55 protein-coding genes and 2 pseudogenes (1 of these 57 only partly in view) are annotated in these 55,930 nt (G+C 60.7%); 28 read left to right on the forward strand and 29 right to left on the reverse strand.

Features of this window, described 5'->3' with window-relative positions:
• Positions 1-142 carry the 5' end (the start) of an antibiotic biosynthesis monooxygenase family protein gene (locus tag AC1RQI_RS06605; protein ID WP_481904118.1) on the reverse strand. 161 nt of this gene lie to the left of the window's left edge, so the window shows 142 of its 303 coding nt (coding positions 1-142); its start codon is at positions 140-142; its stop codon lies beyond the left edge, outside the window.
• Between the two features lie 113 nt (positions 143-255).
• Between AC1RQI_RS06605 and tusA the strand changes: the two genes are divergently transcribed.
• Positions 256-492: a sulfurtransferase TusA gene (gene tusA, locus AC1RQI_RS06610; RefSeq protein ID WP_481904119.1), complete on the forward strand. Its 237-nt coding sequence runs from the start codon at positions 256-258 to the stop codon at positions 490-492.
• A gap of 7 nt (positions 493-499) precedes the next feature.
• Here the strand turns inward: tusA and AC1RQI_RS06615 are convergent, their stop codons facing one another.
• Positions 500-1,405, reverse strand: a complete 906-nt coding sequence (locus AC1RQI_RS06615) for a DMT family transporter (protein ID WP_481904120.1) — start codon at positions 1,403-1,405, stop codon at positions 500-502.
• Complete coding sequence (gene dsbD, locus AC1RQI_RS06620; RefSeq protein ID WP_481904121.1) at positions 1,365-3,269, reverse strand: protein-disulfide reductase DsbD; 1,905 nt, start codon at positions 3,267-3,269, stop codon at positions 1,365-1,367. The genes AC1RQI_RS06615 and dsbD overlap by 41 nt, the downstream gene beginning before the upstream one ends.
• A gap of 49 nt (positions 3,270-3,318) precedes the next feature.
• Here dsbD and AC1RQI_RS06625 point away from each other — a divergent pair, with 49 nt between their 5' ends.
• From AC1RQI_RS06625 to AC1RQI_RS06635, 3 genes are read left to right on the forward strand one after another with little or no spacing between them, the layout of a single operon-like run.
• The gene (locus tag AC1RQI_RS06625; protein ID WP_416634391.1) at positions 3,319-3,897 is read left to right on the forward strand and encodes an elongation factor P hydroxylase; all 579 of its coding nucleotides are present in this window, start codon (positions 3,319-3,321) and stop codon (positions 3,895-3,897) included.
• The gene (locus AC1RQI_RS06630) at positions 3,894-5,240 is read left to right on the forward strand and encodes a DEAD/DEAH box helicase (protein WP_481904122.1); all 1,347 of its coding nucleotides are present in this window, start codon (positions 3,894-3,896) and stop codon (positions 5,238-5,240) included. Before AC1RQI_RS06625 ends, AC1RQI_RS06630 begins: the two co-directional genes overlap by 4 nt.
• Positions 5,237-6,367: a 4-phosphoerythronate dehydrogenase gene (locus AC1RQI_RS06635; protein ID WP_481904123.1), complete on the forward strand. Its 1,131-nt coding sequence runs from the start codon at positions 5,237-5,239 to the stop codon at positions 6,365-6,367. The genes AC1RQI_RS06630 and AC1RQI_RS06635 overlap by 4 nt, the downstream gene beginning before the upstream one ends.
• Here AC1RQI_RS06635 and htpX read toward each other — a convergent pair.
• The 3 genes from htpX to AC1RQI_RS06650 form a co-directional block, all read right to left on the reverse strand.
• Positions 6,361-7,245 (reverse strand): protease HtpX, encoded by an 885-nt coding sequence (gene htpX / locus AC1RQI_RS06640; protein ID WP_481904124.1) that lies wholly within the window; start codon positions 7,243-7,245, stop codon positions 6,361-6,363. The two genes, AC1RQI_RS06635 and htpX, sit on opposite strands and share 7 nt — an antisense overlap.
• Positions 7,246-7,350: 105 nt before the next feature.
• The gene (locus AC1RQI_RS06645) at positions 7,351-7,785 is read right to left on the reverse strand and encodes a hypothetical protein (protein WP_481904125.1); all 435 of its coding nucleotides are present in this window, start codon (positions 7,783-7,785) and stop codon (positions 7,351-7,353) included.
• A gap of 13 nt (positions 7,786-7,798) precedes the next feature.
• A complete protein-coding gene (locus tag AC1RQI_RS06650; RefSeq protein ID WP_416634397.1) occupies positions 7,799-9,016 on the reverse strand; it encodes a pyridoxal phosphate-dependent aminotransferase in 1,218 nt (405 codons plus the stop codon).
• Between the two features lie 54 nt (positions 9,017-9,070).
• On the opposite strand from AC1RQI_RS06650, the gene msrB reads away from it, so the two are divergent.
• Entirely contained in the window at positions 9,071-9,469 is a 399-nt protein-coding gene (msrB, locus tag AC1RQI_RS06655) for a peptide-methionine (R)-S-oxide reductase MsrB (protein ID WP_481904126.1), read from the forward strand.
• On the opposite strand, the gene AC1RQI_RS06660 is transcribed toward msrB, so the two are convergent.
• Together AC1RQI_RS06660 and AC1RQI_RS06665 are read right to left on the reverse strand one after the other, a co-directional pair.
• Positions 9,451-11,796 (reverse strand): ATP-binding protein, encoded by a 2,346-nt coding sequence (locus AC1RQI_RS06660; RefSeq protein WP_481904127.1) that lies wholly within the window; start codon positions 11,794-11,796, stop codon positions 9,451-9,453. The two genes, msrB and AC1RQI_RS06660, sit on opposite strands and share 19 nt — an antisense overlap.
• A 39-nt stretch (positions 11,797-11,835) precedes the next feature.
• Positions 11,836-12,624: a hypothetical protein gene (locus tag AC1RQI_RS06665; RefSeq protein WP_416634400.1), complete on the reverse strand. Its 789-nt coding sequence runs from the start codon at positions 12,622-12,624 to the stop codon at positions 11,836-11,838.
• A gap of 149 nt (positions 12,625-12,773) precedes the next feature.
• Between AC1RQI_RS06665 and AC1RQI_RS06670 the strand changes: the two genes are divergently transcribed.
• Positions 12,774-13,784, forward strand: a complete 1,011-nt coding sequence (locus tag AC1RQI_RS06670) for a LysR family transcriptional regulator (protein WP_481904128.1) — start codon at positions 12,774-12,776, stop codon at positions 13,782-13,784.
• A 3-nt stretch (positions 13,785-13,787) separates the two neighbouring features.
• Here the strand turns inward: AC1RQI_RS06670 and AC1RQI_RS06675 are convergent, their stop codons facing one another.
• From AC1RQI_RS06675 to AC1RQI_RS06705, 7 genes are all read right to left on the reverse strand, one after another.
• Positions 13,788-14,747 (reverse strand): GNAT family N-acetyltransferase, encoded by a 960-nt coding sequence (locus AC1RQI_RS06675; RefSeq protein WP_481904129.1) that lies wholly within the window; start codon positions 14,745-14,747, stop codon positions 13,788-13,790.
• Positions 14,744-15,928 carry a JmjC domain-containing protein gene (locus AC1RQI_RS06680; RefSeq protein ID WP_481904130.1) on the reverse strand — a complete coding sequence of 395 codons (1,185 nt, stop codon included), beginning with the start codon at positions 15,926-15,928 and terminating at the stop codon, positions 14,744-14,746. The genes AC1RQI_RS06675 and AC1RQI_RS06680 overlap by 4 nt, the downstream gene beginning before the upstream one ends.
• Before the next feature lie 28 nt (positions 15,929-15,956).
• Complete coding sequence (gene purB / locus AC1RQI_RS06685; protein ID WP_481904131.1) at positions 15,957-17,354, reverse strand: adenylosuccinate lyase; 1,398 nt, start codon at positions 17,352-17,354, stop codon at positions 15,957-15,959.
• 68 nt (positions 17,355-17,422) lie between these two features.
• Positions 17,423-18,049, reverse strand: coding sequence for a high frequency lysogenization protein HflD (hflD, locus tag AC1RQI_RS06690; protein ID WP_416634405.1), 627 nt, complete (start codon positions 18,047-18,049; stop codon positions 17,423-17,425).
• Positions 18,046-19,212, reverse strand: a complete 1,167-nt coding sequence (gene mnmA, locus AC1RQI_RS06695; RefSeq protein WP_481904132.1) for a tRNA 2-thiouridine(34) synthase MnmA — start codon at positions 19,210-19,212, stop codon at positions 18,046-18,048. The genes hflD and mnmA overlap by 4 nt, the downstream gene beginning before the upstream one ends.
• A 34-nt stretch (positions 19,213-19,246) precedes the next feature.
• Positions 19,247-19,696, reverse strand: a complete 450-nt coding sequence (locus AC1RQI_RS06700) for an NUDIX hydrolase (protein ID WP_416634407.1) — start codon at positions 19,694-19,696, stop codon at positions 19,247-19,249.
• 138 nt (positions 19,697-19,834) lie between these two features.
• Positions 19,835-20,143: a cold shock domain-containing protein gene (locus AC1RQI_RS06705; protein WP_481904133.1), complete on the reverse strand. Its 309-nt coding sequence runs from the start codon at positions 20,141-20,143 to the stop codon at positions 19,835-19,837.
• A gap of 307 nt (positions 20,144-20,450) precedes the next feature.
• On the opposite strand from AC1RQI_RS06705, the gene clpS reads away from it, so the two are divergent.
• Together clpS and clpA are read left to right on the forward strand one after the other, a co-directional pair.
• Positions 20,451-20,804, forward strand: coding sequence for an ATP-dependent Clp protease adapter ClpS (gene clpS / locus AC1RQI_RS06710; RefSeq protein WP_416635588.1), 354 nt, complete (start codon positions 20,451-20,453; stop codon positions 20,802-20,804).
• 14 nt (positions 20,805-20,818) lie between these two features.
• Positions 20,819-23,104 carry an ATP-dependent Clp protease ATP-binding subunit ClpA gene (gene clpA, locus AC1RQI_RS06715; protein ID WP_416634409.1) on the forward strand — a complete coding sequence of 762 codons (2,286 nt, stop codon included), beginning with the start codon at positions 20,819-20,821 and terminating at the stop codon, positions 23,102-23,104.
• Positions 23,105-23,206: 102 nt separating this feature from the next.
• On the opposite strand, the gene infA is transcribed toward clpA, so the two are convergent.
• The 9 genes from infA to AC1RQI_RS06760 all read right to left on the reverse strand — a co-directional run bounded on the left by infA (position 23,207) and on the right by AC1RQI_RS06760 (position 29,972).
• Positions 23,207-23,425 carry a translation initiation factor IF-1 gene (gene infA, locus AC1RQI_RS06720; protein ID WP_077531475.1) on the reverse strand — a complete coding sequence of 73 codons (219 nt, stop codon included), beginning with the start codon at positions 23,423-23,425 and terminating at the stop codon, positions 23,207-23,209.
• Positions 23,426-23,543: 118 nt separating this feature from the next.
• Positions 23,544-24,284, reverse strand: coding sequence for an arginyltransferase (locus AC1RQI_RS06725; protein WP_481904134.1), 741 nt, complete (start codon positions 24,282-24,284; stop codon positions 23,544-23,546).
• Positions 24,281-24,994 (reverse strand): leucyl/phenylalanyl-tRNA--protein transferase, encoded by a 714-nt coding sequence (gene aat / locus AC1RQI_RS06730; protein WP_481904135.1) that lies wholly within the window; start codon positions 24,992-24,994, stop codon positions 24,281-24,283. The genes AC1RQI_RS06725 and aat overlap by 4 nt, the downstream gene beginning before the upstream one ends.
• Before the next feature lie 9 nt (positions 24,995-25,003).
• On the reverse strand, positions 25,004-25,948 hold the full coding sequence (gene trxB, locus AC1RQI_RS06735) for a thioredoxin-disulfide reductase (protein ID WP_416634412.1): 945 nt from the start codon (positions 25,946-25,948) through the stop codon (positions 25,004-25,006).
• A gap of 69 nt (positions 25,949-26,017) precedes the next feature.
• Positions 26,018-26,935, reverse strand: coding sequence for an AAA family ATPase (locus AC1RQI_RS06740; protein WP_416634414.1), 918 nt, complete (start codon positions 26,933-26,935; stop codon positions 26,018-26,020).
• Positions 26,935-27,837 (reverse strand): carbon-nitrogen hydrolase, encoded by a 903-nt coding sequence (locus AC1RQI_RS06745; protein ID WP_481904136.1) that lies wholly within the window; start codon positions 27,835-27,837, stop codon positions 26,935-26,937. The genes AC1RQI_RS06740 and AC1RQI_RS06745 overlap by 1 nt, the downstream gene beginning before the upstream one ends.
• The gene (locus AC1RQI_RS06750; RefSeq protein ID WP_481904137.1) at positions 27,830-28,873 is read right to left on the reverse strand and encodes an agmatine deiminase family protein; all 1,044 of its coding nucleotides are present in this window, start codon (positions 28,871-28,873) and stop codon (positions 27,830-27,832) included. Before AC1RQI_RS06750 ends, AC1RQI_RS06745 begins: the two co-directional genes overlap by 8 nt.
• 50 nt (positions 28,874-28,923) lie before the next feature.
• Positions 28,924-29,301, reverse strand: a complete 378-nt coding sequence (locus tag AC1RQI_RS06755; RefSeq protein WP_481904138.1) for a hypothetical protein — start codon at positions 29,299-29,301, stop codon at positions 28,924-28,926.
• 74 nt (positions 29,302-29,375) lie between these two features.
• Complete coding sequence (locus AC1RQI_RS06760) at positions 29,376-29,972, reverse strand: PilZ domain-containing protein (RefSeq protein ID WP_416634418.1); 597 nt, start codon at positions 29,970-29,972, stop codon at positions 29,376-29,378.
• 94 nt (positions 29,973-30,066) lie between these two features.
• On the opposite strand from AC1RQI_RS06760, the gene AC1RQI_RS06765 reads away from it, so the two are divergent.
• Both AC1RQI_RS06765 and AC1RQI_RS06770 read left to right on the forward strand, forming a co-directional pair.
• Positions 30,067-31,308, forward strand: coding sequence for a lipoprotein-releasing ABC transporter permease subunit (locus AC1RQI_RS06765; RefSeq protein WP_481904139.1), 1,242 nt, complete (start codon positions 30,067-30,069; stop codon positions 31,306-31,308).
• The gene (locus tag AC1RQI_RS06770) at positions 31,301-31,990 is read left to right on the forward strand and encodes an ABC transporter ATP-binding protein (protein WP_481904140.1); all 690 of its coding nucleotides are present in this window, start codon (positions 31,301-31,303) and stop codon (positions 31,988-31,990) included. Before AC1RQI_RS06765 ends, AC1RQI_RS06770 begins: the two co-directional genes overlap by 8 nt.
• Here AC1RQI_RS06770 and AC1RQI_RS06775 read toward each other — a convergent pair.
• Complete coding sequence (locus tag AC1RQI_RS06775) at positions 31,971-32,504, reverse strand: DUF2062 domain-containing protein (protein WP_481904141.1); 534 nt, start codon at positions 32,502-32,504, stop codon at positions 31,971-31,973. The genes AC1RQI_RS06770 and AC1RQI_RS06775 overlap by 20 nt on opposite strands.
• A 53-nt stretch (positions 32,505-32,557) precedes the next feature.
• Here AC1RQI_RS06775 and AC1RQI_RS06780 point away from each other — a divergent pair, with 53 nt between their 5' ends.
• From AC1RQI_RS06780 to AC1RQI_RS06850, 15 genes are all read left to right on the forward strand, one after another.
• Positions 32,558-34,624, forward strand: a complete 2,067-nt coding sequence (locus tag AC1RQI_RS06780; protein ID WP_481904142.1) for a ComEC/Rec2 family competence protein — start codon at positions 32,558-32,560, stop codon at positions 34,622-34,624.
• Positions 34,625-34,660: 36 nt separating this feature from the next.
• On the forward strand, positions 34,661-35,296 hold the full coding sequence (locus tag AC1RQI_RS06785; RefSeq protein WP_416634423.1) for a MotA/TolQ/ExbB proton channel family protein: 636 nt from the start codon (positions 34,661-34,663) through the stop codon (positions 35,294-35,296).
• On the forward strand, positions 35,293-35,721 hold the full coding sequence (locus AC1RQI_RS06790; protein ID WP_481904143.1) for an ExbD/TolR family protein: 429 nt from the start codon (positions 35,293-35,295) through the stop codon (positions 35,719-35,721). The genes AC1RQI_RS06785 and AC1RQI_RS06790 overlap by 4 nt, the downstream gene beginning before the upstream one ends.
• The gene (msbA, locus tag AC1RQI_RS06795) at positions 35,711-37,471 is read left to right on the forward strand and encodes a lipid A export permease/ATP-binding protein MsbA (RefSeq protein ID WP_416634425.1); all 1,761 of its coding nucleotides are present in this window, start codon (positions 35,711-35,713) and stop codon (positions 37,469-37,471) included. Before AC1RQI_RS06790 ends, msbA begins: the two co-directional genes overlap by 11 nt.
• On the forward strand, positions 37,431-38,513 hold the full coding sequence (gene lpxK, locus AC1RQI_RS06800; RefSeq protein ID WP_481904144.1) for a tetraacyldisaccharide 4'-kinase: 1,083 nt from the start codon (positions 37,431-37,433) through the stop codon (positions 38,511-38,513). Before msbA ends, lpxK begins: the two co-directional genes overlap by 41 nt.
• Positions 38,506-38,697 (forward strand): Trm112 family protein, encoded by a 192-nt coding sequence (locus AC1RQI_RS06805; RefSeq protein WP_416634427.1) that lies wholly within the window; start codon positions 38,506-38,508, stop codon positions 38,695-38,697. The genes lpxK and AC1RQI_RS06805 overlap by 8 nt, the downstream gene beginning before the upstream one ends.
• Positions 38,698-38,709: 12 nt before the next feature.
• The gene (gene kdsB, locus AC1RQI_RS06810) at positions 38,710-39,492 is read left to right on the forward strand and encodes a 3-deoxy-manno-octulosonate cytidylyltransferase (protein WP_416634428.1); all 783 of its coding nucleotides are present in this window, start codon (positions 38,710-38,712) and stop codon (positions 39,490-39,492) included.
• A gap of 6 nt (positions 39,493-39,498) precedes the next feature.
• On the forward strand, positions 39,499-39,984 hold the full coding sequence (locus AC1RQI_RS06815; RefSeq protein WP_416634429.1) for a low molecular weight protein-tyrosine-phosphatase: 486 nt from the start codon (positions 39,499-39,501) through the stop codon (positions 39,982-39,984).
• Complete coding sequence (murB, locus tag AC1RQI_RS06820) at positions 39,981-41,018, forward strand: UDP-N-acetylmuramate dehydrogenase (protein WP_481904145.1); 1,038 nt, start codon at positions 39,981-39,983, stop codon at positions 41,016-41,018. The genes AC1RQI_RS06815 and murB overlap by 4 nt, the downstream gene beginning before the upstream one ends.
• 78 nt (positions 41,019-41,096) lie before the next feature.
• Positions 41,097-41,978 (forward strand): methylisocitrate lyase, encoded by an 882-nt coding sequence (prpB, locus tag AC1RQI_RS06825; RefSeq protein ID WP_481904146.1) that lies wholly within the window; start codon positions 41,097-41,099, stop codon positions 41,976-41,978.
• A 37-nt stretch (positions 41,979-42,015) separates the two neighbouring features.
• Positions 42,016-43,140 carry a bifunctional 2-methylcitrate synthase/citrate synthase gene (gene prpC, locus AC1RQI_RS06830; protein WP_481904147.1) on the forward strand — a complete coding sequence of 375 codons (1,125 nt, stop codon included), beginning with the start codon at positions 42,016-42,018 and terminating at the stop codon, positions 43,138-43,140.
• A 130-nt stretch (positions 43,141-43,270) separates the two neighbouring features.
• Positions 43,271-44,758, forward strand: coding sequence for a 2-methylcitrate dehydratase (gene prpD / locus AC1RQI_RS06835; RefSeq protein WP_481904148.1), 1,488 nt, complete (start codon positions 43,271-43,273; stop codon positions 44,756-44,758).
• Positions 44,755-45,639 carry a glycosyltransferase family 2 protein gene (locus AC1RQI_RS06840; protein ID WP_481904149.1) on the forward strand — a complete coding sequence of 295 codons (885 nt, stop codon included), beginning with the start codon at positions 44,755-44,757 and terminating at the stop codon, positions 45,637-45,639. Before prpD ends, AC1RQI_RS06840 begins: the two co-directional genes overlap by 4 nt.
• Before the next feature lie 107 nt (positions 45,640-45,746).
• Entirely contained in the window at positions 45,747-46,013 is a 267-nt protein-coding gene (locus AC1RQI_RS06845; RefSeq protein ID WP_481904150.1) for a DUF2442 domain-containing protein, read from the forward strand.
• Between the two features lie 145 nt (positions 46,014-46,158).
• A complete protein-coding gene (locus tag AC1RQI_RS06850) occupies positions 46,159-47,436 on the forward strand; it encodes a ComEA family DNA-binding protein (RefSeq protein ID WP_481904151.1) in 1,278 nt (425 codons plus the stop codon).
• A 53-nt stretch (positions 47,437-47,489) separates the two neighbouring features.
• Here the strand turns inward: AC1RQI_RS06850 and AC1RQI_RS06855 are convergent, their stop codons facing one another.
• Entirely contained in the window at positions 47,490-48,503 is a 1,014-nt protein-coding gene (locus AC1RQI_RS06855) for a helix-turn-helix transcriptional regulator (protein ID WP_481904152.1), read from the reverse strand.
• Between the two features lie 321 nt (positions 48,504-48,824).
• Positions 48,825-50,009: pseudogene (locus tag AC1RQI_RS06860) on the reverse strand (IS3 family transposase).
• Between the two features lie 228 nt (positions 50,010-50,237).
• On the opposite strand from AC1RQI_RS06860, the gene AC1RQI_RS06865 reads away from it, so the two are divergent.
• From AC1RQI_RS06865 to AC1RQI_RS06875, 3 genes and pseudogenes are all read left to right on the forward strand, one after another.
• Positions 50,238-51,635 (forward strand): IS1380 family transposase, encoded by a 1,398-nt coding sequence (locus AC1RQI_RS06865; RefSeq protein WP_481904153.1) that lies wholly within the window; start codon positions 50,238-50,240, stop codon positions 51,633-51,635.
• Positions 51,636-51,962: 327 nt separating this feature from the next.
• Positions 51,963-52,358: pseudogene (locus AC1RQI_RS06870) on the forward strand (transposase); the annotation flags it as partial.
• 461 nt (positions 52,359-52,819) lie between these two features.
• Positions 52,820-54,145 (forward strand): hypothetical protein, encoded by a 1,326-nt coding sequence (locus tag AC1RQI_RS06875; RefSeq protein ID WP_481904154.1) that lies wholly within the window; start codon positions 52,820-52,822, stop codon positions 54,143-54,145.
• Positions 54,146-54,232: 87 nt separating this feature from the next.
• Here AC1RQI_RS06875 and AC1RQI_RS06880 read toward each other — a convergent pair whose 3' ends face one another.
• Entirely contained in the window at positions 54,233-54,427 is a 195-nt protein-coding gene (locus AC1RQI_RS06880; protein ID WP_481904155.1) for an antitoxin Xre/MbcA/ParS toxin-binding domain-containing protein, read from the reverse strand.
• A gap of 327 nt (positions 54,428-54,754) precedes the next feature.
• Positions 54,755-55,891 (reverse strand): ADP-ribosylglycohydrolase family protein, encoded by a 1,137-nt coding sequence (locus AC1RQI_RS06885; RefSeq protein ID WP_481904156.1) that lies wholly within the window; start codon positions 55,889-55,891, stop codon positions 54,755-54,757.
• Positions 55,892-55,930 lie beyond the last annotated feature (39 nt).

Below are 55,930 nucleotides of genomic sequence, written 5' to 3' on the forward strand. Positions count from 1 at the left end.
GGGGATTGTGATCGTCCTTGAGCGATTCGCCGGATATGAATCCGGGAATGTCGATGGCGTTGCGCAGCGCCTGACGGGCCAGTTCGTCATAGGTGGTTTCCATCGATTCGGCGATGTGGCGTTCGATGATGACACGGATCATGGCTCGGATCTCCCGTAAGTATCCCTCTCTTTCATGCGGTTACCTCTGAATGTGGTATCCTATCTCCCATTCTGGCAGAAAATTCTGCAAGCGCGTGTAGGGAGGTTCCGCCATTGACCCGGGAATACGATGCAACGCTTGATGCGACTGGTCTGGTCTGTCCCGAGCCGGTCATGATGCTTCACAACCGGATTGCGGATGTGCCGGTCAGTGGGGTGCTGCGCGTCATTGCCACGGATCCCTCGACCCAGCGCGACATCCCGCGCTTCTGCCAATTCCTGGGCCACCACCTCCTGGAGGAGGAGGTGGATCAGGCGCATTACATCTACTGGATCGAGCGCACGGTCTGAGCCCTGGTCAGCGGCGCATGTTCAGAAGCCCCGCCCCCACAATAAAAACGCACCCAATGGCCTGGTTGAGGGTGAACGGCTCCGACCAGATCAACCAGCCCAGAAGCGCGGCGAAGACCACCGAGGAGTAGGTGAACTGGCCGATCCGGCCCGCGGGCGCGATGCGGTAGGCGGTGGTGATCAGCATCTGCGCCGCCGTGGCGCACGAGGCAATGGACAGAAGCCCCAGGCTCTGCCAGAGGGTTGGCCACTGCCAGTTGAGCACGGCGGCCGGTGCTGACACGGTTGTGGCCACAATGGCGAAATAGACCACGATGCGCGCGCTGGGCTCGCGGGTGCCCATCCGCCGGATTGTGACCTTGGCCGTGGCGCCAAGTACTGCCCCGGATACCCCTGCCGCCACAAAGAGCACGTCTTCCAGGCCCGCCTGGCCGGGCTGCAATAGAACCACGACGCCGCAGAAGCCCAGTGCAATGGTCATCAGGGCCCAGGGCGAGGTGCGTTCATCCAGCCAGAACAGGGCGATGAGCGGGATAAAGAAAGGCCCCGTCAGCTTGAGCAGCACAGCATCGGTCAACGCCAGCCCGCCCAGGCTGAAGAAATAGCAATACATGGCTGATACGCCAACCACACCCCGGACCAAATGAAAGCGTAGATTGGTGGTGCGCAAGCAGTCCGGTCCCTGGCGCCAGAGCATGATTGGCAGGATGATGGCCAGGCCCAGCGCGTTGCGACCAAACACCAGCATGGCACTGCTCAGTTCCGGGGCCAGCGCCTTGACCTGGGCTCCCATCAGCGCAAGCAGGAGTTCACCAGCGAGAACACAGGCGGCACCGCGGTGCAGGTTGGAGCGCAGACCGGAACCAGCCACGTCAGCTGTCGAGTTGCCGACGGACCCGATCAAGATGCTCAAGGAAGGCGTCCTGGTCCATTTCACCCAGGATGCGTGCCTGCTTGAGTTCTTGTCCGTCACTGTTGAAGAACAGCAGTGTGGGCGGGCCGAAGAGGTTGAAACGCTCCAGCAGCGCCTGGTCGGCCGCGGTATTATCGGTTACGTCCACCTGGAGGCGTTCAAAGCCACTCATGGCCTCAAGCACCGGGCGGGTGTCGAAGACCCGCCGTTCCATGACCTTGCAGCTGATGCACCAATCCGCGTAGAAATCAAGAATCACAGGATTGCCTGCCTCGGCAGCCTGCTCAAGGCGGGTTTGAACGCGCCGGGCATCATCAAGGCGCTCAAACGGCTCGGCAGGAAGATCGGAAGCTGTACGTCCGGCTTGGGCCTGGAATGGCGACAGCGGGCGTAATGGGTCGCTGGCTCCGGCCATGGCCCCGGCCAGGAGCATGGCGGCCATCAGTACCAGCACCAGGCCAAAGCCCTTGCGGGTGCGTGGCCAGCCCTCGCCGAGCGGTTCGAAAGCGCCAAGCTGGACCCCGGTAACCGCCAACAGCACAGCCCAGAGGGCCAGGACCACCGGCCCCGGAATCACCCGCTCCAGAAGCCAGATGGCCACCGCCAGCATCAGGATGCCAAAGGCTGCCTTGATGCGGTTCATCCAGGGGCCCGGGTGGGGCATGAAGCGCCGCCCGCCCGTCCCCACAATGACCAGCGGTGTTCCCATGCCAAGCGCCAGGGCAAACAGCGCCAGACCGCCCTGGAGGGCGTCCTGGGTGGCGCTAAGGTACACCAGTGCCCCGGCAAGGGGCGCGGTGACACAGGGGGAGACAATCAACGCGGACAGCGCGCCAATGCTGGCAACGCCCGCTACATTACCACCGCTGAGGCGCTCGCTCTGGCGTGTGAGCCGGTTGGTGAGCTTCTCCGGCAGGCGGATCTCGAAGAGACCGAACATGGCCAGGGCAAGCAGTACAAACAGCGCGGCAAAAAGCGCAAGGACCCAGGGGGCCTGCAGGTGCGCTTGTAGATTGAAGGAGGCGCCGAGCAGACCCACGAGTACGCCGGCAGCTGTGTAGGTGATGGCCATGCCGAGTACATAGGTCACGGACAGGTAGAATGCCTGGAGCGTTCCCAGCTGGCGCTGGCCTGAGACAATCGCTGAAATGATGGGAATCATGGGCAGCACACAGGGGGTAAAGGTCAGTCCGAGGCCCAGACCGTAGAAAACCAGTGTGGCCCAAAGCAGCGAATCGCTGTTCAGCAGTGTTGTCAGGCTGTCGCCCCGCCAGCGGTCTTCATCGCCGGTTGAGCCGGACTCACCACTGGTGTCCGCTTGCGCTGAGGTTGTGTCAGGCGTGTCAGCTGTTTTATCCGTGGGGGCCGGGTACATGACACTGCCGTCAGCCGGCTTGTAGCGCAGGGTCTCGGTCTGGGGGGTGTAGCACAGCCCGGCCTCGGCGCACCCCTGCCATTCCACGGTAACCCGGATGGCGCCACCGTCATAATCATTGGCAGGGGCCAGCGTCGCACTCACGTCTTCGTAGAAAACCGGCGTTTTACCGAAATAGGGATCATCCTTGATGGTACTGTCGATGCTGAACCGGGGAGGGAGAGACAGAGCATTCGCCGGTTCGGTCTGGATACTGATGCGGTTCTCGTAAAGGTAGAATTCGGGGGTCACCTTCCAGTCCAGAACAAGCTCCCCGTCATCCACCCAGGCACTGAAAGGGAAAGCCTCCTCGACGGGCGGGAAATCACCGCCGTTGCCGTCCGAGAACGGCGACTGGGCGGCAGCAGGGCCGGCAAGAGCGAACAGCAGGATCAGAAGACGTGTCAGGATGATGATAACTCCTATGGATCCGGAATGGGCTGATGGCACTATTATAACGAACGCTTGAAGGTTGCGGCACAATCCCTAGACTGGCGCCATGATAACAGCTCAACCTCAACCGGATGCCTACGCGGACGTCGTACGGCTGTTCAACGGCCTTTTCCAACCCACTCATGCCACCATACTGGTGCCTGGTGGTGATGAGCCTGAGTATCTGCCGGCTGATGGCGAGTGCCGGTGGAATCGGATAGTATTCGCCCATGGCTTCTATGCCAGTGCCTTGCATGAAGTCAGTCACTGGTGCATCGCTGGCCAACGTCGGCGCCAGCTCTACGATTACGGCTACTGGTATGAGCCTGATGGCCGGGATGCGGACCGCCAGCACCAGTTCGAGCGGGTTGAGGCCAGGCCCCAGGCGCTGGAGTGGTTGTTCAGCGTGGCTGCCGGGCGCCGGTTCCACGTGAGTATGGACAACCTGGCGGGTGAAGTGCCCGGACAGCGGGAACGCTTTGCCGAACACGTTCATGCCGAGGTGAGGCGTTGCCTGAGCGGGGCCATGCCGCCGAGAGCCGCCCGGTTCCTTGAGGCATTGCGGGCGTGGTATGGCACCGAACGCCATTTTCAGGAGTACGCTTTCACGCGGGCCCAACTGACCGGATCAGAGGAGGTGCAATGAACGATCAGGCTGACACACCGGCGCACGCAGAGCCAGAGGCGTCAGGTCAGGAAGCGGAACCCCCAGAGCAGCCCAGGTTCCGGGATTTCAGTCTGGACCAGCGGCTCCAGAGTGCCATTGATGAACTTGGCTTTGAGCACTGCACCGGGATCCAGGGTGAGGCACTGCCGAAGACCCTGAAAGGACTGGATCTCATTGGTCAGGCCCAGACCGGGACCGGTAAGACCGCTGCCTTTCTGATCAGTGCGATCCAGCGTCTGCTGGAAAATCCGATTCCCTTCGAGCAACGTTACGCCAGTGAGCCCAGGGTCCTGGCGCTGGCACCCACGCGCGAGCTGGCAATGCAGATCGCCCGGGATGCGGAAGGACTGACACGCCACAGTGGCCATAACGTGGTGACGACTGTCGGAGGGATGAATTACGAGCGCCAGCGCAAACAGGTGCGTAATGAAGCCATTGATATCCTGGTGGCCACGCCCGGTCGGCTTCTGGATTTCCTCGGCAGCAAGGACCTGTTCCTGGACCAGGTTGAGGTGCTGATTCTGGATGAGGCCGACCGGATGCTTGATATGGGCTTCATCCCGGATGTGAAGAAGATCATCCGGCACTGTACGCCGAAATCCCAGCGCCAGACCGTTCTGTTCAGCGCAACCTTCAACCAGGATGTCCTCAATCTTGCGGCCATGTGGAGTGAGGGTGCGGAGTTCATCGAGATCGAACCGGAAACCAAGGCCGCCGAACGTGTTGAACAACTGTTCTTCACAGTGAGTGATTCGGACAAGGAGATGGTGCTGGTCAACTACCTCAAGCGTGACGAAGTCAGCCGGGCCATTGTGTTCGCCAACCGGCGTGACCAGACGCGGGAGCTGGAGGACAAGCTGCGCCGTCATGGTGTGCGCTCGGCGCTGCTGTCCGGGGAGATCCCGCAGAACAAGCGCATCAGCACGCTCAACCGGTTCAAGGAAGGCGATATCCAGGTACTGGTGGCGACCGATGTCGCGGCACGTGGTATCCATGTGGAAGATGTTTCCCACGTGTTCAACTACAACCTGCCGGACAATCCGGAGGATTACGTCCACCGGATCGGGCGCACGGGCAGGGCCGGCGCCTTCGGCACCTCAGTGACCCTGGCCGGGGAAGATGACAGCTTCGTGCTCCCGGATCTGGAGAGCTACCTGGGCCAGTCCCTGACGTTCGTGCGCCCACCGGACCCATTGATGGTGGCTTTGCCGGAACCGGAAGGCACAAACAGCAGTAGTAAGGGCGCTTCTGGTCAAGGGCAGGGCGGAAACCGGAGAAACCGCAAGAGCAACCAGTCACGGAAAGAAGACACGGCCGGATGACCCGCCTGCGCATTGTTGCGGACGACAATATTCCCGCGCTGACGCGTTGCTTTGGTGATTTCGGGGACGTCCGGACTCTGGCGGGGCGGGCTATCCGCCAATCGGATCTCCTGGAGGCGGATATCCTTCTCGTGCGGTCCGTCACCCGTGTTGACCAGAGCCTGTTGGCTGGAACACCGGTGCGCTGGGTGGGGACGGCAACCATTGGCACGGACCACCTGGATACCGAATGGCTGGAACGTGCAGGGATTGGCTGGTCTTCGGCGCCGGGGTGCAATGCCGAGGCGGTGGCGGATTATGTGCTGGCGGTCTTGGCGCTGGCCGCGCGCGAGCAGGAGCGGTGCCTGCTGGATGGCTCCGTGGGCATTGTTGGTTTTGGTAACGTGGGCAGCCGGGTTCACCGGCGCCTGCGGGCGCTTGGCGTAGACACCCGCGTTAGTGATCCGCCGCTGGCGGACGAGGGCGTCGCGGGATTGGCCTCTATCGACGAGGTGCTGGCGTGTGATCGCATTGCCCTGCACGCGCCACTGGTGCGAACCGGACGCTGGCCCACCGAGCACCTGCTTGATGCCTCGGCGATCCAGGCGTTGAGTGGTGATCAGGTGCTGGTCAGCGCCGGCCGTGGCGCGGTCGTGGATAACGCTGCTCTGCTCACAAGGCTGGAAGCCAGTGACGGGGGCCCCTGGACGGCGCTGGATGTATGGGAAGGGGAGCCCCTCATTGACCCCCGCCTTGCGGCTAGGGCACGCATTGCGACGCCGCATATTGCTGGCTATAGCCTGGAAGGCAAGCTCAGGGGCAGTGTCATGCTGGCCCGGGCCCTGTGCGAGTGGTTGGGGGTTGGGGCAGTACCGTCGCTTGAGTCTCTGGTACCCGAGGCGACCAAGCTGGCGCCTCTTGAGACGGATCTGGAAGCGACGTTGTTGAGCGCTTATGACCCACGCCGGGACGCCCGGCAGTTGCAGGCGGAATTAGCCGGTGCTCCAGCCGAGAGAGCCAGTGCGTTTGACCGTCTGAGAAAAGAGTACCCCGTCCGGCGGGAGTTCGCGTTCCACCATCTGAGCTCGGGAGGGGATCCCGCGCTGGGCCGGCAGCTCGAGGCTGCCGGCTTTACGGTCGCTTACTGATGGGTGCGGTTGCGTAACGCCTCAATGCGCTCGTCCAGAGGTGGATGGCTGGCAAACAGCTTCTGCAGCCCGGAGCGCATGCCACTGGTGATGCCGAAGGCCTGCATGCTGTCCGGCATTTCATCAGGCAGCTCGGTCTCGCGCTTGAGCCGCTGAAGGGCCGAAATCATTGCCTCGTTGCTGCCCCAACGGGCACCGGCGGCATCCGCGCGGAACTCGCGGCGGCGTGAGAACCAGAACACGATGGTGCTGGCCAGGATGCCCAGGATAATCTCGGCGGCAATGGTAACCAGAATAAACCCGATGCCGTGCCCCCCTTCGTTCTTGAACACCGCGCGGTCCACGAAGGAGCCCACGACGCGGGCGAGAAAGATCACAAACGTATTCACCACCCCCTGGATCAGGGTGAGGGTCACCATATCACCGTTAGCCACGTGGCCCATCTCATGGGCCAGAACCGCGCGGATCTCATCCTTGTTGAAGCGTTGCAGCATGCCCTCGCTAACGGCCACCAGAGCCGCGTTCCGGTTCCAGCCGGTGGCAAAGGCATTGGACTGCTGAGCTGGAAAGATGGCGATTTCCGGGGTCTCGACCCCGGCTTCCCGGGCAATCTGTTGGACGGTCTCAACCAGCCATTGTTCCGCCGGGTTGGAAGGGTGCTCGATGATGCGCGCCCGGGTCGATTTCTTGGCGAGCCATTTTGAAAGGAACAGCGATACGAATGAGCCGCCGAAGCCAATGACCGCTGCGAAAATGAGCAGTGCGGTGAAGTTCAGCCCCTGTTGCTCGAAATAGCTGTCGAACCCCAGCAGGCGCAGTGTCACGCTGGCCAGGATGACGACCGCCAGGTTGGTGGCAAGCAGAAGCAGTATTCTCATGAGGTTTCTCCCGGATCAGCATGCGGTTATGCAGCCCTCTATATGGAGGTTTCCGCGGCCGTATTCAAGCGGGAATGCCGCGATCCGGATGACCTTTCAGGCTTGTCAGGCTTGGTTGGGGGGATTGAAGAGAAAACGGTGCACGGTTTCAGACAGCTCCGTTGAGGTGCCGTTTTTCATGCATTCACGGATCCGGTTCACGGCCAGGGCAGCCTCCCGGATCAGGCCGCTGCCGCCAGCCGTCTCGCCTTCTGGATACTGGGTGGCGAGCCGGTTGAACCCCTCAGCCGTGAGCACGGCCTGGTCGACGGCATCCTGGCTGATCACGGACTCATAGCGCAGCAACCCTTCCTCCGCCAACCATAGCATGGTGCCGAAACAGGCCATGTGGCGCCTGCTGTGCAGGCCGAACTCATCAGGCTCGTCCTCGCCGGCGATGTCCTCCACGAAGACCGCCCCCTTGCGCGGGAACCGGTTGTAGAGGTGAATGAGGATCGCCGCTGTGTCGCGGTAGAAATCCTCAATGTGGAGATCCGCCATGGACGTACCTCCGTCAGTCCTGCCGGTAGTGCTCGAGGAAACGGCCAAGGCGGCCGATGGCATCCTCCAGCATATCCACCCTTGGCAGGAACACCACACGGAAGTGCTGCGTATCCTGAAGGTTGAAGGCCGAGCCGTGCACCAGCAGCATCTGTTCCTGCCGGAGCAGGTCGTACACCATCTTTTCGTCGTCCTTGATGGGATAGACATCCGGATCCAGGCGCGGGAACAGATACAGCGCCCCCGAAGGCTTGACGCAGCTGACGCCCGGGATGTCGTTCAGCATCTTCCAGGCCAGGTCCCGCTGCTCGCAGAGGCGGCCGCCAGAGACCACCAGGTCATCAATGGACTGGTAGCCGCCCAGAGAGGTCTGGATCGCCGTCTGGCCCGGCACATTGGAGCACAGTCGCATCGAGGTCAGCATCTTGATGCCCTCGATCAGGCCTTCGGCCCGGTGCTTGGCGCCGCTGATGATCATCCATCCGGCCCGGTAGCCGGCGGCGCGGTAGTTCTTGGACAACCCGCCGTAGGTAAAGAACAGGATGTCGTCCGCCAGTGAGGCGGCGGGGATGTGGCGGTTGCCGTCGTACAGGATCTTGTCGTAGATCTCATCGGCGAGCACGACCAGATCGTGCTCGCGTGCCAGCCGGATGACCTGTTCCAGCAGATCCGCTGAATAGACCGCACCGGTGGGATTGTTGGGGTTGATCAGCACGATCGCCCGGGTGCGGGAAGTGATCTTGGACCGGATGTCGTCGATGTCGGGATACCAGTCCTGCTGTTCGTCGCAGCGGTAGTGGACAGGGCGGCCACTGGACAGCGTTGTGGCTGCCGTCCACAGCGGGTAATCCGGGGCCGGGATCAGCACCTCATCGCCGGTGTTGAGCAGCGCCTGCATGGACATGACGATGAGCTCGCTCACTCCGTTGCCGATGAAGATGTCATCAATGTCCACATCCGGAATGCCCAGCTGCTGGCTGTATTGCATCACCGCCTTGCGGGCGGAGAACAGCCCCTTGGAATCACAGTAGCCCTGAGCACTGGGCAGGTTGTGCACCACGTCCTGCTGGATCTCCTCGGGAATATCCAGACCGAACGCGCCGGGGTTGCCGATGTTGAGCTTGAGGATGCGATGACCTTCTTCCTCGAGGCGGTGGGCTTCCTGCTGCACGGGACCACGAATGTCGTAGCAGACGTTCTCAAGCTTGGCGGATTTTTCAAATTGCTGCATTCTATTGTAAACCCCTGAGTTGGCGCACACGGCATTGTAGCGGAGGGTTACGATATGACGAAAGTAAACCGGTCGGAACAGGAATGGCTTGAGCGCCTTTCCCCGGAAAGTTACCGCGTTACCCGCGAGGGGGGCACGGAGCGGCCATTCAGTGGCGAGTACAACGACTGCAAGGAGGACGGCGTCTACTGCTGCATCTGCTGTGGTGAATCACTGTTTGATGCCCGCAATAAGTTTGATTCCGGCTCTGGGTGGCCCAGTTACTGGCAGCCCGTGAATCAGGAAGCCGTCACTGAAAGGAGCGACCGTTCGCTTGGCATGGTCCGGACTGAGGCCCTGTGTGCGCGGTGCGACGCCCATCTGGGTCACGTTTTCCCGGATGGACCGGAGCCTACCGGACTGCGCTACTGCATCAATTCAGCGGCATTGAGCCTTCAGTCGCGGGAGGATTGAGCCTCCCCGCTCGCCCCCCAGCGCTCCAGCACGTCGCGCATGGCGTCGATGCTGTAGGGCTTGGTGAGGTAGTCATTCATACCTGCGTTCAGGCACTGCTCCCGGTCACCTTCCATGGCATTGGCGGTGACCGCGATGATCGGCAGGGTTTCCAGGCCTGCCATACCGCGTAGTTGCCGGGTGGCTTCAAAGCCGTCCATGACCGGCATCTGGCAGTCCATCAGTACCACGTCACAGCTGTATTGCTGCAGGTAGTCGAGCGCCTGTTCACCGTTTTCGCGGATGGTGACCTCATGGCCAAGCTTACGCAGCATGCCGCTGGCCACCATCTGGTTGACCTGGTTGTCCTCAACCAAAAGCACGTCCAGCGGCTGGGAACTGTCGGGCGCGTCGCTGTGTGACTCGGTTGTTGCCGCGGTCAGGCCGATGCAGATCCGCAGGGTCTTGACCAGCTGCCGGCGCACCAATGGCAGCTGGATGACCTCGGATCGATCCACGGCCGCGCCATTGGTGCCCAGGTGCACCAGGGGCGGGCTGCGTTGCGACTGGTCGGTCAGCGGCTGCCACCCAGGGTTGCGGCTGTCCAGGATGATCAGGTCCTGATTCTCCAGGTCCAGGCCGGAGGCGTCGTCCGGTACGGAGTCCTCACGATGCAACTGGATACCCCAGTACCGCAGGTAATCCTGCAGGGCAGGCACATGGGGGTTGTCGTGGCCGGTGAGCAGTAGCACCCGCATGCCTTCAAAGTCGCCCTCGCCAATGCGTTCCGGTCCCTCCGGGTCGGTGTCGAGTGGCAAGCGAACCGTGATCCGGGTGCCTTCCTGTTCCTTTGAGCGAACTTCGATGGTTCCGCCCATACGGTCCACCAGCTGCCGGCACAGGGTCAGGCCAAGCCCGGTGCCGCCAAAGCGTCGCGTGGTATCCGCCTGCCCCTGGGAGAAGGGTGAAAAGATTGTCTTTTGGGCTTCTTCGGACATGCCAATACCGGTATCCGCCACTCTCAGCTCAATACCGTCAGAGGACGGTTCAAGGCCAAGGGTGATCTGCCCATGGGAGGTGAACTTGATGGCATTACCCATCAGGTTGTTGATGATCTGGCGTAACCGGGTGGGATCACCTAGATAGGCGGAGGCAATGTCCGGGGCAATATGGGTGACGATTTCAACATCCGCACTGCGGGTGCTCTGTTGCGCAAACAGTGATGCGCATTCCTCTGCCAGCGCGCCGGCATCCACGCTGATCTGCTCAAGGGTGAGCTTGCCGGCCTCCACCTTCGACATGTCCAGGATGTCGTTAACCAGGGCAATCAGGTTTTCGCCAGCGTTGAGGGCCAGTTCCATGCGCTCGCGCTGGGTGGCGGAGAGCCGGCTTTCAAGGGTCAGGCGCAGCATGCCCAGCAGTCCATTCAGCGGGGTGCGGATCTCGTGGCTCATGCTGGCAAGGAAGTCAGCTCGTGCACGCGCTGTTTCCAGCGCTTCCTCGCGGGCATCGATCAGGGCCCGGTTGGAGCGTTGCAGGGCTTCGTTCTTGTCACGGATCTCGGAGGTGCGTTCCTCGACAATCTGGGCCAGTTTCTCGTTGTACTCCTTGAGACGGCCTTCTGCTTCACGTTGCTTCTGGAGGCTGTTGTCGATGGTGTCCAGGTGCTCATTGGTGATGTGAACCAACAGCCCGATCTCGTCGTTCTCATGACGCCTGGGTGTGGGCAGGCGCGCCTTCTCGGCTTTCTCGGAGTCAACATCCTGAAGGCCGCTGACCACCCGCAACAGGGGTTTGGTGATCATCATGTAAAAGATCACCAGCAACAGGCCCGCCAGGGCAAGGCTCATGATGAAGCCGCTGAGCAGCGTGTAGCCAGCGCGCCGAAGGAAGGTGCTCCCAAAGGGGTAGGTGTCGATGGTCACGCGGAGGTGGCCGAGTTCCATGTCGGACAGCTGGGCGACATGCAGTTGTTGCCTGTATTCCCGTCGGGGCTGGAAGAGCGTATCGCTCAGCCAACGGTAAGGGCCTTCGGAGGCGCGGCGTTTGCGTTCCGCCAGGATACGGCCCTCGGGCGTCTCGATGCGGGCATTCACGATAGCGGGATGACGCAGAAGCCCGTCCAGAAGCTCCTCGGCGAGGCGGGTATCAATGTTATAGGCGATCTGCGACGCCGGGCTGTGGCTGATTTCCATCAGGGCCCGGATTTCGCTGTTCATGTTGGAGCGGGCGCTGAAATAGTCCAGCGTCACGACACCGAGGTTCAGCACAACCCCGAGTGTCAGCGCCGACAGCACGACGTTGCGGGTCAGGCGAAACGATAGGCGCCGTGAGAACCTTGAATCCACACCTTGTCATCCCTTTGCCAGTGACTGCGGACGATGGCGTCAGTCATCGTAATCCGCTTTCTTCTTCCAGGATTCTTCCTCCTGGATGAATTCTTCCCATTCGCGGTTCACGCTGTCCGGCATGACCGCATCACGCCGATCCGCCTCCGGATCTTCCCCTTCGGCAAGACGGTTGAGTTCCTTGATGCGTTCGCGGTATTTCGTGACCAGTTCTGCTGCATCCGGATGTTTCTTGGATTTCTCCAGCTCGCTTGCCGCCTGGTGATAGCAGTGAATCGCCTTGCGGTAGCGTTGGGCCTGTTCGTGGTCCTGCGCTTGATAGACCATCAGGTCCGCGTAGACGCGATGCACCAGAAATAGGATGTTCTGAAGATGCTGATTGGCGGCGTCACCGGAGATTCGACCTGCCTTTTTCTGGCGCTCAACAAAACGGAACAGCATCTGGAGCAGATTCCGGATTTCCTTGACCCGCTGCTGGTCATTCATCGGGAATTCACCCGGACCCTGAATCTGCCCGGATTCCAGGGCGGTCAGGGCCGCCTGGTCCGTTTCTTCCAGGGCTTGGGGGTTCCCCGGCGCATTCAGCTGGCGGAGCTGGCTCGCCAGCTCCAGGGCCCGTTGCAGGATAAGGCGGCGCAGTCCCGTATCCAGAAAGGAGTTGGGGAGTTCGTCCACAAAGCGACGAAGCAGGCTGTGGCCATCCTCCAGCGTTTTGACGCGGCGCATGTGCTCCACCCGAGCCTTTTCCCGCATCTGGCTGACAACGATCAGTACAATGCCGATGATCAGCAAAAGCGCCAGAACACCAATGATGGCGATAGTGGTCATAGTCAACACACGCTGTGTTATCCAGAATAACTCCATTATATACCAGAAGCCCGATAACTGCATGAATGAGCGCATAAAGCGGCTTATCAGGCTGGTAGGGCCCGTTGTGGTCAGGGCATAATGGCCGCGAAGCTGAATGTGGAGAGGCCATGGATCTATCCCGGATTGACCTCAACCTGCTGGTGTATCTGGATGTGCTGCTGCGTGAGAAGAGTGTGACGCGCGCGGCGAGTTACCTGGGCTTGACCCAGCCGGCCATGAGCAATGGATTGCGCCGGCTCCGGGAGCTGTTCGATGACCCACTGCTGGTGCGCACCAGTGATGGCATGAGTCCCACGGAGCGGGCGCTGGGGCTGCAGCCACGGGTCCGCGAGATCCTGGGGCAGGTGGAGCAGACGGTCCAGAAGACCGGCTCTTTCAATGCCGGGGCCAGCGAGCGGGTTTTCCGCATCATGGCCAGCGACTACGCGGAATCAACCCTCATGCCCCGGGTTCTGCGCCTGATCCGCAAGCTTGCCCCGCATGTGACGTTGGACGTGTTGACGCCGTCGGACGTGAGCTTCCTGGATGTGGAGCAGGGGCGGGTGGATATGGCCATCAACCGGTTTGACACCATCCCACAGTCCTTCCACCAGCGCACCCTCTGGACGGACTGGTTTGCTTGCCTGATGAGCAACAAGAACCCGGTGCTTACAGAACCCTTCACGCTGGACACCTACCTGGAAGCCAACCACATCTGGGTCAGCAAAACCGGCTTTGGGGTCGGGGTGGGGGTTAACCCCCGGGATGTACAGCGCCTGGGATGGGTCGATGAAGCCCTGGGTAAGCTGGGGCGCAAGCGCCGTATATCGGTGTTCACGCGGCATTACCAGGTGGCGACCCTGCTGGCTGAGCAGCATGACGTGATGGCGACCCTGCCGTGTCGGGCGGCCTGGTTGCAGAAGGATAACCCCGCACTGGTGGTGAAGGCGCCTCCTTTTCCGATTCCGCCGATTGAACTGAAAATGGCCTGGAGCCCCCTGCTGCAGCACAATCCGGATCACCAATGGTTGCGCCAGCGGATCGTGGAGGGGGCCGAGGAGCTCAACCAGGCATTCGAACCGTTTGCGGCGGATTTTGTCCCCACCGGGCCGGAGCCGGCCCACCCCTCGGAGCGCTGAACCTCACAGCGGCAGGTCGCGGAGCTCCACCGAACTGCGTCCGTGCTCCCAGGCGCGCTCGAATTCCTCGGCGAAGGGCCGCACCCGCCGGGGGGCCGAGGCGTTGGCAAAACCTTCCGCAGTGTCAAAGTCGTGGCGGCTGATAACGCCGCTGTCGTCGACAAGGATCACGGGACGGTCACCATGAGGGTAGCTGGTATTGACCAGCCGTAACGCGATACGACTGGGCAGACGGCGCATCAGCTGCACCAGGCCGTGCCGGCGCTTGACCAGGGGGTTGTCGTCATGGATCAGAAAGCGGATGTCGCTGTGGCGGCTGCGCCGGGCCAGATGGGAGACTGCCTGCTCCAGTACGCTGTCGTCGTAGAGGGCGTGACTGAGTAGGTTGTCGTAAATCCAGAGCCGGCGGGTGGCCTGCTCCGTCATGGCGAGCAGCGCTTCCAGCTGGTCGCCGTTAACGCTGAGCTGCCAGCTGGTGGTGTCCGAGGCCAGCATGAAGGGGCACCGGGTCTCCGCCTGCTGGCGGGTAACCAACGAGGGGGCGGTGCAGTTCATGCGTCGGTGGGGAATACCGGCGTCCATGTATCGTTCCGAGACCACGTAGAATCCCAGCCGGCGATAGAAATCCACGGCGGCCTCCTGGGCGCTGAGCGTAAAGCGGTTCCAGTTGGCAAGGCCGTCCTGCAGCATGCGATTCAGCAGGTGAGTCCCAACGTCCTGGCCACGGGCAGCGGTGGATACCGCCATCCGGCCTATGCCCGCCCAGCCGTCGGCGGCTTCGTACAGGCGTGCCGTGGCGATGGGCTCGCCGCTGTCATCGTGGACCATGTAGTGCACGGCTTCTGCATCGGTCTCGTCCCACTCCAGCTCCTCGGGGACCTGCTGTTCACGGGTGAACACCTGGCGGCGCAAGGCAATGGCAGCTTCAGGCAGCTCGCCAGCTGGGTGCGCTTCGATTCTCATGCTCCGTCACTCTCCTCGTCGTCGCCCTCGGGATAAAGGCTTCCCTGGTTGACCAGTGAAGCCATCAGCTCTGCAAGTGCGGTGTCCTGCAGCAAACGATTAAGTGCGTCGACATCCGGGTGACGGCTGGCGCAGAGTACGTCGGCAATGCCGGTGGCCTGGCCGGTCAGGCGGTAGCGCTGGCCGTCCACAAACAGCAGCCGGCCTCCCTCATCGGGCAGGTCATGGAAGCTGAAGCGGCTGCCTTCATTCCAGATAAGCGGGGTTCCATCGCTGACCAGTGCCTGTAGTGTTGCGGCATCCATCGGGGCCTCCGGAGGCTCGACAATGCCCGCGTGCTTGGGCTCGGTCATGGCCTGCCCGAACCAGCTTGCAATGGCGTCGGGATCCTGGAGTGCGTTTTCAAGAATGGATCGTAACTCGTTGATCTGGCGATCACTGATGCGGCCTGGATTATCCTGGCTCGCTGGCGCGGGGTCTGTCAGCTGGCGGTCCAGCTCCGGACTGTCCGCCACAAAGTCCGCAACACCGGTGACCACATCCGCGTGGCTGGGCGTGCGGAAGCCGACGGATAGCGTCATGCAGTCGTTTTCAGCAATGCCCCAATGCGCCACACCAGGAGGCAGGTAAAGCATGTCGCCCGGGTTCAGGACCGCTTCTTCCTGGGTTTCGAAATCCGCGAGGATGTGCAGTGGTGAGCCCTCGACCCGGGGTGAGCTGTTGTCGTGCACACCGCCAAGCTTCCAGCGGCGCTGGCCGATGGTCTGGAGGAGGAAGACGTCATAGCGGTCGAAGTGGGGGCCAACGCTGCCGCCAACAGGGGCAAAGCTGGCCATAATGTCGTCCAGCCGCCAATTGGGGATAAAGCGGAAATGGTCGAGCAGGTCGGCTGCCTCGGGAACCCAGTGGTCCAGGCCCTGGACGAGAAGCGTCCAGTCCTTTTCCGGCAGTGACTGCAGGTAGGAGGCTTCAAAGGGCCCACTGTGAAGCTGCCAGGGTTTGCCGTTTTCTTCCTCGAACACAAGGCGGGATTCGACGGCCTCCTCGCAGGCCAGTCCAGCGAGTTCGTCCACGGATACCGGGGACTGGATGCCGGGAAAGGCGTTGCGGATGATCAGCGGCTTCTTCTGCCAGTAGTCCTGGAGGAAGGTCTCGATGCTGGTTTCGCCGAGTACGGACATAGGGGGTTCAGGTCGCTGTTTTCAAGTGTCAGTTTGGGGAGCGCTCGCGGATCGCGTGCGCCTGTTCAGCCGCATTACCGGTGTAGCGTGTCGGGGTCAGGCTGCGCAGCTGCTCCCGGGCAGCCTCGGGAATAGCCAGACCGTCAATGAACTCATGGATGACCTCCGGCGTCATGGCCTTACCACGGGTGAGCTCCTTGAGCTTCTCGTAGGGGTTTTCGACCTTGTAGCGCCGCATCAGGGTCTGGATCGGTTCGGCCAGGATCTCCCAGGCCTGCTGGAGGTCCTCGTCCAGGCGCTGGGGGTTCACCTCAAGCTTGGCGAGCCCTTTCAGGGTGGCCTGCCAGGCAAGCAGGCTGTGCGCCAGGCCCACACCCAGGTTGCGCATGACCGTGGAATCGGTCAGGTCCCGCTGCCAGCGGGAGATGGGCAGCTTGGCCGCCAGGTGATCAAGGATGGCGTTGGCCAGTCCCAGGTTGCCCTCGGAGTTCTCGAAGTCGATGGGATTAACCTTGTGGGGCATGGTGGAGGAGCCCACTTCACCGGCAACAGTACGCTGCTTGAAGTAACCAAGCGAGATGTAGCCCCAGAGGTCCCGGTCCAGGTCCGTCAACGCCGTATTGAACCGGCTGAGGGCGTTGAAGAGCTCAGCCACGCAGTCATGGGGCTCGATCTGGGTGGTGTAGGGGTTCCAGCTCAGGCCCAGGTCTTCCACGAAACGCCGGCTCACGGCTTCCCAGTCCACTTCAGGGTAGGCGCACAGGTGGGCGTTGTAGTTGCCTACGGCACCGTTCATCTTGCCCATGAGCTCGGTGCTGCGCAGCTGCTCGCGCTGGCGGGCCAAGCGGTAGGCGCTGTTGGCCAGTTCCTTGCCAACGGTGGTGGGCGAGGCGGTCTGGCCATGGGTTCGTGCCAGCATGGGCTGTTCGGCCAGATCCTGTGCCATGCCCTGAAGGTGTTCCAGCAGCTCATCCATGGCCGGCAGCATCTGCGTGTCCATGGCCTCGCGCAGCATCAGGGCATGGGAGAGGTTGTTGATGTCCTCGGACGTGCAGCCAAAGTGGACAAATTCGGAAACGTCCGTCAGCTCGGGCAGGGTGTCACGAACCGAGGCAATGCGTTCCTTGATGAAGTATTCCACGGCTTTCACGTCATGGTTGGTCGTGCGCTCCGTGGCCTTGATGGTTTCAGCATCGGCCAGGCTGAAATCGGAGACTACCCCGTCCAGGAAGCGTGTTGCAGCTTGGGAGAAAGCGGGAACTTCCGGGATATCCGGCTGCGCGGCCAGGTGCTGGAGCCACCGGATCTCCACGGTGACACGGGCGCGGATGAGTCCGTACTCGCTGACAATGTCCCGAAGCGGCGCCACTTTGCTGCCATAACGACCGTCGACGGGTGAAATCGCCGTCAGGGCGTTCAGATCCATGGGGATGAGCCTCTCGTGCAATGGGTAAAGGCGTATTATACACGAGCGGTGCGGGTGGAGGCAGGCGCTCAGCCCAGGTCGTGCAGGATGCCGTCGGCAATGGCGACATAACGCTTACGGCGGACAATCAACTGCCAGCGCCGCCCGCCGAGTTGGCGCCACAGCACGGCGGAGCGGATTCCGGCCAGAAGGCAGGCACGGATTCGGGCGGCATTTTCTTCAATTTCAAGGTATTGGCGGTTACCGTTAACGTTGATTTTGACCCGGAAGGTGCTCAGTGTGTCCTGGTAGATGCTGGCCAGGTTGCGCAGCACATTCGGGTGGGTGGCACCAAAGTGCTCAACGCTTCGCTGCGCCTGTTCGATGCGCTCACCAATGGTGTCCATCATGTCCTTCTGCTTGTTCAGGCGGGCTTCAAGCTGGACCAGGCTCAGGCTGTAGCGCAGGATCTGGGCGTCCTGGCCGGCGGGCTGTTCACCCATGCACCGGCTGAGTGTCTTCAGGCCCTCGCGCAGACCGTAAAGGTCGCCGTAGACGTCGAGGGTGTTGCCGGGGTCCGTCTGGAACAGCGACTGGATGGTGGTTTCCAGCGGATCCTGAAGGCACTGGCCTTTGGTGGCGGTCTGGTGCACAAGGCTGGAGGCCTGGAAAATGCCGGCCAGCGCCAGGGTCTGATCACGGAGACTGGCGCTCACGCGGACTGCCCCTGAACCGGAATGGACTCTCCGGGGGAACCGGCTTCATCCATGAAGGTGCGCTCAATAACCCCGCCTCCGAGGCAGACATCGCCCTGATAGAAGACGACGGACTGGCCGGGGGTTACCGCCCGCTGGGGTTCATCGAACAGGACACGGTACCCATCACCGGTCGCTTCCAGGGTGCAGCTCTGGTCCGGCTGGCGATAGCGGTTCTTGGCGACGCACCGCAACGGCAATTCCGGCTCACCGGTAACCCAGTCGATGTGCCAGGTGTACAGCCCCTGGCGGTAGAGCAGGGGGTGCTGGCCGCCCTGAACAGCAATCAGTACATTGCGCTCCAGGTTCTTGTCCGCCACGTACCAGGGGTCGGTGCTGTAACCGGAAAGCCCTCCGATGCCAAGGCCCTGGCGCTGGCCAATGGTGTGGTACATCAGGCCCTGATGGCGCCCGATCACATCACCATCCGGAGTTTCAATATTGCCTGGTTGTGCCGGCAGATAGGTTTTCAGGAAGTCGCTGAAACGGCGTTCGCCGATGAAGCAGATGCCGGTACTGTCTTTCTTGTCATGGGTAACCAGACCGGCGTCCTCCGCAATGCGACGGACCTCGCTCTTGTCCATGTCCCCAAGCGGAAAGAGGGTGCGGGCCAGCCGTTCACCGGCCACCGCATGCAGGAAATAGCTCTGGTCCTTGTTGGCATCAAGCCCCCGCAGGAGCTGGGCCTGGCTGCCGTCGCCGATGATCCGCCGGCGTGCGTAGTGGCCGGTGGCGATGTAATCGGCCCCGAGTGTTACCGCATGATCCAGAAAAGCCCGGAACTTGATCTCCTTGTTGCACAGGATGTCCGGGTTGGGCGTACGGCCCGCGCTGTATTCAGCCAGGAAGTGCTCGAACACGCGGTCCCAGTACTCGCCGGAAAAGCTGACGGTGTACAGTGGCATGCCGATACGTCCGGCAACCGCCTGGGCATCCGCCAGGTCTTCCATGATGGTGCAGTGTTCCGTTCCGTCCGCTTCGTCCCAGTTTTTCATGAACAGCCCTTCCACGTGGTAGCCCTGCTGCTTGAGCAGCAGGGCAGCCACCGAGGAGTCAACACCGCCGGACATGCCGACGATGACGTGGGGTGCGGTCTCGTTGCCGGTATTCTGCGTTTCAGTCATAGGGCGCCCATTGTAGGGGATTGGCGCGGGCGCGTCACTGTGGCGGAATTTCCCGGATCAGATCCAGTGGGAACCGGCGACCGTTGAGATAGTCATGGATGCAGGTGGTGACCAGTGGGCTGCGCAGCTGGTCCTGTTGCGCCCGCAGCTCATCCGCTGTGAGCCAGTGCGCGGCGATGATGCCGTCATCCAGGGAATGGGTTTCCCGCGGGCCGGCCTCGCCAATGAAGGCGTAGCGGTGATAGGTGATCCCGTTGTGGGGGGAGCGGAACACGTAAAGGCCGAGAAAACCTGTGAGGTTTACCGGGTAGCCGGTTTCCTCAAGCGCTTCGCGCCGTGCTGCATCGAAGATGGACTCATCTTCCTCAATGTGGCCCGCAGGCTGGTTGATGACCACGGCCCCGTCGCTGTGCTCTTCCACTACAAGGAAACGGTCGCCGTCCGGCACCACAACGGCAACGGTGGCATTGGGCTTCCATTGCATCGCGCAATCTCCGGTCTGACACTTCGGGGACAGACTCTAGGGTTTTGGGCGACGAAAGGGAAGTGTTGCCACCGCCCGCCATTGCGGATACCGGCCCCGGAGCACCTGTACCCCGGGGCGGTTCGGGGTTGGCCCCGATCAGGCCGTTTCCTGTCGCGAGCGGTCATGCTGGGAGTCGTCGCTGCCAGTGGTTTCGTGTTGCGAATTCTGGCTTTCCTGGCTCTCTTTCCGTCGTGGTGGTGTTTCGTGGGGGATGATGTTGACAGCATGGATGCCCTTGGCGCTGGGCTGCTTCTCGAACTCCACGCGCTGTCCCGCCTTCAGGGTCTTGTAGCCTTCCATCTGAATGGAGGAGAAGTGGACGAACAGGTCTTCGCTTTCCCCTTCCTCGATGATGAAGCCATAGCCCTTGGCGTTGTTGAACCACTTGACCTTGCCCTGATGCATTGCCTCCTCCTTGCTTTCAGAGATTCCCTGACTGCCGACTGCCCGGTTGGCGTCAGGAGCCGGTTTGTGGAATGGCTCCTGGTCACAGCGGGTGTTTGGATGTAACGCTTTGTAAATTCGCTACAAAAACTCTTGACCAAAAAACCACCAGAGTCAAGGGGCGCAGGCTGGTTTTGAGGACTGATCGGTGGTCATGCGAGCGGGTGTCGCGTGGGATGAACGTGATAAAATCAGGACAGATGATGAGAGAGCATGGGTTGTAATCCGTACATGGCGACACATTATGATTGAAGACAGGTTCGTAAAGATGGATCAGGCTCTACTAGTATGGAATCAGGACGGTGGCGAGGAAGATCCGGGCCAGGACGACGGCACGGCCGTTGAAACGGAGAAACCGGAGGTTAAGCGCCCCTCCTTGTACAAGGTGGTGCTGATGAACGATGACTACACGCCGATGGATTTCGTCGTGGAGGTTCTGATGACTTTCTTCGCCATGCCGGAGGAAAAGGCGACACAGATCATGCTGGCAGTGCATACGCAGGGCAAAGCGGTCTGTGGCGTCTATACTCGGGATATAGCGGAAACGAAAGCGGCCCAGGTGAATCAATATGCTTCCGAGCACGATCATCCGCTGCTGTGTGAGATTGAACGAGCTGACTGATATCGGGGTGGCCCATGCTCAGTAAAGACCTCGAACTGACCCTCAACGAGGCATTCCGTAACGCGCGTGACAAGCGTCATGAATTCATGACCGTGGAGCACCTGCTGCTGGCACTGCTCGACAATGAATCCGCCGTGCGGGTGCTCAAAGCCTGCGGGGCCGACCTGCCGCGACTGCGCGAGGAGCTCAACGACTTCGTGGATTCCACGACGCCGCTGATCCCCTCCAATGACAGTGAGCGCGAGACCCAGCCAACACTCGGGTTCCAGCGTGTGCTGCAGCGGGCCGTGTTTCATGTGCAGTCTTCCGGCAAGAAGGAGGTGACCGGTGCGAATGTGCTGGTAGCCATCTTCAGCGAACAGGAGAGCCAGGCGGTGTTCGTGCTCAAGAAACAGAACATCGCGCGCATTGACGTGGTCAATTTCATCTCCCATGGCATTTCCAAGGTGTCTGGGCCGGACGAGAAAGAGAGCGGTTCGGAGTCGGATTCAATGCAGCAGGACGAAAGCGCGGAAGAGGGCACCAGTTCCAACCCGCTGGAAGCTTACGCCCAGAACCTGAACGAACGCGCGAGCCAGGGCCATATTGATCCGTTGATTGGCCGTGAGCATGAAGTTGAACGGACCGTTCAGACGCTTGTGCGCCGGCGCAAGAACAATCCGCTGCTGGTTGGCGAGGCCGGTGTGGGCAAGACTGCCATTGCCGAGGGCCTGGCCAAGAAGATCGTGGACGGCGACGTGCCCGAGGTGATCCGCAACGCCGAGGTGTTCTCACTGGATCTGGGCGCGCTTCTGGCCGGCACCAAGTACCGGGGGGATTTCGAGAAGCGCCTCAAGGCGTTGCTTGCGGAACTCAAGAAGCGTGAACACGCGATCCTGTTCATTGATGAGATCCACACCATCATCGGGGCCGGCTCGGCTTCGGGGGGCGTAATGGATGCGTCGAACCTGCTCAAGCCCATGCTTGGCTCCGGAGAGATGCGCTGCATCGGTTCCACGACCTTCTCCGAGTTCCGTGGCATCTTTGAGAAGGACAGTGCGCTCGCCCGGCGCTTCCAGAAGATTGATGTGAACGAGCCGAGTGTTGAGGACAGCTATCGGATCCTCAAGGGCCTCAAGAGCCACTTTGAGAAGCATCACGAGCTCAAGTACACGGACAAGGCGCTGCGCAGTGCCGCGGAGTTGGCAGGGCGCTATATTACCGACCGCCATCTGCCGGACAAGGCCATTGATGTCATTGATGAAGCAGGCGCGCGTCAGCAGCTTCTGCCGGTTTCGAAACGCCGCAAGGTCATCAATGAGACCGTGATTGAGGATATCGTCGCCTCGATTGCGCGCATTCCGCCGAAGAACGTCTCCAGTTCGGACAAGGATGTGTTGCGCAACATCGAGCGCGACCTGAAGATGACGGTCTTTGGCCAGGACGAGGCGATCGAATCCCTGTCCACGGCCATCAAGCTGGCGCGTGCCGGCCTGAAGGCCCCGGAGAAGCCCGAGGGCGCCTTCATGTTTGCCGGCCCCACTGGTGTGGGCAAGACCGAAGTCACGCGTCAGATGGCCAACCTGCTGGGCATTGAGCTGGTGCGCTTTGACATGTCCGAGTACATGGAGCGTCATACGGTCTCACGCCTGATCGGGGCGCCGCCTGGCTATGTGGGCTACGACCAGGGGGGGCTGCTCACCGAGAACGTGAACAAGCATCCGCACTGCGTTTTGCTGCTCGATGAGATCGAGAAGGCGCACCCGGAAGTGTTCAATCTGTTGCTGCAGGTGATGGACCACGGGACGCTGACGGACAATAACGGCCGCAAGGCGGATTTCCGCCACGTGATTCTGGTGATGACCACGAACGCGGGCGCCGAGGTGCTCACCAAGCGTTCCATTGGCTTTGCCAATCAGGATCACAGCAGCGATGGCATGGAGATCATCAACAAGACCTTCACGCCTGAGTTCCGGAACCGCCTGGATGGCATCATTCAGTTCCGCTCGCTGAGCCCGGAAATCATTTCGCACGTGGTGGACAAGTTCCTGACGGAGCTCCAGGCCCAGCTCGACGAGAAGCAGGTTGTACTGCACGTGGACGACGAGGCCAAGCTCTGGCTGGCGCAGCACGGCTATGATGAGAATATGGGGGCTCGCCCCATGGGGCGCCTGATCCAGGACAAGATCAAGAAGGGACTGGCAGAGGAAATCCTGTTCGGGCGCCTCTCGAATGGCGGCGGCGAGGTTTCCATCCATGTGAAGGATGACGACCTGGCGTTCGAGTTCGAGACGGAAGAGCCGACCGAGGCCGTTGAGTGACAACGGGTCCGTAATGGAAAACCCCGGTATCCGATGGATGCCGGGGTTTTTTCATGTTAGGCCATCGAGCGCATCAAGCGTTTGCCCGGAGCAGGTCGCGCTTTAACGGTAGCGATAGGTGATCCGGCCCTTACTCAGGTCGTAGGGCGTGAGCTCGACCTTGACCTTGTCGCCGGTCAGGATGCGGATGTAGTTCTTGCGCATCTTGCCGGAGATGTGGGCCGTGACGGTATGCCCATTCTCCAGCTCTACTCGGAACATGGTGTTGGGAAGGGTGTCGACAATGACGCCTTCCATTTCAACGGCATCGGACTTTGCCATTCAGTTGCTACTCCGTACTTTGATGAAATGCTGGTATGCGCCCGGCCGATATTAACAACCAATGCGTACGCCGGGGCAGAGGGGCGCAATTCTGCCTTAAATTGCGTTCATTGCCAAATCAGGTCTGTGAATGATGCAGTATGCCGTCGCTGGTGACCAGCTCGGTCCAGCGCCCGCTGATCAGCTGCTCCAGCGGACGGAATCGGGTCTTGTAATTCATCTTGCGGCACTGGCGGATCCAATAGCCGAGGTAGAGGTGCGGCAAGCCGCGCCTGTGGGCCTCCTGGATCTGCCACAGGATGGCGAAAGTGCCCAGGCTGCGCTTCTCCTCGCCAGGTTCAAAGAACGTATAGATGGCCGAAAAACCGGTATCCAGCACGTCCACCACCGCCACCGCGATCAGCCGCCCTTCACGTCGCATTTCGAGGAAGAAGCCGTCGATACTGCCCTCGATCAGGAAGGAGGTGAACTGTTCCCGGCTTGGCGGATACATATCGCCGTCGTGATGGCGCTCAACGATGTAGCGTTCGTAGAGGTCATAGATTTCCTCGTCAAAGCGCACCGGCGTCTGGATCAGCGTGAGGTCCCGGTTATCACGCCGGACGCGGCGCTGGGAACGGTCGGGCTGGAAGCGGGCCACTGGTATGCGCACGGGAATGCAGGCATTGCAGCCCCGGCAGTGGGGGCGATAATAATGGGAGCCGCTGCGCCGGAATCCCAGCTCCGTGAGTTGCGTGTAGAGGTTGCGGTCGACCTCGGCTCTGGGGTCAACGAACATGGTCGTTGCCTGACGGTCGGTCAGGTAGCTGCAGGGGTGTTCAGGGGTTGCAAAGAAAATCAGGGTCTTGAGACTGCTCATGCATTGGACTCCTGGCCCCAGAACCAGTCCATCCGCCAGTCGTGGCCGGCGGGTTGATCCACATTCTCCCTGAGTATAGTCAAAAAGCGCCGACGTGAAATCCGTTCCGCGCCCAGACTCATCAGGTGATCGTTCTCAACCTGGCAGTCCATCAGTGCATAGCCCCAGCGTTCAAGCTGGCGGGCAACGTGGACGAACACCACCTTGGAGGCATCACGTTCCCGGCTGAACATGGATTCCCCGAAGAAGCAGCGGCCGATGGCGATGCCGTAGAGCCCCCCGACAAGTTCGCCGTCCACGTTCCACGCCTCGAAGGAATGGGCATGGCCCAGGTCATGGAGGTGGCAGTAGGCGGTTTCCATGTCGCTCGTTATCCAGGTACCTTCCTCGCGCAGGGCGCCACAGTCACGGATGACGTCGTCAAAGGCGCAGTCCACCGTGATGCGCAGGCTCCCCTGGTTCAGTCGGCGACGCAGGCTGCGGGCGATGTGCACGCGGGAAGGGAAAAGGACGCAGCGCGGGTTGGGGGACCACCAGAGGATCGGCTGGTCGTCTGAGAACCAGGGGAAGATCCCCTGGCTGTAGGCCTGGATAAGGCGCTCCGGGTGCAGGTCGCCGCCGATAGCCAGAAGCCCGTCCGGTTCATCCAGGGCGGTTTCAGGATCCGGGAACCAGTGCGACCTTGTGTCCAGCCAGGGGAGCGCGGACATGGGGGCGGATCAGGCGAGGCCGTCCAGGTATTTCTCGGCGTCCAGCGCTGCCATGCAGCCAAAGCCGGCCGAGGTTACCGCCTGACGGTAAACATGGTCAGCCACATCGCCGGCGGCGAAGACGCCGGGGACGCTGGTCTCGGTTGCCATGCCCTCCAGGCCGCTGCGGATGCGGATATAGCCGCCGCTCATGTCCAGCTGACCTTCGAAGAGGTCGGTGTTGGGCTTGTGCCCAATGGCAATGAAGACACCGGCGACATCCAGGTCCTGTGTTTCACCGGAGTGCTTGTTCTTGAGGCGTGCGCCGGTAACGCCAGTGGCATCACCCAGTACTTCGTCCAGGGTGTGATCCCAGATGACGCTGATATTGTCCCGTGAGAAGAGCTTGTCCTGCAGGATCTTTTCCGCGCGCAGCTGGTCGCGGCGGTGGACCAGGGTGACGTTGTTGGCGATGTTGGAGAGGTAGAGCGCCTCCTCCACAGCGGTATTGCCGCCACCAACCACGGCGACGTCCTGGTTGCGGTAGAAGAAACCGTCGCAGGTGGCGCAGGCACTTACACCCTGGCCCATGAACGTTTCCTCGGACTCCAGGCCCAGGTACATGGCGCTGGCGCCCGTTGCGATGATCAGCGCGTCACAGGTGTAGTTGCCCGAATCGCCGGTCAGGGTAAACGGGCGCTGGCTGAGGTCGGCGCCATTGATGTGGTCGTAGATCAGCTGGGTGTTGAAGCGCTCGGCGTGTGTCTTCATGCGCTCCATCAGGTCCGGGCCCTGGAGTCCATCCACATCACCAGGCCAGTTTTCCACGTCGGTAGTCGTGGTGAGCTGGCCGCCCACTTCAATGCCGGTGATCAGTGTGGGGTCAAGGTTGGCGCGCGAGGCGTAGACGGCGGCGGTGTAGCCCGCCGGGCCGGAGCCGAGAATGATCAGGCGATGATGGTTGCTGTCGCTCATGCTGTTCCTCTATCGGGAAAACGGTGTCAATCAATGGTGGTCATGGTAACGCCGGGGCAGGGGGCGGCGCTACACAATCACGGGCACGTCACGCAGGATCTGTTGTGAGAGCATTTCCTGGCGGTTGTGGTGGTCATCCACGAGCCGGTGCTCAACCACGTTGGGGAGCACGGCCTGGACGTCGTCCGGGAGGACGTGGCCACGGCCCTCCAGCAGTGCCCAGGCGCGGGCGGCCCGCAGCAGGCCCAGGCCCGCCCTTGGCGACAGGCCATAAAGGACGCCCGGAATGTCCCGGCTGTAAGCCAATAGGCGCTGGACGTAATCAAGAAGGGCGTCGGAAACACGGATCTGGGGCAGCAGGCTCTGCATGCGCTGGAGCGAGTCCGGTGACAGCAGGGAGGCCAGCTCGGAAGTCATGTGGCGACGGTCCTGGCCCAGAAGCAGCTCGCGTTCGGCGCGTTCGTCCGGATACCCCAGCGTCAGTCGCATCAGGAAGCGGTCCAGCTGGCTCTCCGGAAGCGGGAATGTGCCGCGCTGGTCGAGCGGGTTCTGGGTGGCAATGACAAAGAAGGGCTCGGGCAGCGCCCGGGTTTCCCCTTCAATGGAAACCTGCCGTTCTTCCATGGCCTCGAGAAGGGCACTCTGGGTTCGGGGTGAGGCGCGGTTGATCTCGTCCGCGAGAATGACCTGAGCGAAGATCGGGCCGGGGTGAAAAACCAGGTCGCCTGCTTCCTTGTCGTACATGGAGAAGCCGAGAAGGTCCGCTGGCATCAGGTCGCTGGTGAACTGAACCCGGTTGTAGCTGAGTCCAAGGGTTGCCGAGAGTGCATGGGAAAGGGTCGTCTTGCCCATCCCCGGAATGTCCTCGATCAGCAGGTGCCCCTGGGCCAGTACGCAGCACAGGGCCAGCCGCACCTGGTTCTGCTTGCCCAGAAGAACGCGGTTGAGCTGGTCGGCGGTTTGCTGGAGCAGGTCGGCGGTGCGCATCAGTCCCTCACGCGATGGGTCAGTTGGTCGTAGGCATCCACACGGCGATCCCGCAGGTAAGGCCAGATACGGCGCAGGGCATCAGTGCGATCAGGGTCGAGAGTTGCCAGAATGATCTCATCGCCTTCGGCATCGGCGCGCGCCAGCCATTCGCCCTGCCCGCCGCAGATGAAGCTGTTGCCCCAGAACTGAATACCCTCGCCGGAGCCATCCGGAGCCGCCTCGAATCCATGCCGGTTGGGGGCGATCAGAGGCAGGTTATTGGCAATGGCATGGCCACGCTGGACGGTTATCCAGGCATCCAGCTGGCGTTCCTGTTCTCCCGTCTCATCCGCCGGATCCCAGCCGATTGCTGTGGGATAGATCAGCACTTCGGCGCCTGCCAGTGCCATCAGACGGGCGGCTTCCGGGTACCATTGATCCCAGCACACCATGACGCCCAGCCGGCCCAGTGAGGTGCGGATGGGCCGGAAGGCATCGGGACAGGCGTCCCCCGGGGTGAAATAGAACTTTTCGTAAAAGCCGGGATCGTCCGGGATGTGCATCTTGCGGTAACGACCCGCCAGACTGCCGTCGCGGTCCAGTACCACGGCGGTATTGTGGTGGACGCCCACCATGCGCTTCTCAAACACCGAACCCACAATCACTACACCCAGCTCGGCGGCCAGTTCGCCCAGAAACCGGGTGGTTGGACCGGGGATGGACTCGGCGTGGTCGAAGACGTCCGTGGCCTCCTCCTGACAGAAGTAGGGGCCGGTATGGAGCTCCTGAAGGACGACCAGGTCCGCTCCGCGCTGAGCGGCATCCTCGATCAGGTGCGCGGAATGTGCCAGGTTGGCCTCGCGGTCCGGGCCACAGCTTTGCTGAACGGCGGCGGCGGTGAATGCGCGTTGATTACCCATGGGGCCTGGCTCCTGGTGGCAGCTGCATGGTCAGGCAATGGAGGCTTCCGCCCTGATGGAGCAGGGGGCGGCACAGGATGCCTTGAACCCGGCGTTCGGGGAAACAGTCTGCCAGGATTCGGCATGCTTCATCGTCCTGGGGGACGTCATAACATGGCACGAGCACGGCATGATTGGTGATCAGGAAGTTCGCGTATGTGGCCGGCAGTCGCTCGCCCGCCTGGTCGTGGACCGGATCCGGCCAGGGAAGGGCGGTGAGCTGGTAGGGGTGGCCACCGGCGTCCCTGAGTTGCGACAGCTCCCGGGCCATTGCCTGGAGCTCCGTGTAGTGCGTGTCATCAGGCTGCTCACAGCCCTGATAGACAATATGATCAGCTGCCGTAAACCGGGCCAGGGTATCAATGTGGCCATCGGTATCATCGCCCTGAAGATGGCCGTGGTCCAGCCAGTGGATGCGCTCCGCGCCCAGCCGCTGGCGGAACCATTGCGCCAATCGCTCGTCGGTGGGCTGAGGGTTGCCACGGTTCGGGTTGAGAACGCAGTGACGGTTCACCAGCAGCGTGCCCAGACCGTCCGTTTCAAGCGCGCCGCCCTCGACCACCATTGAGTCGGTTTCCATGGGCAGCTTGCCCAGGGCGCCCCGCGCATGGAGTGTACCGTTGACCGCATTGTCCTGCTCGGCCGGGAACTTGTTGCCCCAGCCATTGAAGGTCGCGTCCAGTAATCGTGTTTCTGTGCCATCGCTGAGGGTCAGGGGGCCAAAGTCCCGGGCCCAGGTATCATTGATGCCAACGAACTGGATGTGGAGTTGACCCTGATCCGTTGGAGAGCAGATCTTTTCCCGTATTTCAGGGGCTTGTTCAGGACTGTTAACGCAGAGAATCAGATCCTGATCGGCCAGGATCGCTCGTGCGATGGCGGCGAAGGCGGGCTCGGCCTGTTCCGCCAGGGCGGCCCAGTCGGAAAGCCGCGGTGGCCATGCCATCAGAACAGCGCCCTGGGCCGCCCATTCGGCGACAAGACGGAAACGGCTCACGGTTCCGGGGACCTCCGGTTATGCACTCTGAGCACGAGACGATATCGGGGTCACTGGACGCTGTCAGGCTCGACAACGCTATCAATAACCCATTCATTCTCGAAGACGACGACAAAATCCGGGTAGTGCCAGCGCGTGATCGGCGGCTCCCCCACTGGGCCCTGGCGGGATTGAGGGTCACCGAAGCGGCTCTGGACGGAGTCCATGTGCTCACCGCGGCGAGGTGTCCGTACCCCTTCTTCCTGCTGGATCTTGAGGCTTAGGGGTTGGGTGGTGCGTTGGGTCTTTTGTTGCTCCTGAGCGCGCGCATTGTCCGCGTCGGAATCAGGGGCGGCCATTGACTCAGCGGCGACCGTGGACGCCACCAGCGGTAGCATTGTGATCGGGGCCAGCCAGCGATAAACCTTCCAAGTTTTGAGTGTGCGCATGATTATGGTTCCGGTCAGACTCGGTAATCCTTGAGTGTTTTTCCCACTATAGCGTACCAGCAGGCTGCGTCGAGTCAGGGCGTCTCCCCGCCGATTTCCCGGCGTTGACGTGCTTGTTGGCGTTCCCGGGCCTGGATCCTGAGCACATGGCGGGCAATCTGCTGGCGTTCGGTATCCTCCATGTTATGGAACCGTAGATGCAAGCGTGTTCCCTCCTCGGTTGTATCCGTAGAGACCACGCGGGCATAGGCGGCTACCTGGCTCAGCTCGGGCATCAGCGTCAGCCGCAACGCCATCAGCGATTCAGCCTCTGGAACCGGTTCCGTGGTGATGAAAGACAGCCCGCCTTCAGAGAGGGTTACGTTAACCCAGTCACTGTCTTGCAACGGATTATGGTGAAAGGTCATAATCCGCGCCATCGTGTCGAGCTTATCGTTCAGGGCACGGGCAAGTTGGGAGAGAACCCGATCGCTTTCCGAAAGCAGGCCGATCTGGTGCCGGATCTCCGCATCGTGCCGGCGTAATTCCTCCTCCAGTGGCAAGGTTTCACCGCCCTCGAAGAGGGTTTCCGGGGGAGCCGTCGGTTCGCCCTCGAGTTGACGGCATTCGAGGCCCACGCGGTCTTCGATGCGATAGAACTGGCGACGCTCGGGATCGTGCTCTTTTGGCATAACGTTTCTCCTGGATCCCATCTTCCTGAGTGTAACAGTGATTCATCACAGTGCAGGTGCGGCCGACCTGCCCCAAGGATTCCGGTAGTCATTTATGTTCAAACCCCTTTCCGTTTTCATCGGCCTTCGTTACACCGCCGCCAAGCGCCGTAACCATTTCATTTCGTTCATTTCGCTGGTGTCCATGCTGGGCCTGATCCTGGGGGTCATGGTGCTGATCACGGTGCTCTCGGTGATGAACGGGTTTGACCGGGAGTTGCGCGAACGGATCCTGGGCATGGTGCCTCACGCGGTGATTCAGAGCACGGAGGGTATGGCGGATTGGCGCGACGTGGCCAGCGTGGTTGAAGCCAACCCTCATGTGACCGGGGTGGCACCGTACTCACAGGCGCAGGGCATGCTGACCGGCAGGGGAGAGGTTCACGGGGCCATGATCAATGGCGTTGATCCGGAACATGAGCCCGACGTATCGATTATCGAGCAGCACATGACCCATGGCAGCCTGTCGGATCTACGGCCCAACGAGTTCGGCATCATTCTTGGCGAGGCGCTGGCAAGGCGTCTGGGCATCCGCCTGGGGGACCGGGTTACCGTGGTGCTGCCTGAAGCGTCGGTTTCTCCTGCCGGGGTGCTGCCCCGGCTCAAGCGTTTCACCCTGGTGGGTACTTTCAGTGTTGGGGCGGAACTGGACAGCCGGTATACGCTGATCCACTACAAGGACGCTGGCAAGCTGCTGCGTCTCGAGGATCGTGCCCAGGGGCTACGGATTCAGGTGGATAAGCTGTTTCAGGCTCCCATGGTGGCCAACCGTATTGCCCGGTCGCTGCCCGGTTCGTATCGCACCATGAACTGGACCCAGACTCACGGCAACCTGTTCCAGGCCATCCAGATGGAAAAGACGATGATTGGGCTGTTGTTGATGTTCATCGTGGCTGTCGCCGCGTTCAACATCGTGTCAGCACTGGTCATGGTCGTAACGGATAAAACCGCGGACATCGCCATTCTCCGGACCATGGGAATGACCCCGCGCGGCATCATGGCCGTGTTCATCATTCAGGGCGGTGTGATTGGCGTGGGAGGTACCCTGATCGGTACCGGCCTGGGCGTGCTGCTGGCGCTCAATATCAGCAGTGTCATCGGATGGATTGAGAGTGTATTGAGCATGCAGTTCCTGAGCGCGGATGTTTATTTCATCAGTTATCTGCCGTCCGAGCTCCAGCTCAATGACGTGTTGATCGTGGGCGGTGCGGGCCTGGCCATGAGCCTGCTTGCCACTATATACCCGGCGTGGCGCGCCTCCCGGGTCCAGCCAGCGGAGGCCCTGCGTTATGAGTGAGACACCGATCATCCAGTGCAGCAACCTGGCCAAGACCTACCAGGAAGGTCGCGATACGCTTCGCGTTTTCTCGGACGTGACCCTGAGCGTGGCTCCGGGGGAGACGCTGGCGATTGTGGGCAGCTCCGGTTCCGGCAAGACGACGCTGCTTAACATGCTTGGTGGCCTGGATCGGCCCAGCGAGGGCGAGGTCTGGATTGACGGGGAGGACATCCATGGCATGCGCGAGCGCGAGCGTTGCCGGTTCCGCAACCGGACCCTTGGGTTTGTGTACCAGTTCCATCATTTGCTGGCGGAATTCAGCGCGCTGGACAATGTCGCTCTGCCAGCGGCCTTGGGCAACTTCAATCCCCGCCAGGCCAGGGCAAAGGCCCAGGACCTGCTGGAGCGGGTTGGTCTTGGTGAAAGGCTGAGGCATAAGCCCTCGGAGCTGTCCGGTGGGGAGCGCCAGCGGGTAGCCATCGCCCGCGCGCTGGTCAATGAGCCACGCTGCGTCCTGATGGATGAGCCCACCGGTAATCTGGACGATGACACGGGCGAACGCATTCAGGCACTGATGCGCGAGCTCAATGAGCAGCTGGACTCAGCCTTCGTGGTGGTAAGCCATGATCCTGAATTGGCCCAGGGGATGGGGCGTGTGATGCGCCTGGATCATGGTGGGCTCAGTGCGGCCCGTTCCTGACGTCGCGTTCTCGTTTGCGCTGTCGCCAGCGTTGCCGCACCCGCCGGCGCCATAACTGCTGGATGACGAGATAGGCACTCAGGGAGAAGATAAGGCCCAGAATCAGCGAGCCCATGTAAAGGGGAATACCGACCTCGATCACGCGAGCGCTGAACCATTCCCAGCTGAACTGGAACCGGTCGGCTTCCTCGGGGCGACCGAGTACCAGAACCCCCATCGCATAGCCGGCATAGAGCATCGGGCCCATGGTCAAGGGATTGCTGATCCAAACAGTGACCAGGGTTAATGGCAGGTTGGCATTGAACCAGATGGCCGTCATCGCGGCCGGAATGCTCTGGAAGGGCATAGGCACCATGCACCAGAAAATCCCGAGCAGAAGCGCCCTGGAGACCGAGTGCCGGTTGATGTGCCACAGGTTGGGCTCATGCAGGATCTCGCCGAGAAAATGCAAGGCACGTATACGGCGAACCTGATCCGGATGAGGGATGAGGCGCTTGAAAAAACGTCTGTCCATGAATGAAGCTTACCTCATCCGAGTGAAAATGCCGTGTGACAGGGAAGGGTGTAATGCGCACAGGGATGCTGGCGCTGATATTGGTGCTTATCTTAATGGAATGGCTGGGGGGGCAGCCACCCTCCAGCCTGAAAGCGGGCTCGGAAGCTGTTGAGATTTCAGGTTATGTCTGTGAGCCCGCACAGGCAACGGGTGGCGGACGGCTGGCCTTTGTTCTCTGCACGGTTGGGAGCGAGGACTCATTGCCCCACCGGATCAGGCTCACGCTGGCTGGGGAGGCCTCTCGCCACCGGATTACTGGGGGGCTGCGGGTGGAGGCCCGCCTGCGAGCGCCGCGTGCACCGCTGAATGCGGGGGGCGGTGGTTATGAACGTTGGCTGTGGCGTGAGCGCATCGGCGCTGTCGCCACCGTCCGGCAGCTTGAGCCGGCCCCGGCGTTATGCGGGGTGGTCTGCCATTACCACAGTGCTCGTATCGCGCTGATCCAGCGCCTGGAAAACCATTTGGCGGGCTTGCGTCACCCAGAACTGGTGGAGGCCCTGCTGCTGGGCAGCAGGGCGGGCTTGCGGACAGAGCACTGGCGCCGGCTTGAGGCCACGGGGACCCAGCATCTGGTGGCCATTTCCGGGCTGCATGTGGGGCTGGTGGCGGCGATTGCCGGGCTGGCCCTGGGGGTGCCCGCTACCCGAATGGCTCACCGCCGCCCCGCGCTGGGGCGTCTGTCCGCGTTGCTGCTGGTGGGGCTTGCGGCCGGCAGCTACGCCCTCCTGGCTGGTTTTACCGTGCCTACCCAGCGGGCGCTGGTCATGGTGGTCGTGGCGGGCTGGATGCTGGCCTCTGGCCGCCAGTGGCGGCTCTGGGACGGTTGGCTCCTGGCGTTGGCGGTGGTTGTGGCACTGGAACCCAGGGCCTTGTGGAGCCCCGGCCTGTGGCTGTCCTTTGGGGCGGTCGCCTGCCTTATACTGGGGCTGGGTGCCCGCTTGCGGGCGCCCGGTGTGGCCCGCGGACTGGTTATGGCTCAGGCTGCTGTCGTGGCCGGCCTGGCTCCGCTGCTGCTTTGGCATGGTATGGCCCCTGCGGGTGTTGCGTTTGCGGTGAACCTGGTCGCCATTCCCTGGGTATCCATGGTTGTAATGCCGGTTCTTCTGGTGGCCGCCCCCTTCGCGTTGTGTCACCCGGTATCCGCCAGCTGGGTTGCTCCAGGAGTGGATCTGGCGATGACCGTTCTATGGTCCTTTCTTGGATGGGCCCAGCTGGGGGCCTTTGAGTTGCCGGTGCCTTCCTTTGGTATTGCGGTGCTGGGCGCCGCGCTGGTGTTGTGTACGCTGCTGCCACTTGGGTGGCCCTATCGTTTGCTGGCGGCGTGCGTTCTGGCTCTGGCCTCCCTGATGCCGCATGACATGGCGGAGCCGGAAGCTGATGGGCCTGAGCTCCGGATACCAGACGGTATGGGCGGGACTGTCGTGCTGATCCGCGACGGCGGGCACACCGTGCTTTTCGATGGACGGCAAGCGGGTTCTTTAACCCGCGAGGTTACCCGTGACCGGATCGGACCATGGCTGGATGCACTGTCCTACGGGCCGATTGACTATCTGATTCTGGGGGACCCCGGGATGGATGTGGCGCGGCATTGGCGTTCTCCGCGGTTGCCGGCGATCCAGAATGTCATTGAGGCGAGCGCATGCGCATCTACCGTCAATCTGCCATTGGATCGTGTGTCGCTGCGTGGCCTGCCCACGCAAGGCCGTTGCAGCCTGCGGCTGACCAGTGGAGCCCGGACGGCATTGCTGACGGGGCCGGTGGACCGCCATGGCGAGCGTCGCCTCCTGCAACAACTGGCGGGCGCCCAGGAAACCGACATCCTGACGGCGCCACGCGCGGGGCGGGGGCGTTCCTCGCAGCTTGGTTTCATTGAGGCGGTGTCGCCGGAGTTTTCGGTGATGGTGCCAGCGGATTGGTATCAGGGGGAGACCGGAGCGCCCGCGCTCCAACGTTACAGGCAAGCGGATACAGCGGTACTGTTCACGCCCCATACAGGGGAGCTTCGCTTACTGCCCGAAAGCTCTGGTTGGCGTATTGAGAGTGCGCGGGATTGTGGCCAGAAGGCGCGCCTGTGCTAGAGTATTGGCGCTTGTTCAACAGCATGGAGAAGGCGTGTGCTCGAGCTTCTGAGGCCTGGCGGATTCATCATGATTCCGCTGTTGATCTGTTCCATACTGGCGCTGGCCATCATTATTGAGCGGTTCTACGCATTGCGTGTCAGCCGTGTGGCCCCAGCGTCGACCACCAACGAACTCTGGCGGCTGATCAAGAAAAAGGAACTGAATTCGCGCCGCCTCAAGGCGATTCAGGAGTCGTCGCCGCTCGGGCGGATCATGGCTGTGGGGCTCAATAATGCCAAGCATGGCCGCGACATCATGAAAGAAAGCATTGAGCATGAGGCGGCCCAGGTGGTCCATGACCTTGAGCGTTTCCTGAATCCGTTGGGGACGATCGCGGTCATAACGCCGCTTCTGGGCCTTCTGGGCACCGTTATTGGCATGATCAAGGTCTTCTCCCAGATCCAGCTGGCGGGTGTGGGCGACCCCGGCGTCCTCGCCGGTGGCATTTCCGAGGCCCTGATCACCACAGCCGCAGGCCTGAGCGTGGCCATTCCGGCCCTGATCTTTCATCGCTTTTTCATCCGCCGTGTGGATGAAATGGTGGTGAACATGGAGCAGGAAGCAATGAAGCTGGTCGAAGTGGTGCACGGGGATCGTGACATCGTGGTTGACGAGGGCAGTGAGTCGTGAAATTCCGGCGTCAGGCGCAACAGGAGGTTTCCGTTAACCTCACGCCGCTGATCGATGTGGTCTTCCTGCTGCTGATCTTTTTCATGGTATCGACCACCTTCACACGTGAGACGGAGCTCCAGATCGACCTTCCCGAAGCCGAGGGCACCGAGGCTCAGGAGCAACCGGAGCGGGTCGAGGTTGAAGTCAGCGCGGATGGGGTCTTCTCGGTCAACGGGGAACGCCTCAATGACGTTGCGCGCCAATCCCTGAAAGAACGGGTGCAGGCGGTGGCCGACGGTAACACCGACCTTCCGTTTATTATCACCGCCGATGCCGACGCTCGCCACGAACTGGTTGTACGTGCCATGGACGTGGCGGGCAGCCTCGGCTTCACCGGCCTGAGTATCAGCACCCAGAGCAGTCCCGACGCCAATGGCGGATGACGCCGGTATCACAGACCTGACCAACTGGCAGGTGTACAGACGACTCCTGCGGTACGCGATTCCGTTCTGGGTGGCCTTTGCCGTGGCCACCCTGGGTAACGCCGTCTATGCTGGAGCCTCCACGGCCATGGCCTGGTCCATGGAATTCGTGATCGAGGCACTGCAGAATCCCACTCCGGAGAATCGCCGTTTCCTGCCATTGCTCATTATCGGTGTGTTCACCATCCGGGGCATCGGGTTCTTCTTCAGCAAGTATTACATGAACTATGTGGGCCGGAATATCGTCAATGTCATGCGGGTTCAGGTGTTCGACCACCTGATGCGCGTACCTTCAAGGTTCTTTGACCAGACGTCCTCCGGCCACCTGGTCTCGAAGATCACCTTCAACATCGAGCAGGTCACGGATGCCGCGACACAGGCCCTGACCATAATCCTGCGGGAGGGGCTGACGGTGGTTGGGCTGCTCGGGTTCATGTTCTATACGAACTGGAAACTGACGTTGCTGTTCCTGGCAGTGGGCCCGCTCATCGGCTGGATCATCAGTTATGTGAGCCGCCGCTTCCGCCGCATCAGCCGCCGCATCCAGTATTCCATGGGCGATGTGACCCATGTTTCCTCGGAAGCCATCACGGGCTATCGGGTAGTGCGTACCTTCGGGGGTGCCGGGCGGGAGTCAGACCGTTTCCGCCGGGTGAGCCGGGATAATCTGCGCCAGAGCCTGAAAATGGCCAAGACCCAGGCCATCAGCACACCGGTGGTCCAGGTGCTGGTCTCGCTGGCAATCGGGTGCCTGATCTGGGTGGCGCTGTCTCCTGAGTTCCAGGGAGCCATGACCACGGGCCAGTTCGTGGCGTTCATTACCGCTGCCTCAACCATGGCCAAGCCGGTCCGTCAGTTGACGTCGGTCCATGCCAAGATCCAGAAGGGCATCGCGGCCTCCCAGAGTATTTTTGAGAGCATTGATTATCCGGCAGAAGCGGATACCGGCACCTGGGATCCGGGACGGGTTGATGGCCGGATCGATTTCGAGAACCTCTGGTTCCATTACCAGGCCCAGAGCGAGTACGTGCTTCAGGGGGTTGATCTGAACGTGGCGCCGGGTGAGACCCTGGCCCTTGTGGGGCGCTCGGGCAGCGGCAAGTCCACCCTGGTGAGCTTGATCCCCCGCTTTTACGAGCTGACCCATGGTGATATCCGGATTGATCATGTGTCGGTCGGCGATTTTACGCTTGAGGCATTGAGGCGCCAGATCGCGCTGGTTACCCAGAATGTGGTGCTGTTCAACGATACCGTTGCCAACAACATCGCCTATGGCGAGATGAGCGGAGCCAGCCGGGAATCCATCCGGGAAGCGGCGCGCAAGGCCCATGCGTTGTCGTTCATTGAGAACCTGCCGGATGGCTTCGACACCATGGTGGGAGATAACGGCGTGTTGCTTTCGGGAGGGCAGCGTCAGCGTCTGGCGATTGCACGGGCCCTGATCAAGGACGCGCCCATCCTGATCCTGGACGAAGCCACATCCGCGCTGGATACGGAATCCGAGCGCCATATCCAGGAAGCGCTGGAGGAGGTCATGGCAGGGCGCACCACACTGGTGATCGCCCATCGGCTTTCCACCATCGAGTCCGCGGACCGCATCGCTGTCATGGACGGTGGGCGCTTGGTGGAAATCGGCAGTCACCAGCAATTGTTGGCACAAGGTGGCGCCTATGCGGCACTGCATCGCCTGCAATTTTCCGAAGACGCCTGAGCACCGGACCGGGGGTATGGGGGAGACACTGCAACGCCTCTGGTATAGCGACAGGCGCCCGCTGGCCTGGCTTAAACCCCTGGCATGGTTGTACGGGCGGCTGGTCAAACAGCGTTGGCAGGCCTACCGGAACGGCCACCGCCACGTCCACCATTCCCCGTTGCCGGTGTTGGTTGTGGGTAACATCACCGTCGGTGGTACCGGCAAGTCCCCCTTTACCGCCTGGCTGGTGGCGCACCTGGCAGCAGCCGGCTGGCGCCCGGTTATTCTCAGTCGGGGCTACGGTGCCAAACCGGAGCACTGTCCCTGCCTCGTCGGTCCGGATTCCGATCCTGAAACCTGTGGCGATGAGCCGGTGATGCTGGCCCAGCAGACCGGCGTTCCTGTGCTTGTAGACCCCGAACGGGCACGGGCAGCGGTTTATGCAGAACAGCAACAGCTGGGGGATGTGCTGGTCTGTGACGACGGCCTCCAGCACTATGCCCTGGGCAGGACGCTGGAGTTCTGTATCTTTGATGGTGCCCGTGGCATTGGCAATGGCACCCTGTTACCGGTCGGGCCGCTGCGGGAACCGCTGCAACGTCTGGACGCCGTGGACTTCTGTCTGGTGACCGGTGAACCGGAGCATGCTTCCTTTCGAGATGGGCTCCCAGGTGCTCATCCCTTGCACAGGGTAACGCTGGTGCCCCAGGGGCTGCGCAATCTCCAAAGTGGTGAGAGCCGGAGCCTGACGTGGCTGCAGGGGCGTGTAGTGAATGGGGTGGCCGGCATAGGGAACCCGGCGCGGTTCTTTGATACGCTGGATGGACTCGGGGCCAGCGTGATTCCCCACCCATTTGACGATCATCACCGTTTTCGCGCGGGCGAACTGGCGTTTTCCCATGGACCGGTCGTGATGACGGCCAAGGATGGCGTAAAATGCCGCGCAATTGCCAGTGAGGACGTCTGGGTTCTGGACGTGATCGCCCGACCGGACGACGCACTGGTTGCCGCACTGGACCAACAGCTTGAACAGCCTGGGAAGGATAGACCCCATGGATAAACGTCAGATCGCATTGCTTGCCTGCCCCGTGTGCCACGGTAAGCTCATTTACGACGCCGAGGCGCAGGAACTCATTTGCCGCAATGACGCCATGGCATTTCCCATCCGCGAGGGCATACCGGTTATGCTGCCCGAGCAGGCCCGCACCCTCACCACTGACGAACGGCTTACGCCGGTACGCTGAACGGAGCCCGCCATGGCCTTTACCGTCGTCATCCCGGCACGCTATGCCTCCAGCCGCCTGCCCGGAAAACCGCTGGCGGACATTGGTGGCCACCCCATGATCCGCCACGTCTGGGATCGAGCGGCAGAGAGCGACGCAGAGCGGGTGATCATCGCAACGGACTCCCAAGAGATTGCGGACGTGGTCCATGGCTTTGGCGGCGAGGCCGTTATGACGCGGGGGGATCATCCCTCGGGCACGGATCGCCTCCAGGAGGTTGCCTCAAGCCTGGCGCTGGACGGCGAAGCCATTATGGTCAATGTTCAGGGTGACGAACCGTTGCTGCCCGCCGGGCTGATCAACCAGGTGGCCGGGTTGCTCGAGGGCGCCCCTGAGGCTGCTATTGCCACGCTCAGCGAACCCATTACCGACCCGGATGAGCTGTTCAACCCGAACACCGTGAAGGTCGTTATGGATGCGCAAGGGCGGGCGCTCTATTTCTCCCGCGCGTCTATTCCCTGGGACCGGGCAACGTTCGAAGGGGTGCGCCGCCCTGAACAGGTGCCGGCATCGGCTGGCTGGTACCGCCATATTGGCCTTTATGCCTACCGGGTCAGCCTGCTGCACCAGTTTGTTGGGTGGCAGCCGGCCCCTCTGGAACAGGCAGAGTCGCTGGAGCAGCTGCGTGCCTTGTGGCACGGCGCCAGGATCCAGGTCGGCATTGCGGAACAGACCCCGCCGGCGGGTGTGGATACAGAAGCGGATCTGGAGCGGGTCCGCGCGTGCCTCGCCGGCCCCCCTCTACATCAGGAGTGACGCACTATGACGCAACCGGTTTCCATTCTGTTTGTGTGTCTCGGCAACATCTGCCGCTCGCCCACGGCTCAGGGCGTGTTTGCGAAGCAACTTGAAGAGCTCGGGCTACAGGACCGTATCCAGCTCGACTCCGCGGGCACCGGGCATTGGCATGTTGGCAAGTCCCCGGATCCGCGGGCCACCGAGGCCGCCCGCCAGCGCGGCATTGATCTTACCCATCAAAGGGCACGCCAGGTGGGGCTGGAGGACTTTTACACGTTTCATTACATTCTGGCGATGGATCACGCTAACCTGACGGATCTGCGTGCCATGGCGCCACCCAACGCGGAAGCGCCGGTGGAACTGCTTCTCAGCTATGCGCGCCACGCGGATACCGAGGAGGTGCCGGATCCCTACTACGGCGGTGAATCCGGCTTCGCCAGGGTTCTGGATCTGATCACGGATGCCAGCGAGGGTCTGCTTGCCGACTTGCGGTCGCGGCACGGCCTATGAACCAGGGGCTGGTTGAACAGGCAGTCGACCTGCAACCACGTAACACCCTCCGGTTGCCCGGCCGCGCCACATGGTATGCCCGCGTTGTGGACCCGGAAGCGTTGCCCGGGCTGCTGGAGTGGGCAGAGGCACAGCAGCTGCCGGTTCAGGTGCTTGGTGGGGGCAGCAACGTGGTGCTGCGCTCGGATATTGAGGGGCTGGTGCTGGGGATGGCCATCCAGGAACGGCACTGGCAGGTACTGGATGAAGACCAGGCAGTGCTCACACTGGGAGCAGGTGAGGACTGGGATGCCGTGGTCCGTTACACGGCCGCCACCGGTTATCGAGGGCTGGAAAACCTGGCGCTGATTCCGGGAACCGTGGGCGCGGCGCCCATCCAGAACATCGGCGCCTATGGCCGGGCGTTGAGCGATGTGTTTGAGAGCCTGGATGCCTGGGATCGGCGGGAGGGATGTTTCCGCACCCTGGGACCGGAAGTCTGTGATTTCGGCTATCGCGACAGTCTGTTCAAGCGGGATCCCGAGCGTTTCATCATTGTTCGCGTGCGTGTGCGTCTTTCCCGAACGGCGGCGTTCCGGCTGGATTACGGTGAGCTGGCGCGGGAAGCTGGCACCTATGAACAACCGCAGCAGGAGCTGACCCCGGATGCTGTTGCTACCCTGGTCAGCCGGATTCGTCGCGCCAAGCTTCCCGATCCAGCGGTGTTGCCTAACGCCGGTAGCTTCTTCAAGAACCCGGTGGTGGACCAGGCAACAGGGGAATCGCTCAGGAGCCACTTTCCCGGGCTCATCGCCTATCCGGATCCGGGAGGGCTGAAGCTGGCGGCCGGGTGGATGATCGAGCAGTGTGGCTGGAAAGGGCACAGGGAGGCCCACGTTGGGGTCCATTCCAAACAGGCATTGGTGCTGATCCATCACGGCAACGGGACGGGGAAGGAACTGCTGGGACTGGCAGAGCGCATCCGCGGCGACGTATGGGCCCGTTTCGGGGTGGCGCTGGAGGTTGAACCCAGGTTGATTGGAAACGGTGGGTGATTGACAGCTGTGCGCTGAGTCTCGACTATTCCATGTTGACACCGTTCTGAAAACAGATCCAAGACAGCAGGTGCTTTGATGACAGATTCCCGCTCTCCCGGCAAACGTTTCCGCGACGCCCTCAGCAACCAGCCGCTCCAGATAGTCGGCGCGATCAATGCGTATACCGCCATCATGGCTGAAAAGAGCGGCCACAGCGCGATCTACCTCTCCGGCGGCGGGGTGGCCAACGCCTCTTTCGGCCTCCCGGACCTGGGAATGACCACCATGAACGATGTGCTCGAGGATGCGCGCCGGATTACTGCGGCTTCGAGCCTGCCGTTGCTGGTGGACATTGATACAGGGTGGGGCGGGGCGCTCAACATTGCCCGCACCATCCGTGAGATGGAACGCGCTGGCGTTGCCGCCATTCATCTGGAGGACCAGGTTGCCCAGAAGCGCTGCGGCCATCGCCCCAACAAGGAAATCGTTTCCAAGGCCGAGATGGTGGACCGCATCAAGGCAGCGGCGGACGCCCGCCAGGATCCGGATTTCTTCATCATTGCCCGGACCGATGCCTTCGCTCAGGAAGGCCGTGATGCCGCGATCGACCGCGCCCAGGCCTGTGTGCAGGCGGGAGCGGATGCTATTTTTGCGGAAGCGGTAGCGGATCTTGAAGACTACCGGGCCTTTGTCGAGGCTCTGGATGTGCCTGTTCTGGCCAATATCACCGAATTCGGAAAAACGCCCCTGTTCAACCGGGAGGAACTGGCCGAGGTGGGCGTAGGCATGGTGCTCTACCCGCTTAGCGCCTTCCGCGCCATGAACAAGGCGGCGTTGAATGTTTACCAGCACATCCTGGATGACGGCGACCAGAAGGCCGTTGTGGATCAGATGCAGACCCGGGATGAGCTCTACGATTTCCTCGATTACCACGAGTTCGAGGCGAAGCTCGATGACCTATTTGAGCAGAACAAATAGGAACCACAGTCAGTACGACAGGTGAGAGGACAGAACCATGAGCGATAAATCACTCGGCGGCAGCGGCCTGCGTGGCCAGGTTGCGGGCGAAACCGCGCTGTGTACCGTGGGCAAGAGCGGTACCGGCCTCAACTACCGCGGCTATGACATCACGGATCTGGCGAACAATGCCCAGTTTGAGGAAGTAGCGCACCTGCTGGTTCACGGCCATCTGCCCAACCGGCAAGAGCTGGAGGCCTACACCAAGCGCCTGGCCGGTAAGCGCCACCTGCCGGAGACGCTGAAGGAAGTGCTGGAGCGCATTCCGGCTGACGCGCATCCGATGGACGTGATGCGGACGGGCTGCTCCATGCTGGGTAACCTCGAGACCGAGACGAGGTTTGACGAGCAGGATGAGCACATCGATCGCATGTTGGCGGCGCTGCCGGCGGTGATCTGTTACTGGTACCGGTACAGCCACTTCGGCGAACGCATTGAGACCGACCTGGATGACAACACCATCGGCTCCCACTTCCTGCATATGCTCCACGGCCGTAAGCCCAGCCAGTTGCACGCGGATGTAATGAACGTCTCGCTCATCCTATACGCCGAGCATGAGTTCAATGCGTCCACCTTCACGGCCCGGGTGTGCGCCTCCACGCTCTCGGATATCCACTCATGCGTGACCGGCGCCATCGGCAGTCTGCGTGGTCCACTGCATGGGGGCGCCAACGAGGCGGCGATGGAGATGATCGAACGCTTCAACGATCCCGACGATGCCGAGCAAAAGCTCATGGGCATGCTGGAGCGCAAGGACAAGATCATGGGCTTCGGCCACGCCGTCTACCGCGACGCCGACCCGCGCAATGCCATCATCAAGAAATGGTCCCGTACCCTGGCGGAGGATTACGGCGATACCAGCCTCTTTGATATCTCCGAACGCTGTGAGGAAGTCATGTGGCGCGAGAAGAAACTCTTCCCCAATGCCGACTTCTTCCACGCCTCCGCCTACTCCTTCATGGGCATCCCGACCAAGCTGTTTACGCCCATCTTCCTGATGTCCCGAGTCGCCGGCTGGACGGCTCATGTGAAGGAACAACGCGCCAACAACCGCATCATCCGCCCGAGCGCCGACTACACCGGCCCGGAACACCAGGAGTGGCTGCCGATCGACGAGCGGTAGTTTCCTTCCGTACTGACACGCCTGGACGAATCAGGCGTGAGGGACTGCTTACCGGGACGCTCGGTCGCCCCTCTCGTCTGATTCCTGCAACTGATTCAACAATCCAGACAGGAAACATAGAGGCAAACTCATGAGCGCCAACGTAGAATCCAACGTCCGCCCGGACTACGACGACATCATCCAGAAAACCGCCGATTACGTCCTCAACTACCGGATCGAGAGCCAGGAAGCCCTGGATACCGCCCGCAACTGCCTGATGGACACCATTGGCTGCGGCCTTTTGGCCCTGCGTTTTCCTGAATGCACCAAGCACCTGGGGCCCCTTGTTGAAGGCACCCAGGTCCCTAACGGCGCGCGCGTCCCCGGCACTCCCTTCCGCCTGGATCCGGTCAAAGCCGCCTGGGACATTGGCTGCATCATCCGCTGGCTGGACTACAACGACACCTGGCTCGCCGCCGAATGGGGCCACCCCTCGGACAACCTCGGGGGCATCCTCGCCATCGCCGATCACCTCTCGCAGAAGCGTGTTGTCGAGGGCAAAGACCCGCTGACCATGCGCGACGTGATTGAGGGCATGATCATGGCCCACGAAATCCAGGGCGTGCTCGCGCTGGAAAACTCCTTCAACCGGGTTGGCCTGGACCATGTGGTCCTCGTGAAAGTGGCCTCAACCGCTGTGACTGCCAAGCTCATGGGCTGCAACCGTGAAGAGATCATGGCCGCGCTCTCCCACGCCTGGGTTGACGGCCAGTCCCTGCGTACCTACCGCCATGCGCCCAACGCCGGTTCCCGCAAGTCCTGGGCCGCGGGCGACGCCACCTCCCGTGCCGTACGCCTGGCCGACATCGCCAAGCGCGGGGAAATGGGCATCCCGGGCGCACTGAGCGCGCCGCAGTGGGGTTTCTACGACGTTCTGTTCAGCAAGACCAACCGTGACCAGCAGATCAAGCCCGAAGGCGAGCGCCAGTTCAAGCTGCCCCAGGAATTCGGCAGTTACGTGATGGAGAACGTCCTGTTCAAGATCTCCTTCCCGGCCGAATTCCACGCCCAGACCGCCGCCGAAGCCGCTGTCACCCTGCATCCGCAGGTCAAGGACCGGCTGGATGAGATCGATCGGGTCGTGATCACCACCCACGAATCGGCCATCCGCATCATCTCCAAGGAGGGCAACCTCGCCAACGCGGCGGACCGTGACCACTGCCTGCAGTACATGACCGCCGTGCCGCTGATCTTCGGTAACCTGACGGCCGAGCACTACGAGGATGACTTCCACGCCAACAACCCGATCATTGACGAGATCCGGGGCAAGATGGAAGTCCAGGAAGACGAACGCTACAGCCGCGAGTATCTGGAAGAGGACAAGCGCTCAATCGCGAACGCGGTCCAGGTGTTCTTCAAGGATGGCTCCAGCACCGAGAATGTGGCGGTGGAATACCCCATTGGCCATCGCCGCCGTCGTAAGGAGGGCATTCCGCTGCTGGAACAGAAATTCCGCAACAACCTGGCAACCCGCTTCACCCAGAAGCGCTCCGAGCGGATCTTCAACCTCTGTACGGACCAGAAGACGCTCGACAATACACCGGTCAACGAGTTCATGGACCTGTTTGAAGGGTGTTGAGTGAGCAATCACCAAGGGTGAGCGTGCTACTGGTCACCGCTAACCGCTCTGAGTGGCTGGAGCCGGTGCTCCGTAGCCTGCAGGCCCAGACCCTGACGGACTGGGAATTGATCGCCGTGGACTGTGATTCCACGGACGATACCCTGGATCGACTATCGTCTTGGGCCCAGTCCAGTGAACGGGTGCGGGTCCTGTCGGTGGAGGCGACGGATCGTGCCGTAGGCCGGCGGCAGGCGCTCCAGAAGGTACGCGGTGACTATGTGGCCTGGGCGGACCCCCAGACGGGTTGGCCCAATGATTTTCTTGAGAACCTGTTGGCACGCTCAAGAGAGGCAGCGGAGCCCCGCAGCGTGATCTATGCGCCCACCCAAATCCTGGACGGGGAGGGCGGCACCGTGCGAACCCTGCCGGGCACCCTTCAGCATGCCACAATGGTGCGGAATCTGTTCGAGGAACCCAGGTTTCCTCTGTCGGCACTGCTGATCCCGCGCCGCGTTATGCGCTCCCTGGAAAAGACCGGCATGCGTTTTGTCCTGAGCAATGACCACGCGTTGCTGTTGTGGTTGGCCCATCAGGCCGCTTTCGAGCCCGCCGCAGGTAGTCTTGACCCGGTCTGCGTCTATCCCGCTGAAGGGACGCTGCCGATGAGCCTGGATCCTGTTGCTGAATCACGGGGCGAGGCGATGACGTACGCGCTCGAAAACTTTCGGGGAGCGGTTCCAGCCCGCTTTGCGCGCCGCTGCCTCGCCACTTTCCATTGCCGGCGCTCCCGGGCCAGCGAGGATTCGGGCGAGGCGCTGGCCTCGGCTTCCCGGGCTCTCATGTATCGCCCCTTATGGCCCCGTGCCTGGAAACAGCTCCTTTCTGTGGTCCTGAGATAGTGGCGGCCCGCTGGCCTGTGTTGGTGGCACCCGGCGTCCTGGGCTGGCTACAGGGAGCTTGAGTGAGCCCGACAGTATTCAGGGGGCACTGCTGGAGGGCCACAGGGGTGAGCTTGCCAGCGCTTGGCTCCAACACGTCGGACGTTGAAGTGACGAACATTGCCTCTCATGGCGTATGGCTTCTTGCTCACGATCATGAGCTTTTTATGCCCTACGCTGATTTCCCCTGGTTTAAGGAGCAGCCTATTCGGGCAATTCTTAATGTTGAGGAACTGGCACCCTGTCACTTTCACTGGCCAGACCTCGATGTAGACCTGACGGAAGAGATCATCGAGCATCCCGAACGCTACCCGAATGTCGCTGGCAACACGTAACCAGCGGCGCTACGCGCCTTCAAGCCAGCGCGACCGGCCGCCAGCCCATACACGCGCTGCGCCACCAGCGAATGCATTGTGCGAGAATATACAGCGCCAACTGTTAGGTCACAGTGACCACAAAGACGACTGAGGCGCATGGGCCATGAGATTCTTCAATTTTGGAAACAAAGATGAGTACGGTCGCCAACGCCGCATTGAGCACCATGGTCGCTTCCTGCGTGCCAGCCGCACTGGGGGTGTGGCACTCAGAGCACAGGCTGAGGCAGCCGGGGTCAATGTCACGGCCAATACCAGCCAGGGTTTTCGTGTTTCAAGTACGCCACTGCAAAACACCCAGGTTGCGCTCCAGAACGGGCGGTTTGTGCTGCGGGGGCGTTACGGCAGCGGGCCTACCAAGCTGAATGTCTCCAAAACCGGCGCAACCGTCAGTACGCGCAACGCGCTGGGCTCCTTCAACTGGATCAACCCCAACCGTTCGTCAGCAAAAGTCGCTGGGGTTCAGGTCCGTGGCAAAAACGCCGCATACCTCCAGGGGATTTACATGCTGTTTGTGGGCGCGGCGATGGCGCTCAAACTACTGGTTCAGCTACTCGTGCTGGTGTTCCAGCTCGCAGCTTGGCTGGGCGATATGGTTTACCGCCTGGCCCTGGCTATGCCCTATGCCTGGGCCGTCCTCAAGCGCCGTTTTCGGAACGGCCAATTGCGCCGACGGTTGTTGGAAGGCAGCGGGAAAACCACTCCATGGATCGATGAGTGGTCTTCTCAGGACCAGGTTGCCGGTATCGTTCTGATTCTGGTCGGTTGGGGGCAGGGCCAGCGTCTGAGTGAGACGCTCAAAAGCAGTGAGGGTCGTGTTACTCAAAGTCAGGAATGGCCACTGCTGGCGAGTACGGCGGAATATCTGGATCCAGTCGCAGAACGCCTGGAAAGCGCCCGGGAAAATGCTGCCGATCCCAAAGCCGGTGATCCCCGTTTGTTCATGGCGGCACTTGCGACTGCGTTAGGAGAATCCGGCGATCAGCACACAAAAGCAGAAGCCATCCTCCAGGCTGACGAGTTAGCCCTGGCTCTGGGTGAACGAACGGAATTGCAGGAGCAGTTGCTACAGGTCTATGGCGATTTCGCTGGTATCCGGTTTCAGGAACCTGAGGTTTCGTCTGCCGGTAACGGGGAAGAAGCAAGAGATATGCAGGCGTCGGCCCCCGAATATGGCGCCCCACAACGCTTTTCCGGGAATGCCGCTATTGATCTGAACACCGCCTCTTTTGAGGAATTGCAGGAAGTGCCGCATCTGGGTCCCGAAAGGGCAGAGGAGGTTATCGCGATGCGTCCGGTTACCGATCTGAGCCAACTGCGCTCAATTGATGGCATCGGGGCGAAACGCCTCGCGGATATTGAGGTCCATGTACGTCTCGGGTGAGGTAAGCGCGTGCTCCACCAAGGACAAACCCAGCTGCCTCTGGCCGGCTGAAATTAAATTGCTTTCGTACTCACCGCTTTCTGGCGCTGCAATGATGCCTCCAGAATCTTCATCGTTTCCCCGCGTAGGTACTCCGGCGCGAGAATGTCCAGGTGGCTGGCCTGTGCGACCAGCCACCATCTGAGATCCTGTGTATCGCTCACCGTGGCCGTGAGCTCAAAGCTATCATCCGTTTCGTTGAACGTCTCCTGGTCGAGGCTCATAGGCGACTCGGCCAGATGGAGCATGAATTCCTTGTCGCAACGCAGGTGCAGTTGAATGGGAGTGTGGTGGAATGGCTGACCCATGGCGCCCGAATGGATGTATTGATCCAGGTCAAAATCCTTCGGGCGATCAACAGCGTCATCCAGAAGGGTGCTGCTACTGGCTCGGTGCAGAGCGAGCTGCCGGATTCCTTCCCGCCCATCCATCGTTCCGATCAGATAAACATTGGGGTCTCGGAAGATGAGGCCGTATGGATGGACTCGGACCGTTTCCGCTTCCGGCCAGGAGCGGGCTTTGTAGACCAGCTCGCACTGAAGGTCTTTAAGCAGTGCTTCCGTGACGGTCTCCAGCACCTCGCCATTTACCTCCGGCCGTCGCGTCATCAGGCCACGATTGATAACACGGACCCGCTCCGGCCACCGGCCAAGAGGATTGTCTCGCCGTCCCAGGGTCTCCTGTGCTTCCCGGAAGTGAGGCTGAAGATGTTCCAGCGCCCGTTGTGGAAGAACCGGAGCAAGATAGGCGCGTGCCAGCTCCAGCGTCAGGGCTGCAGGCATGTCCAGTGCCGGAATCATGCTGGCGGCAGCCGAGGCGTTATAGGACCAGGCGTAAGGGCGCGAGGACTCATCCACCATCAGTGGAAAGTGGGCGGAAAGTTTCTCCAGATCTCGCTGAATTGAACGTAGTGTGAGCTCAAACCCATGTTCTGCCAGATCCTCCGCCAGCTTGGATGTGGTGACCACCTGCGGGTAGCGTGGGATCATCCGAAGCATGGTCAGGTAACGGATGCTGGTGTCGGCCATGGACGGACTCTTAAATTGGTGGCTGAAAACCGTATAGAGTGTAGATGTTGAACCCCTTCGACGACAGCTGCTGTCGGGGAAAAGGACCTGATAGGGAGATCAGGTTTAGGGCTAAGACAAAAAGCAGTAATCAATAGAGGGGGGCAGGACAACATCGTAGTGGCCAGAATCGCGCTTAACGGACGCAACGCAATGACCGCTTCCCGGTTTCGGCTCTCCAAAATCGATTCCATCTTGGTTACCGGACCCTCGTCGCTTATGTGGGCGCTGACAGAGCCAGTTGTCGCGACATCCCCAATAGATTCTCCTGGAGTTAACGTTTCAGTGGACAGGTTCCGATTTGAGTTCATGGGCATGTTCAGCATGCTTGCGCTCGTAGCTTACCGGTGACATCTGCCCGATGGCTGAATGGCGACGGTGTTGGTTATACCAGCCTTCGATGAACCGGAACACCTCCAGTCGCGCCTCGGTCGGATTGCGGAACTGGCGCCGATCCAGCAGTTCGCATTCAAGGGTGGCGGAAAGCTCTCCGCCATCGCGTTATCGAAGCAATCACCGACTGAGCCCGTCGAGGGGCGCACGCCGTGTTCCCGGCAAGGTGCCCGAGGGCAATCGACGTATACTGACAACCTTGATCGCTGTGATGGATCATGTCTTTCGGCTGGCGTTGCCATAGCGCCATCTCCAGCGCATCAAGCACCGGTTCGGTTTTCATGTGGGTGGCCATGGCCCAGCCAACGACTCGGCGGCTGAAGACATCCAGAACAATGGCCAGGTACAGGAACTCGCTCCAGGTCGGGATGTAGGTGATATCAGCCACATAGAACTCGTCAGGCGCATCGGCTGAGAAGTCGCGCTCAACCAGATCCGGCTCACCCCGGCGGCACTCATCACGCACCGTGGTGAAGATGCCCTTGCGCCGGCTCACGCCCTGGATGTCGGCTTCGCGCATCAGCCGGGCAACGCGTTTGCGGCCAATGCGCCAGTGCTCATCCTTTAGGTCGGCATGAAGCCGGGGCGCCCCATAGGTGCCGCCTGAACGCCGGTGCAAGGCCTAGAGCCGGACCCTGAGTACTTCGTCGGTGCGCCGGCGTTGGGATGACCCACGTTGGCGCCACGCATAGTAACCGCTGAGGGAGACGCCCAGCACACGGCACATGGTGGCAACGCTGTGAACGGCCCGATTCACTTCGACGAACCAGAAGATATCGGTGGCACGGTATCGGTCTCCCGAGCGAACTAGGCCGCGGCCTTTGACAGGATCTCGCGTTCTTCACGCAGGCGCTTCTTCTCCTGGCGAAGCCGGCGTAGTTCTTCCTGTTCAGCGCTGGTGGCGCCGTCATGGCGAACGCCAGCGTCACGGTCGGCTTGTGCCACCCAGTTGGTAATGGTCTGGGCCGAGGGTTCAAACTCCTGAGCCAGTTTCGCAGGGCTGCGCCTACTACGAACCAGATCGATCATCTGTTGCCGGAACTCCAGCGGATATGGGGGTCTGCTTTGTGGCATCCTCTCCTCCCGTTGTTTTCAAAGGATCGGATGTCCACCAAAGCGGGTCAACTCCAATCCTGCGATTTGCTTAAGTGACTGCCCGGAGGTTTACAGAGGCTATATAAAACTGGCAGCCAAGGAATCTAGCCCGAAATATTCATAAAAAAAGGCGAACCTTGTTCAACCCATTGATATAATGGGAGTTACGCCAATAACGCTTCGGAAGAAGCTAAACAAGGTTCGCCAATGTCCAATTCTATCCCAACTCAACTGCGCTTTCCTCCCTTTGCCGGCTTTACCGTAAGAGCCGATTTCGAGGGCGGGGCGTTGTCATCCGACTTCGGTCCCCTGCTGCTGCGAGGGGTTAACCAGCAAATCGGCCTGACTCATCGACTGTCCCAGGCCATGGACGACCGCCGTCACGCCTCCTACATTGGTCATTCAATGGAGGATCTGCTGACCCAGCGCATCTTCCAGATTGCCTGCGGCTACGCCGATGCCAACGATGCGAATGCCTTGCGCCGTGACCCGGTGTTCAAGCTCGGCGCTGAACGTCTGCCGCTTGAGGCTGACCAGGATTTGGCCAGTGCACCGACCTTTTCACGGCTGGAAAATGCTGCCAATAACAGCGACCTCTACCGTATGGCCAAGGCCTTTGTAGAGCAGTTTGTGGCCAGCTACGCCAAGCCTCCAGAGATGATCGTGCTGGACATGGATCACTCCGAAGACCGGACTCACGGCCAACAGGAACTGGCGTTTTATAACCATCACTACCAGAGCCATTGTTACCTGCCCCTGTTTCTGTTTGAAGGCCTGTCGGGCAAGTTCATCACCGCCGCGCTGCGCCCTGGCAAGCGGCCCAGGGGCGCCGAGAATGCCATGATCATCAAGCGGGTACTCAAGCGCCTGCGCGAGCACTGGCCCGAGACTCGTATCCTGCTGCGCGGTGATGCCCATTTTGCCAACGTGGAGTTGATGCAGCTGGCGCTCGACGATCCGTATACGGATTTTCTGTTCGGCTTGGCCGGCAACAGCCGTCTGAAAACACTGGCCGCGCCACACCTGGAGCGCACCTGTCGGTTGCACGATACCCGCTGCCACAATGCCCGCCTCGCCGAACAGCAGCCGCCGCACCGCTCACGCACCTTCCACGAGCTGGACTATCAGGCCCGCTCCTGGCCGCAGGCTTTTCGCACCGTGCTGAAATCTGAAACCATGGCGCTCGGCGAAAACCCCCGCTTCGTCGTCACATCCCTGGAAGGGCCGACGCCGGAGATCCTGTACACCGAGCTGTATTGCGCCCGCGGCCAGGACGAGAATTTCATCAAAATGATGAAAAACGATCTGGCCAGCGATCGCACCTCGGATTGCCGCTTTGCGGCCAACCACATGCGCCTGTTTTTCTCCTGCGCCGCCTATGTGCTGCATCACGCGTTGCGCTCGGAATTGTTGCAAGGTACTGAACTGGCCCGGGTCCAGCCCTCGACAGTGATCATCAAGCTGTTCAAGCTGGCCGTGCGGGTGGTGCAATACAAAGACCGCGTCAAGCTCCACCTGCCCAGCAGCTGCCCGGTCAAGGACCTCCTGCAAACCATCACCGAACGGTTATACCGCCTGCCCCGGCCCCCGTTAAACAGCAGTTGAGCAACCCTGGGCGCTTGCCGTTATCCTGATCCTTCGGGAGGCCTTCGCTCGTCTCACTCCTGGGATTGATCAAATAACAAACAATCCAGGCGAGTGGTTGGAAGATATCAAAGCGACATCAACTCGCTTATTAATAATGATTCTCATATTTGGGCAGAATGGATGCCTGGTGGAAAGAGTTGAATGCGTGCTCGGGCAGTTTATGAAACATCCGGGCTAGAAAATGGTAAGGGGCTGGTTGTAAAGCTAAAAGCCCGCACAGAGGCGGGCTTATTGGGGTGGTTGGCGTTGCAGTTAAAGGTAGTCGCGCATCAACGATTCCTGCTGGATGTGTACAGCCGCAAGATTGTTGGCCATGAGGTCTACGACAGCGAAACCGGAGAGCTTGCCAGCGAGTTCATCGAAAAGGCTTGTTGGCGTGAGCGCCTGGCAACGAAGGGAAAACCGCTGGTGCTGCACTCGGACAATGGCAGCCCCATGAAGGCGTCGACCTTCCTGGAGAAACTGTACGACTTGGGCATTACGCCTTCGAAAAGCCGCCCCAGAGAGAGCAATGACAATGCCTACTCGGAGTCGCTGTTCAAAACTCTGAAGTTCCGCCCGGGGTTCCCGACAAACGGCTTTACAGCAATCGAGCAGGCCCGGGACTGGGTGTTGGCGTTCGTGCGTTGGTACAACAGCGAGCATCGCCACAGCGCGCTGAATTACGTGACCAGACACCGGTAAGCGCTGAAAATTGCAGAATTTAATTCACATTTCGGTGGTGAGATCCACAAGAAAGGAGGCAGGCTGAAGCGGCAGGTTGGTAGGCTATCGGCAGCACGCAGCGCCTTCGCTCAGTGCTGACCATGTGGTGAGAGTTTATTGGCAGGCGCGCCTTGTCTTGAGCAGTTGTTTGGCAAGCTCCAGTTAAGTCGACTATAGTCCGTCACCGGTGATGGCAACTTGAATTATTAGAACTGCCAGCAAGAGCTTGCGAGTCTTTCAAGTTGTTCAGGCAGATAGATTCATGCCGCCTTATCGCCAGCTTAGAAGATTACTGGAGCAGCTTGATTGCCGACCTGGTAGAGGGTTCGGTTTTCGTATACTGGGAGAGGTGTTGAGGAGTGGGTCCTCAGAAGCACCTAGTACAGGGGAGGCTGCATTGATTACATGCATTTGGAAGTAAAAAGGAGTTCGAAGTAGTGTTGACGGAAATACGGACGACAAAAAGTGAATGGTTCATGGCGCTTGCGTTGCTGACTTTGACAGCTGGCTGCGGCGGTAGTAGTGACGGTGACTCAGATTCGGGTGATGAGACACCCGAAGTCAATGATCCAGTTAACAATGGCGGTAATCTGGTCGATGTTGCGGATGACCACATGCAGTTTTTCCTGATGGATGGCGCCTGTTACGCAGCGGATCAACTGGTAACCTATCATGACGCGAGCGGCAATCTTCAGGGCACTGCGACAACGGATTCAAAGGGACGTGCCTCAATCAGTGAGATGCCGGACAACGGCTACATCGGTATTGAAGTTGGCTTCTCCAATGGTGCTGGGAGTTACCATTATCCAGACAGCAAGGTTGAAGGGGGCGAGGTCATTGGCCTTGTTGATAGGGGTGGTGCATGTGAACAAGACCGAACCTTCAGCATTAATATCACGAACGAAACCGATTACGACGCAACTAAATTTTTGGTTCCCGCTACCGAGGTGGATGCAACCAATGAGCCGGTAGCGTTGAATCCCTTTGAGGGTACAGACAATCGAGTGATTGTTGCTGAAGGTTTCCAAGGTGGTGAACGTTTCTACGGGATCAAGACCATCGATACTGTTGAAAACGGTGAGACTTATGACATCACCGTGGACCAAGATTATTTGAACCTGAACTGGAACACAGACCAACCCGTCAATAGCGTACGCTTGAGCGGGCCGGTTAATAACAATCAAGCTATTAATATGGATATGGAAACGGCTAATTCAGGTTCTGATTTGGGAACAAGCGGCACATTGGAGCGGATGGAAGAGCCGGAGGTAGACCAGGGAATGACGTTCAGCGCAACAAGCACGGAAGTGGCGACCTCTCGCAAGACAGTGACGACCCACAAGGTTCTTGCCTCTGACGCCAATACGGCCGATGTCACGGTAACACCAGCTTCTGAGGTTGGTGATGTCAGCTTTGATGACCAACAGATCGAGCTGGGGGCATTGCCCAATGACACAAGTGCGATCAACCAGACCAGTTTCCAGAAATTCTGGGTCCTTGATAGTGGCGAAGTCTACCGGCAGAACCATGCGGTTAGTGGTGTTGATGCACAGAACCCAGTTCTCGAAATTCCGGAGGAGTCGGCATACACCGATGTTGAGGCCAATGCTAGTACTAAGTCAGCCACGGTAACCCTGCATGAGAATCCGCTCTATGCGAATCTACTGTCGGTTGCGGGAACGATTGAGGTAGCCCAGGAAGAAAGCTTTGAGCAGTCCATCGGGGACACCTACCGGTTCTTCAGTAGTTCACGAACCGAGTAACCCTGAGAGCAAAGACCAATGGCGAAAAGCCCTGGCTTAGGTCGGGGCTTTTTAGTCTCAAGACGCTGCATTACCTATTGCTGGCTCTTACTGCAGAATACCGTGCTCAATACGAGCGATAACACAGCGAATCCTTTCCGTGTCATCTGCAGATACGGCCATGCTCACTGGCAATCCACCATTCAATGCTTTAATGGGTGACTGAGCCCAACTAATTGCTGCCTCCAAATCCCCTTCAAAAAGCTCATTGGCCCAGGAGAGAATATATAGGAGGCGCAGCAAATGTTCTTGCGAACGGGCTTCAGACCGCCTCTAAGCTGGGTGTGGGAGAGGGCGTCGACTGGTAATCTTAATGACCGAGCAAGGGTTTCCTGGTACAGACCTTTACCGAGGAGGTTGCGGATAACTTCAATCTGACAACCGGGGTTCGGTAGGGTCGAGATTGGGTCTCTCCCCTTGAATCCAGGATGATGGGTCCACCTCAAAAGTTCCCCAGAGGCTGCGGTGACCGTGATGCTCGTGTTCAATCATTTGCCGTAACCTCCAAGATCGCATTTGCCGTTAGACGCCCAGTGAGATGGCGGGCTAGTTCGGTCAAAAAAGCTGGTTTCAGCATCCAGGATACTTCGCCAGGATCCGCTCCCTCTCATTTTCCCATTCGGCATCTGTCGCCGGCATGTCATCCACCGGCCAACCTGGAAATTCCAGCAGGTCATCCGCCAGTTCAGTGAGAACCTCTCGCAGTTCCAGCTGTTCGAGCCAGCGTTGCGGGGTGGCGTCCATCCCTTGGAGTGCGCCCATGATATTGCCCGCGATTGCGGCTGTGGAGTCAGAGTCACCACCGTGGTTGGCGGCCCATACAATGGCCTGCTCCAGCGTTGTGGCTTTGAGGCAGCAGTAAAGGGCTATGGCCAGGGCTTCCTCGGCCACCCAACCAGCGCCGAGTGTTCGGATGGCTTCGTTGATGGGTGTCAGCGTATTGGCCAGAGCCACGGCCTGGTCAATGGCGTGGGTTGTTTCCTCGTACCCCTCACGCTGCTGGCAGAGCTCACCAGCCCGTGTGATGGCGTGCTGAACATCCTCCCCTTCCAGAATGGCGGCGATGATCGCTGCGAGGGTGCCTGCGGTGAGTTTGCCGGTAACATGGCCATGTGTAAGTTCGGCCAGCTCCTGGCCGGTGGCGAACGCTTTCCAGGCCGCGTCCGGCACTATGCCCGCGTGGATGTGAAACAGGGCGGCCGGGGCCACCCGCATCACGCCACCGCATCCCTTGCTGTAATTGTCCGCCACCTCGCCGTAGAAGGTCTTGTTGCAAAGTGCTGTGAGACAGGTATTACCCGGGGCTCGACACTGGTGGAGTTCCTCGTGGTTAAAGAGCCATTCTGCCTTCCCTGAGGTCAGGGGGGAGGGGACTGCGTTATTCCTCTTACCCTGGGTCAGCAGCCAGCGTTGGTAGGCTGCATCCACCATGCTTGGAAGAAACGCCACGCCCCGCGATGCGCCGCGTACATACCCCCTCAGCAGACCCTCCGCAGAAAAAAGCGTCATCTGGGTGTCGTCCGTTATGGCACCCACCCGCCCGTAGGCCGGGATCATCTCACCCAGCCCGCCTCTACCGTAGTTGGCCTGGATCTGGTTGAGCGTCATAAACTCTAGCGGCGCCCCCAGAGCGTCACCGGCAGCACCTGCCAACAGGCAGCCACGAAAGCGGTTCTGGAGGTCTAGGTCTAGGGAAGTATCTGGCATAAGGGTTCTCCTGCAGTCGAGTATGACCAACAGTCTAAG

The sequence above is a fragment of the Salicola sp. AFF1 genome, assembly GCF_056783195.1.

What these genes read in the sequence shown, in the direction of transcription:
- AC1RQI_RS06765 (WP_481904139.1), top strand. Translation starts at nt 30,067, where the DNA reads ATGTTCAAACCCCTTTCCGTTTTCATCGGCCTTCGTTACACCGCCGCC.
- msbA (WP_416634425.1), top strand. Translation starts at nt 35,711, where the DNA reads ATGGCGGATGACGCCGGTATCACAGACCTGACCAACTGGCAGGTGTAC.
- aat (WP_481904135.1), bottom strand. Translation starts at nt 24,994, where the DNA reads ATGTCCGCGCTCCCCTGGCTGGACACAAGGTCGCACTGGTTCCCGGAT.
- clpS (WP_416635588.1), top strand. Translation starts at nt 20,451, where the DNA reads ATGGATCAGGCTCTACTAGTATGGAATCAGGACGGTGGCGAGGAAGAT.
- AC1RQI_RS06740 (WP_416634414.1), bottom strand. Translation starts at nt 26,935, where the DNA reads ATGCGCACCGCCGACCTGCTCCAGCAAACCGCCGACCAGCTCAACCGC.
- AC1RQI_RS06670 (WP_481904128.1), top strand. Translation starts at nt 12,774, where the DNA reads ATGGATCTATCCCGGATTGACCTCAACCTGCTGGTGTATCTGGATGTG.
- AC1RQI_RS06705 (WP_481904133.1), bottom strand. Translation starts at nt 20,143, where the DNA reads ATGCATCAGGGCAAGGTCAAGTGGTTCAACAACGCCAAGGGCTATGGC.
- AC1RQI_RS06700 (WP_416634407.1), bottom strand. Translation starts at nt 19,696, where the DNA reads ATGCAATGGAAGCCCAATGCCACCGTTGCCGTTGTGGTGCCGGACGGC.
- clpA (WP_416634409.1), top strand. Translation starts at nt 20,819, where the DNA reads ATGCTCAGTAAAGACCTCGAACTGACCCTCAACGAGGCATTCCGTAAC.
- AC1RQI_RS06675 (WP_481904129.1), bottom strand. Translation starts at nt 14,747, where the DNA reads ATGAGAATCGAAGCGCACCCAGCTGGCGAGCTGCCTGAAGCTGCCATT.
- htpX (WP_481904124.1), bottom strand. Translation starts at nt 7,245, where the DNA reads ATGAGAATACTGCTTCTGCTTGCCACCAACCTGGCGGTCGTCATCCTG.
- AC1RQI_RS06625 (WP_416634391.1), top strand. Translation starts at nt 3,319, where the DNA reads ATGATAACAGCTCAACCTCAACCGGATGCCTACGCGGACGTCGTACGG.
- msrB (WP_481904126.1), top strand. Translation starts at nt 9,071, where the DNA reads ATGACGAAAGTAAACCGGTCGGAACAGGAATGGCTTGAGCGCCTTTCC.
- AC1RQI_RS06775 (WP_481904141.1), bottom strand. Translation starts at nt 32,504, where the DNA reads ATGGACAGACGTTTTTTCAAGCGCCTCATCCCTCATCCGGATCAGGTT.
- prpB (WP_481904146.1), top strand. Translation starts at nt 41,097, where the DNA reads ATGACAGATTCCCGCTCTCCCGGCAAACGTTTCCGCGACGCCCTCAGC.
- AC1RQI_RS06885 (WP_481904156.1), bottom strand. Translation starts at nt 55,891, where the DNA reads ATGCCAGATACTTCCCTAGACCTAGACCTCCAGAACCGCTTTCGTGGC.
- AC1RQI_RS06755 (WP_481904138.1), bottom strand. Translation starts at nt 29,301, where the DNA reads ATGCGCACACTCAAAACTTGGAAGGTTTATCGCTGGCTGGCCCCGATC.
- AC1RQI_RS06635 (WP_481904123.1), top strand. Translation starts at nt 5,237, where the DNA reads ATGACCCGCCTGCGCATTGTTGCGGACGACAATATTCCCGCGCTGACG.
- AC1RQI_RS06760 (WP_416634418.1), bottom strand. Translation starts at nt 29,972, where the DNA reads ATGCCAAAAGAGCACGATCCCGAGCGTCGCCAGTTCTATCGCATCGAA.
- kdsB (WP_416634428.1), top strand. Translation starts at nt 38,710, where the DNA reads ATGGCCTTTACCGTCGTCATCCCGGCACGCTATGCCTCCAGCCGCCTG.
- AC1RQI_RS06650 (WP_416634397.1), bottom strand. Translation starts at nt 9,016, where the DNA reads ATGCAGCAATTTGAAAAATCCGCCAAGCTTGAGAACGTCTGCTACGAC.
- infA (WP_077531475.1), bottom strand. Translation starts at nt 23,425, where the DNA reads ATGGCAAAGTCCGATGCCGTTGAAATGGAAGGCGTCATTGTCGACACC.
- AC1RQI_RS06815 (WP_416634429.1), top strand. Translation starts at nt 39,499, where the DNA reads ATGACGCAACCGGTTTCCATTCTGTTTGTGTGTCTCGGCAACATCTGC.
- AC1RQI_RS06780 (WP_481904142.1), top strand. Translation starts at nt 32,558, where the DNA reads ATGCGCACAGGGATGCTGGCGCTGATATTGGTGCTTATCTTAATGGAA.
- mnmA (WP_481904132.1), bottom strand. Translation starts at nt 19,212, where the DNA reads ATGACTGAAACGCAGAATACCGGCAACGAGACCGCACCCCACGTCATC.
- AC1RQI_RS06745 (WP_481904136.1), bottom strand. Translation starts at nt 27,837, where the DNA reads ATGGGTAATCAACGCGCATTCACCGCCGCCGCCGTTCAGCAAAGCTGT.
- AC1RQI_RS06725 (WP_481904134.1), bottom strand. Translation starts at nt 24,284, where the DNA reads ATGAGCAGTCTCAAGACCCTGATTTTCTTTGCAACCCCTGAACACCCC.
- lpxK (WP_481904144.1), top strand. Translation starts at nt 37,431, where the DNA reads ATGCGGCACTGCATCGCCTGCAATTTTCCGAAGACGCCTGAGCACCGG.
- AC1RQI_RS06850 (WP_481904151.1), top strand. Translation starts at nt 46,159, where the DNA reads ATGAGATTCTTCAATTTTGGAAACAAAGATGAGTACGGTCGCCAACGC.
- AC1RQI_RS06630 (WP_481904122.1), top strand. Translation starts at nt 3,894, where the DNA reads ATGAACGATCAGGCTGACACACCGGCGCACGCAGAGCCAGAGGCGTCA.
- purB (WP_481904131.1), bottom strand. Translation starts at nt 17,354, where the DNA reads ATGGATCTGAACGCCCTGACGGCGATTTCACCCGTCGACGGTCGTTAT.
- prpC (WP_481904147.1), top strand. Translation starts at nt 42,016, where the DNA reads ATGAGCGATAAATCACTCGGCGGCAGCGGCCTGCGTGGCCAGGTTGCG.
- AC1RQI_RS06865 (WP_481904153.1), top strand. Translation starts at nt 50,238, where the DNA reads ATGTCCAATTCTATCCCAACTCAACTGCGCTTTCCTCCCTTTGCCGGC.
- trxB (WP_416634412.1), bottom strand. Translation starts at nt 25,948, where the DNA reads ATGAGCGACAGCAACCATCATCGCCTGATCATTCTCGGCTCCGGCCCG.
- murB (WP_481904145.1), top strand. Translation starts at nt 39,981, where the DNA reads ATGAACCAGGGGCTGGTTGAACAGGCAGTCGACCTGCAACCACGTAAC.
- AC1RQI_RS06855 (WP_481904152.1), bottom strand. Translation starts at nt 48,503, where the DNA reads ATGGCCGACACCAGCATCCGTTACCTGACCATGCTTCGGATGATCCCA.
- AC1RQI_RS06770 (WP_481904140.1), top strand. Translation starts at nt 31,301, where the DNA reads ATGAGTGAGACACCGATCATCCAGTGCAGCAACCTGGCCAAGACCTAC.
- AC1RQI_RS06805 (WP_416634427.1), top strand. Translation starts at nt 38,506, where the DNA reads ATGGATAAACGTCAGATCGCATTGCTTGCCTGCCCCGTGTGCCACGGT.
- prpD (WP_481904148.1), top strand. Translation starts at nt 43,271, where the DNA reads ATGAGCGCCAACGTAGAATCCAACGTCCGCCCGGACTACGACGACATC.
- AC1RQI_RS06680 (WP_481904130.1), bottom strand. Translation starts at nt 15,928, where the DNA reads ATGTCCGTACTCGGCGAAACCAGCATCGAGACCTTCCTCCAGGACTAC.
- AC1RQI_RS06665 (WP_416634400.1), bottom strand. Translation starts at nt 12,624, where the DNA reads ATGACCACTATCGCCATCATTGGTGTTCTGGCGCTTTTGCTGATCATC.
- AC1RQI_RS06645 (WP_481904125.1), bottom strand. Translation starts at nt 7,785, where the DNA reads ATGGCGGATCTCCACATTGAGGATTTCTACCGCGACACAGCGGCGATC.